This window comes from Selenomonas sputigena ATCC 35185, from assembly GCF_000208405.1.
Lineage (GTDB): Bacteria > Bacillota > Negativicutes > Selenomonadales > Selenomonadaceae > Selenomonas > Selenomonas sputigena.
This window is the reverse complement of record NC_015437.1, coordinates 1105172-1162842: the sequence shown is the minus strand read 5'-3', so window position 1 is coordinate 1162842 and position 57671 is coordinate 1105172. Positions and strand designations below refer to the sequence as shown.

53 protein-coding genes and 1 tRNA gene (2 of these 54 running past the window's edge) are annotated in these 57671 nt (G+C 57.6%); 10 read left to right on the top strand and 44 right to left on the bottom strand.

From position 1 onward, the window contains the following. Nucleotides 1–166: the end of an MATE family efflux transporter gene (locus tag SELSP_RS05245; protein ID WP_037367376.1), read on the top strand. Its footprint begins 1331 nt before the window's first position; 166 of the gene's 1497 nt are visible here — the last part of the coding sequence; the start codon falls outside the window, past its left edge; the stop codon is at nt 164–166. A 270-nt stretch (nt 167–436) separates the two neighbouring features. Here SELSP_RS05245 and argH read toward each other — a convergent pair whose 3' ends face one another. The 7 genes from argH to argC all read right to left on the bottom strand — a co-directional run bounded on the left by argH (nt 437) and on the right by argC (nt 8537). After that, nucleotides 437–1864, bottom strand: coding sequence for an argininosuccinate lyase (gene argH, locus SELSP_RS05240; RefSeq protein WP_006190803.1), 1428 nt, complete (start codon nt 1862–1864; stop codon nt 437–439). Next, nucleotides 1861–3081 carry an argininosuccinate synthase gene (locus SELSP_RS05235; RefSeq protein WP_006190805.1) on the bottom strand — a complete coding sequence of 407 codons (1221 nt, stop codon included), beginning with the start codon at nt 3079–3081 and terminating at the stop codon, nt 1861–1863. The genes argH and SELSP_RS05235 overlap by 4 nt, the downstream gene beginning before the upstream one ends. A gap of 114 nt (nt 3082–3195) precedes the next feature. Beyond that, a complete protein-coding gene (gene argF, locus SELSP_RS05230) occupies nt 3196–4128 on the bottom strand; it encodes an ornithine carbamoyltransferase (protein ID WP_006190806.1) in 933 nt (310 codons plus the stop codon). Between the two features lie 15 nt (nt 4129–4143). Beyond that, nucleotides 4144–5349: an aspartate aminotransferase family protein gene (locus SELSP_RS05225; protein WP_013740759.1), complete on the bottom strand. Its 1206-nt coding sequence runs from the start codon at nt 5347–5349 to the stop codon at nt 4144–4146. Nucleotides 5350–5375: 26 nt separating this feature from the next. After that, nucleotides 5376–6260, bottom strand: a complete 885-nt coding sequence (gene argB / locus SELSP_RS05220; RefSeq protein ID WP_006190808.1) for an acetylglutamate kinase — start codon at nt 6258–6260, stop codon at nt 5376–5378. A gap of 12 nt (nt 6261–6272) precedes the next feature. Beyond that, complete coding sequence (gene argJ, locus SELSP_RS05215; RefSeq protein ID WP_006190813.1) at nt 6273–7484, bottom strand: bifunctional glutamate N-acetyltransferase/amino-acid acetyltransferase ArgJ; 1212 nt, start codon at nt 7482–7484, stop codon at nt 6273–6275. Between the two features lie 18 nt (nt 7485–7502). Continuing rightward, the gene (gene argC, locus SELSP_RS05210; protein ID WP_006190814.1) at nt 7503–8537 is read right to left on the bottom strand and encodes an N-acetyl-gamma-glutamyl-phosphate reductase; all 1035 of its coding nucleotides are present in this window, start codon (nt 8535–8537) and stop codon (nt 7503–7505) included. Between the two features lie 209 nt (nt 8538–8746). Here argC and SELSP_RS05205 point away from each other — a divergent pair, with 209 nt between their 5' ends. Genes SELSP_RS05205 through SELSP_RS05195 form a run of 3 tightly spaced genes read left to right on the top strand, consistent with a single transcriptional unit; the run spans nt 8747 to nt 10060 of the window. Continuing rightward, entirely contained in the window at nt 8747–9013 is a 267-nt protein-coding gene (locus SELSP_RS05205) for a DUF4160 domain-containing protein (protein WP_006190817.1), read from the top strand. 14 nt (nt 9014–9027) lie between these two features. After that, the gene (locus tag SELSP_RS05200) at nt 9028–9270 is read left to right on the top strand and encodes a DUF2442 domain-containing protein (RefSeq protein WP_013740758.1); all 243 of its coding nucleotides are present in this window, start codon (nt 9028–9030) and stop codon (nt 9268–9270) included. A 40-nt stretch (nt 9271–9310) separates the two neighbouring features. Beyond that, nucleotides 9311–10060: a transglycosylase domain-containing protein gene (locus SELSP_RS05195; RefSeq protein ID WP_013740757.1), complete on the top strand. Its 750-nt coding sequence runs from the start codon at nt 9311–9313 to the stop codon at nt 10058–10060. On the opposite strand, the gene SELSP_RS05190 is transcribed toward SELSP_RS05195, so the two are convergent. The 19 genes from SELSP_RS05190 to SELSP_RS05100 all read right to left on the bottom strand — a co-directional run bounded on the left by SELSP_RS05190 (nt 10045) and on the right by SELSP_RS05100 (nt 29533). Further along, the gene (locus tag SELSP_RS05190; RefSeq protein WP_006190824.1) at nt 10045–10509 is read right to left on the bottom strand and encodes a YbaN family protein; all 465 of its coding nucleotides are present in this window, start codon (nt 10507–10509) and stop codon (nt 10045–10047) included. The two genes, SELSP_RS05195 and SELSP_RS05190, sit on opposite strands and share 16 nt — an antisense overlap. A 63-nt stretch (nt 10510–10572) precedes the next feature. After that, complete coding sequence (locus SELSP_RS05185; RefSeq protein WP_006190825.1) at nt 10573–11127, bottom strand: hypothetical protein; 555 nt, start codon at nt 11125–11127, stop codon at nt 10573–10575. A 39-nt stretch (nt 11128–11166) separates the two neighbouring features. Continuing rightward, the gene (dapA, locus tag SELSP_RS05180) at nt 11167–12054 is read right to left on the bottom strand and encodes a 4-hydroxy-tetrahydrodipicolinate synthase (RefSeq protein ID WP_006190826.1); all 888 of its coding nucleotides are present in this window, start codon (nt 12052–12054) and stop codon (nt 11167–11169) included. A gap of 90 nt (nt 12055–12144) precedes the next feature. Next, nucleotides 12145–15087 carry an insulinase family protein gene (locus SELSP_RS05175; protein ID WP_006190827.1) on the bottom strand — a complete coding sequence of 981 codons (2943 nt, stop codon included), beginning with the start codon at nt 15085–15087 and terminating at the stop codon, nt 12145–12147. Between the two features lie 6 nt (nt 15088–15093). Then, nucleotides 15094–16371, bottom strand: coding sequence for a phosphoribosylamine--glycine ligase (gene purD / locus SELSP_RS05170; RefSeq protein WP_006190829.1), 1278 nt, complete (start codon nt 16369–16371; stop codon nt 15094–15096). An 11-nt stretch (nt 16372–16382) separates the two neighbouring features. Continuing rightward, nucleotides 16383–17159 (bottom strand): zeta toxin family protein, encoded by a 777-nt coding sequence (locus SELSP_RS11955; RefSeq protein WP_267878520.1) that lies wholly within the window; start codon nt 17157–17159, stop codon nt 16383–16385. Between the two features lie 62 nt (nt 17160–17221). After that, nucleotides 17222–17515: a hypothetical protein gene (locus SELSP_RS05160; protein WP_006190833.1), complete on the bottom strand. Its 294-nt coding sequence runs from the start codon at nt 17513–17515 to the stop codon at nt 17222–17224. An 11-nt stretch (nt 17516–17526) separates the two neighbouring features. After that, on the bottom strand, nt 17527–18120 hold the full coding sequence (locus SELSP_RS05155) for an IMP cyclohydrolase (RefSeq protein WP_006190835.1): 594 nt from the start codon (nt 18118–18120) through the stop codon (nt 17527–17529). A 53-nt stretch (nt 18121–18173) separates the two neighbouring features. After that, nucleotides 18174–18785, bottom strand: a complete 612-nt coding sequence (purN, locus tag SELSP_RS05150) for a phosphoribosylglycinamide formyltransferase (RefSeq protein WP_006190837.1) — start codon at nt 18783–18785, stop codon at nt 18174–18176. Then, entirely contained in the window at nt 18778–19830 is a 1053-nt protein-coding gene (purM, locus tag SELSP_RS05145; protein ID WP_006190838.1) for a phosphoribosylformylglycinamidine cyclo-ligase, read from the bottom strand. The genes purN and purM overlap by 8 nt, the downstream gene beginning before the upstream one ends. A gap of 91 nt (nt 19831–19921) precedes the next feature. After that, entirely contained in the window at nt 19922–20635 is a 714-nt protein-coding gene (gene purC, locus SELSP_RS05140) for a phosphoribosylaminoimidazolesuccinocarboxamide synthase (protein ID WP_006190840.1), read from the bottom strand. A 24-nt stretch (nt 20636–20659) separates the two neighbouring features. Continuing rightward, entirely contained in the window at nt 20660–21151 is a 492-nt protein-coding gene (gene purE, locus SELSP_RS05135) for a 5-(carboxyamino)imidazole ribonucleotide mutase (protein WP_006190842.1), read from the bottom strand. Between the two features lie 56 nt (nt 21152–21207). After that, on the bottom strand, nt 21208–22362 hold the full coding sequence (locus SELSP_RS05130; RefSeq protein WP_006190844.1) for a toxic anion resistance protein: 1155 nt from the start codon (nt 22360–22362) through the stop codon (nt 21208–21210). Between the two features lie 26 nt (nt 22363–22388). Further along, nucleotides 22389–23372, bottom strand: coding sequence for a 5-bromo-4-chloroindolyl phosphate hydrolysis family protein (locus tag SELSP_RS05125; RefSeq protein WP_006190846.1), 984 nt, complete (start codon nt 23370–23372; stop codon nt 22389–22391). Nucleotides 23373–23623: 251 nt separating this feature from the next. Further along, a complete protein-coding gene (locus SELSP_RS05120; RefSeq protein WP_013740755.1) occupies nt 23624–24910 on the bottom strand; it encodes a glycosyltransferase in 1287 nt (428 codons plus the stop codon). 167 nt (nt 24911–25077) lie between these two features. Next, complete coding sequence (locus SELSP_RS05115) at nt 25078–27474, bottom strand: DNA internalization-related competence protein ComEC/Rec2 (protein WP_006190851.1); 2397 nt, start codon at nt 27472–27474, stop codon at nt 25078–25080. 65 nt (nt 27475–27539) lie between these two features. After that, nucleotides 27540–28136, bottom strand: a complete 597-nt coding sequence (locus tag SELSP_RS05110; protein WP_006190852.1) for a ComEA family DNA-binding protein — start codon at nt 28134–28136, stop codon at nt 27540–27542. Nucleotides 28137–28299: 163 nt separating this feature from the next. Further along, the gene (locus tag SELSP_RS05105) at nt 28300–28749 is read right to left on the bottom strand and encodes a hypothetical protein (protein WP_013740754.1); all 450 of its coding nucleotides are present in this window, start codon (nt 28747–28749) and stop codon (nt 28300–28302) included. 217 nt (nt 28750–28966) lie between these two features. Then, a complete protein-coding gene (locus SELSP_RS05100) occupies nt 28967–29533 on the bottom strand; it encodes a helix-turn-helix domain-containing protein (RefSeq protein ID WP_013740753.1) in 567 nt (188 codons plus the stop codon). A gap of 127 nt (nt 29534–29660) precedes the next feature. On the opposite strand from SELSP_RS05100, the gene SELSP_RS05095 reads away from it, so the two are divergent. Next, nucleotides 29661–29745 (top strand) — tRNA-Leu (locus SELSP_RS05095). Nucleotides 29746–29816: 71 nt separating this feature from the next. On the opposite strand, the gene SELSP_RS05090 is transcribed toward SELSP_RS05095, so the two are convergent. The 4 genes from SELSP_RS05090 to SELSP_RS05075 form a co-directional block, all read right to left on the bottom strand. Continuing rightward, nucleotides 29817–31073, bottom strand: a complete 1257-nt coding sequence (locus SELSP_RS05090; protein WP_006190857.1) for an aminopeptidase — start codon at nt 31071–31073, stop codon at nt 29817–29819. 81 nt (nt 31074–31154) lie between these two features. Then, nucleotides 31155–31973 (bottom strand): hypothetical protein, encoded by an 819-nt coding sequence (locus SELSP_RS05085; RefSeq protein WP_232362310.1) that lies wholly within the window; start codon nt 31971–31973, stop codon nt 31155–31157. Beyond that, nucleotides 31970–32884, bottom strand: coding sequence for a dihydroorotate dehydrogenase (locus SELSP_RS05080; RefSeq protein ID WP_006190859.1), 915 nt, complete (start codon nt 32882–32884; stop codon nt 31970–31972). The genes SELSP_RS05085 and SELSP_RS05080 overlap by 4 nt, the downstream gene beginning before the upstream one ends. After that, on the bottom strand, nt 32881–33645 hold the full coding sequence (locus tag SELSP_RS05075; RefSeq protein ID WP_006190860.1) for a dihydroorotate dehydrogenase electron transfer subunit: 765 nt from the start codon (nt 33643–33645) through the stop codon (nt 32881–32883). The genes SELSP_RS05080 and SELSP_RS05075 overlap by 4 nt, the downstream gene beginning before the upstream one ends. 160 nt (nt 33646–33805) lie before the next feature. On the opposite strand from SELSP_RS05075, the gene SELSP_RS05070 reads away from it, so the two are divergent. From SELSP_RS05070 to SELSP_RS05060, 3 genes are all read left to right on the top strand, one after another. Further along, nucleotides 33806–34234, top strand: coding sequence for a Fur family transcriptional regulator (locus SELSP_RS05070; protein WP_013740752.1), 429 nt, complete (start codon nt 33806–33808; stop codon nt 34232–34234). Between the two features lie 120 nt (nt 34235–34354). Beyond that, nucleotides 34355–36304 (top strand): peptidase U32 family protein, encoded by a 1950-nt coding sequence (locus SELSP_RS05065; RefSeq protein WP_006190862.1) that lies wholly within the window; start codon nt 34355–34357, stop codon nt 36302–36304. Nucleotides 36305–36415: 111 nt separating this feature from the next. After that, nucleotides 36416–37654 (top strand): aspartate aminotransferase family protein, encoded by a 1239-nt coding sequence (locus SELSP_RS05060; protein WP_232362333.1) that lies wholly within the window; start codon nt 36416–36418, stop codon nt 37652–37654. Nucleotides 37655–37727: 73 nt separating this feature from the next. Here SELSP_RS05060 and rpoC read toward each other — a convergent pair whose 3' ends face one another. The 9 genes from rpoC to SELSP_RS05015 form a co-directional block, all read right to left on the bottom strand. Continuing rightward, entirely contained in the window at nt 37728–41810 is a 4083-nt protein-coding gene (gene rpoC, locus SELSP_RS05055; protein WP_013740751.1) for a DNA-directed RNA polymerase subunit beta', read from the bottom strand. Nucleotides 41811–41827: 17 nt separating this feature from the next. Further along, on the bottom strand, nt 41828–45565 hold the full coding sequence (rpoB, locus tag SELSP_RS05050) for a DNA-directed RNA polymerase subunit beta (RefSeq protein WP_006190868.1): 3738 nt from the start codon (nt 45563–45565) through the stop codon (nt 41828–41830). Between the two features lie 329 nt (nt 45566–45894). Further along, complete coding sequence (locus SELSP_RS05045) at nt 45895–46332, bottom strand: UPF0158 family protein (protein ID WP_013740750.1); 438 nt, start codon at nt 46330–46332, stop codon at nt 45895–45897. Between the two features lie 15 nt (nt 46333–46347). Then, nucleotides 46348–47235: a prephenate dehydrogenase gene (locus SELSP_RS05040; protein ID WP_006190873.1), complete on the bottom strand. Its 888-nt coding sequence runs from the start codon at nt 47233–47235 to the stop codon at nt 46348–46350. Next, nucleotides 47232–48245 (bottom strand): 3-deoxy-7-phosphoheptulonate synthase, encoded by a 1014-nt coding sequence (gene aroF, locus SELSP_RS05035; protein WP_006190874.1) that lies wholly within the window; start codon nt 48243–48245, stop codon nt 47232–47234. The genes SELSP_RS05040 and aroF overlap by 4 nt, the downstream gene beginning before the upstream one ends. A gap of 19 nt (nt 48246–48264) precedes the next feature. Beyond that, the gene (locus tag SELSP_RS05030) at nt 48265–48738 is read right to left on the bottom strand and encodes an N-acetyltransferase (protein ID WP_006190875.1); all 474 of its coding nucleotides are present in this window, start codon (nt 48736–48738) and stop codon (nt 48265–48267) included. 21 nt (nt 48739–48759) lie between these two features. Further along, the gene (gene nth, locus SELSP_RS05025) at nt 48760–49389 is read right to left on the bottom strand and encodes an endonuclease III (RefSeq protein WP_006190877.1); all 630 of its coding nucleotides are present in this window, start codon (nt 49387–49389) and stop codon (nt 48760–48762) included. A gap of 7 nt (nt 49390–49396) precedes the next feature. Further along, a complete protein-coding gene (locus tag SELSP_RS05020) occupies nt 49397–50758 on the bottom strand; it encodes a PFL family protein (RefSeq protein ID WP_013740748.1) in 1362 nt (453 codons plus the stop codon). 41 nt (nt 50759–50799) lie between these two features. Next, complete coding sequence (locus tag SELSP_RS05015) at nt 50800–51069, bottom strand: ACT domain-containing protein (RefSeq protein WP_006190881.1); 270 nt, start codon at nt 51067–51069, stop codon at nt 50800–50802. A 172-nt stretch (nt 51070–51241) separates the two neighbouring features. Between SELSP_RS05015 and dat the strand changes: the two genes are divergently transcribed. Continuing rightward, nucleotides 51242–52144 carry a D-amino-acid transaminase gene (gene dat / locus SELSP_RS05010; RefSeq protein ID WP_013740747.1) on the top strand — a complete coding sequence of 301 codons (903 nt, stop codon included), beginning with the start codon at nt 51242–51244 and terminating at the stop codon, nt 52142–52144. Nucleotides 52145–52331: 187 nt separating this feature from the next. Continuing rightward, nucleotides 52332–53726, top strand: coding sequence for a pyruvate carboxylase subunit B (locus SELSP_RS05005; RefSeq protein WP_006190884.1), 1395 nt, complete (start codon nt 52332–52334; stop codon nt 53724–53726). Nucleotides 53727–53805: 79 nt separating this feature from the next. Here SELSP_RS05005 and SELSP_RS05000 read toward each other — a convergent pair whose 3' ends face one another. The 5 genes from SELSP_RS05000 to SELSP_RS04980 all read right to left on the bottom strand — a co-directional run. Then, nucleotides 53806–55452, bottom strand: a complete 1647-nt coding sequence (locus SELSP_RS05000) for a nucleoside kinase (RefSeq protein WP_006190885.1) — start codon at nt 55450–55452, stop codon at nt 53806–53808. A gap of 139 nt (nt 55453–55591) precedes the next feature. Further along, entirely contained in the window at nt 55592–56587 is a 996-nt protein-coding gene (locus tag SELSP_RS04995) for an inorganic phosphate transporter (protein WP_006190886.1), read from the bottom strand. Next, nucleotides 56580–57206 (bottom strand): DUF47 domain-containing protein, encoded by a 627-nt coding sequence (locus SELSP_RS04990; protein ID WP_006190887.1) that lies wholly within the window; start codon nt 57204–57206, stop codon nt 56580–56582. Before SELSP_RS04990 ends, SELSP_RS04995 begins: the two co-directional genes overlap by 8 nt. Before the next feature lie 77 nt (nt 57207–57283). Continuing rightward, nucleotides 57284–57601, bottom strand: coding sequence for a TfoX/Sxy family protein (locus SELSP_RS04985; protein WP_013740746.1), 318 nt, complete (start codon nt 57599–57601; stop codon nt 57284–57286). 30 nt (nt 57602–57631) lie between these two features. Next, nucleotides 57632–57671, bottom strand: partial view of a YifB family Mg chelatase-like AAA ATPase gene (locus SELSP_RS04980; RefSeq protein WP_006190889.1) — the end only. The gene runs 1490 nt beyond the window's last position; 40 of the gene's 1530 nt are visible here — the last part of the coding sequence; its start codon lies beyond the right edge, outside the window; the stop codon is at nt 57632–57634.

The following is a 57671-nucleotide window of genomic DNA, read 5'->3' as shown; positions in this document are numbered from 1 at the left end:
GTGCTGGGGCTGGTACATGATCGGCATCCACTCCATGCATATCGTCTACAGTGCCTACAGCGTCAGCTTCTTCGTCATGGCAGGACTGCTGTGGTTCGGCTGCCGAAAAGCGCTGTGCCGCGTCTACAGAGATTTCTCTTATGAGTATCTCAAGGGCCGGGATTGAGGAATTCTTAGAAGGATTGCAAAACCCTAAGTTGTCCATATTACCTCAAGCATACTGGTACTATTGAAACCACCGCCACGAAAGCACGGATTCCCTCCGATATGAAAAATCCCGCCTGTCGGATGCAGCACAACGAAATCCGCTTCTCCTTGCGAGTCGTACGCACGCCATCTCCCAGACAGCAAAAAACGGAGTGCCGACAGCGACACTCCGTTTTTTGCTGTTGAGATGCACCATTTGATACAACGTGCCCAGCAAGGGGCTTGCCCATCAATCGAGCCGAATCTCTTTCTTCTTCAACTCTTCCTGCTTCCTGCCTTCCTCCGCAAGCAGCGCTTTCGCTTTTTCAAGCTGCCATGCGACCTGACTGTACGAGGTACCGCCCAAAGAATTGCGGTTCTTCACGCAGGTTTCGGGACGGATGGCTTCTTTTATGTCCGCGTCGAAGAGGTCGGACAAGGCGCGGAATTCTTCCATGGTCATGTCTTCTAGCCACTTGCCCTGCTCGATGCAAAGATGCACGGCGCGTCCTGCGACGGCGTGCGCTTTTCTAAAAGGCATGCCCTTCTTCACGAGGTAGTCAGCAAGGTCGGTGGCGTTGGAGAAGTCTTCCGTGACGGCGCGTTTCATGACGTCGCCTTTGACCGTCATGCCGCGCAGGAGCGCGGTGTAGACGGCTAGGCTGAATTTCACCGTGTCGATGGCGTCGAACACGCCTTCCTTGTCTTCCTGCAGATCCTTGTTGTAAGCAAGCGGCAGACCCTTGACGATCGTGAGCATCGCCATGAGGTGGCCGATGACGCGTCCCGTCTTGCCGCGCACGAGTTCTGAGACGTCGGGATTCTTCTTCTGCGGCATCATGGAGGAGCCTGTGCAGTGCGCGTCGTCAAGCTCGATGAAGGAGAACTCGCGCGAGCACCAGAGGATGATTTCCTCGGAGAGCCGCGAGAGATGCACCATGAGGATGGAGGCGGCGGAGAGGAATTCCATGATATAGTCGCGGTCGCTGACGGCATCGAGGCTGTTCGTGTAGACAGCGTCGAAGTGAAGCTCCTCTGCCACGAACACGCGGTCGATGGGGAACGTCGTGCCCGCAAGCGCACCCGCGCCGAGCGGCATGATGTCCGCGCGCTCGTAGACGCCTAAGAAGCGCGAGAAATCGCGTGCGAGCATGGAGAAGTAGGCGAGCATGTGATGCGAGAAGAGGATCGGCTGCGCGCGCTGCAAGTGCGTGTAGCCCGGCATGATCACGTCGGGATAGCGCTCCGCCGTCTCGACGAGCGCACGCTGCAGGTCGGCGATGCAGCCGAGCACGGCGAGTGTCTGCCCGCGCACATAGAGGTGCGTGTCGAGCGCGACTTGGTCATTGCGGCTGCGCGCCGTGTGCAGTCTGCCGCCCGCCTCGCCAATGGCGTCGGTCAGGCGCTTCTCGATGTTCATGTGAATGTCTTCGAGTGCAACGGCGAAGTCGAAATCGCCGTGCTCGATTTTTTTCAGGATATCGCGCAGCCCGGAGATGATGGCATCTTTATCCGTTTCCGCGATGATGCCGCACTTGGCGAGCATCTTCGCGTGCGCGATGCTGCCCGCGATGTCCTCACGGTACATACGCTTATCGAAGGAAATCGATGCCTGGAAATCGTTGATCATCTCGTCCGTGCTCTTGGAGAAACGACCGCCCCAAAGCTGTTCGCTCATTTCTTCCCTGCCTTTTCCTGCATGAGGGCACGCACCTTCAAAGGCAGGCCGAAAAGGTTGATGAAGCCCGTCGCGTCGGACTGGTCGTAGACCTCGTCGCGCTCAAAGGTCACGAATTCCTGACTGTAGAGCGAATACGGCGACTTCGAGCCGGCGCTGATGATATTACCCTTGTAGAGCTTGAGGCGCACCGTGCCCGTGACGCTCTCTTGCGTGCTGTCGACGAATGCCTGCAGCGCTTCCCTGAGCTGGCAGAACCACATGCCGTCGTAGACGAGTTCGCCGAAGCGGATGGCAACGCCTTCCTTGTAGTGGTACGTCGCGCGGTCAAGGCACAGGTACTCAAGCTCGCGGTGCGCGTAGTAGAGGATCGCACCGCCGGGATTCTCGTAGACGCCGCGCGACTTCATGCCGACGAGACGGTTCTCGCATATATCCGTGATGCCGACGCCGTTTCGCGCACCGATTTCGTTGAGCTTCGTCAGAAGTTCGACCGCGCCGAGCTTCTCGCCGTTGACGGCGACGGGAATGCCCTTCTCGAAGTCGACCGTGACATACTCGGGCTTGTCGGGCGCATCCTCGGGCGCTTTCGAGATCAGGAACATCTCGTTCTTCGGCTCGTTCCACGGATCTTCGAGGTCGGAGCCTTCATGCGACAGGTGCCAGATGTTGCGATCCATGCTGTACGTCTTGTTTTCCTCGGCGACGGGGATGCCATGCTTCTTCGCGTATTCGATTTCCTCCGTGCGCGCGCCAAGTTCCCATTCGCGCCATGGGGCGATGATCGTGAGGTTCGGCGCGAGCGCCTTGATCGTCAGCTCGAAGCGCACCTGATCGTTGCCCTTGCCCGTCGCACCGTGCGCGATGGCGTCTGCCCCTTCTTCCTTCGCAATCTCGACGAGACGCTTGGCGATCAGGGGACGCGCGAACGACGTACCGAGAAGGTACTTGCCCTCGTAGACCGCCTGCGCCTTGAGCGTCGGCCAGACGTAGTCTTCGAGGAACTCCTGCGTGAGATCCTCGACGTATGCCTTCGACGCGCCGGACTTCAGCGCCTTGTCATGCACGGGAGCGACTTCGTCGCCCTGCCCGATGTCGACGCACGCGGCGATGACCTCGCAGCCGTCATAGTTCTCCTTGAGCCACGGAATGATGACGGAGGTGTCCAGACCGCCCGAATATGCGAGTACGACTTTCTTCACTTTTGCCTTTGCCATGAAAAACAGCTCCTTAAAATATTTTATATCAAGGAAGCACTGATAAATTCAGCGTCCCCTTAAGAATACGCGCTTTCATAAAATTTTCCTGCCGGGATTGCAGATAAGATGAAGTCAGTCCGCCATCAAAAGCGCTAGGATCGCCTTCTGCGTATGCAGGCGGTTCTCCGCCTCGTCGAAGATGACATCGGAGAATGCTTCCATAACGTCCTCCGTGATCTCCTCGCCGCGATAGGCGGGCAGGCAATGCATGACGATGGCGCGTTTATCAGCGGCGGCGAGCAGGTCGCCGTTGATCTGGTACGGTGCGAAAATTTTCTTGCGCTCCTCGTGCTCCGCCTCCTGCCCCATGCTCGCCCATGTGTCTGTCACGAGGATGTCAGCGTCCTTCGCCGCTGCAAACGGGTCGGTCACGAGCGTGATGCTCGCGCCCGTCTCCTTCGCATCTTCCTGCGCCCTCTGCGTCACCCCTTCATCGGGTGCGTAGTCTGCAGGCGTCGCGGCGACGAAGTTCATGCCCGTCTTTGCTGCCGCATACATCAGAGAATGCGTCATGTTGTTGCCGTCACCGACGTACGCCATCTTCAGCCCTTTGAGATTCTTGCCCTTGTGCTCGCGAATCGTCAAGAGGTCGGTCAGCGCCTGACACGGATGGAGGAGATCGGTCAAGGCATTGATGACGGGAATGTCGGCATACTTGGCGAACTCCTCCACCTTCTCATGCTCGAAGGTACGGATCATCACGCCGTCGAGATAGCGCGAGAGGACGCGAGCCGTATCCTTAATCGGCTCGCCACGCCCGATCTGCAAGTCGCGGTTCGAGAGGAAGAGTGCCTGCCCGCCGAGCTGAAACATGCCCGTCTCAAAGGAAACGCGCGTCCGCGTCGAGGATTTCTCGAAGATCATGCCGAGCGTCTTGCCCGCGAGAACGCGGTGCTCTATGCCCGCCTTCTGCATCGCCTTGAGTTCTTCGGCAAGCGCGAGAATCGCCTCGACCTCCTCAACGGAAAGATCATGGATGGAAAGTAAATCCCTGCCTTTTAACATACGTTTTCCTCCCCTTCAACCCTTGGCGTACTTCGCCAGAATCGGCTCCAAGATCGCACAGAGCTCGTCGATATGCGCTTCCTTGACGATCAACGGCGGCACGAAGCGCAGGACATTTCCTGCCGTGCAGTTGATGATCGCGCCGTGCTCCAAACATTCGTTGACAATGCCGCGTCCCTCTATGGAAAGCTCCATGCCGAGAAGAAGCCCCATGCCGCGCACTTCCTTGATGAGAGCCGGATACTTCTTTTGAAAGCCTTCGAGCTTTTCACGGAAATACGCGCCGACCTTGTCGACATGACCCAAGATGCCCTCTTTCTGCACCGTATCGAGCACGACGTTCGCCGCCGCGCACGCGAGAGGATTGCCGCCGAAGGTCGTGCCGTGATCGCCCGCATGGAGAGCAGCCGCCGCCTCGTCCGTCACGATGAACGCGCCGATGGGCACGCCGCCCGCAAGACCCTTGGCAAGCGTCACGATATCGGGCTGCACGCCGAAATGCTCGTAAGCGAACATCTTGCCCGTGCGCCCCATGCCGCATTGAATCTCATCGAAGATCAAGAGTGCGCCGTGCTCGTCGCAAAGCTCGCGCACACGCTTCAAGTATTCTGACGTCGGCACATGGACGCCGCCCTCGCCCTGAATCGTTTCGAGCATGACGGCGCACGTCTTCGCGCTCATCATCTTTTCCAGCTCTTCGATATTGCCGTAATGCACATAGTCGAATCCCTCGGGCAGTGGGCCAAAGCCTTCATGATACTTCGGCTGCCCCGTCGCCGTCAATGTCGCGAGCGTGCGTCCGTGAAAACTGTGCCACGCCGTGATGATCTGCGACTTTTCAGGATCTTTCGCGTGCGCATACTTGTGCGCGACCTTGATTGCGCCCTCGTTCGCTTCCGCTCCCGAGTTAGCGAAGAACGCCTTGCCCAACCCCGAAAGGCGCACGAGCCTTTCCGCTGCATCCGCCTGCGCCTGCGTGTAATAGAGATTCGAGCAGTGGATCATGCGCCCCGCCTGTTCGGCGATCGTCTTGACGAGCGGCGCATAGGCGTGGCCGAGTACGTTGACCGCGATACCTGCGAGGAAGTCGATGTACTTCCTGCCGTTGTTGTCGAAGACGTAGACGCCCTCGCCGTGATCGAGCACGATCTTGTAGCGGTTGAACACGGGCAGATAGCCCGCCGCGTCCTTCGCGTAGATTGCTTCATCTGTTTCTTTCATAATTTCCCCCGCTTTTCCATGCGCCGTCACTTCACGACCTGCGTACCGATACCCGCCGAGGTGAAGATTTCCAAGATGATGGAGTGGCCGAGTCTGCCGTCGATGATATGCGTCTTTGCCGCACCCGCATCGAGCGCCCTCAGGCACGCTTCCACCTTCGGGATCATGCCGCCCGTCAAGGTGCCGTCCTCGATATAGCGGCGCGCCTCGGCTGCCGTGAGCGTCGAGATGAAGGATGATTTGTCCTCGTAATCCTTGTAGACGCCCTCGACGTCCGTCAGGAGCAGGAGCTTCTCCGCTCCGAGCGCACCCGCGATCTCCGCCGCCACGTAGTCGGCGTTGATGTTGTAGCTCTCGCCGTCCGCACCGACGCCGATCGGCGCGATGACGGGGATGTAGTCGTGCGCGATGAGGTCTTGCAGGAGGCGCGTGTCGATTCTTTCGACCTGACCGACATAGCCGATGTCCACCTTCCGGCTCTCTTCCCCTTCGTAGACCGTCGCGAGCTTCTTTTGCGCGCGGATGAGGTTCGCATCCTTGCCCGACAGCCCGACAGCACTGACGCCGCGGCGATTGAGGAGCGTCACGATGTCGGAGTTGATCTTGCCGTCGAGCACCATCTCGGCGATCTCGACCGTTTCTTCATCCGTCACGCGCAGGCCGCTGATGAACTCCGTCTCCTTGCCGACCTTGCCGAGAAATCCCGTGATCTCAGGGCCGCCGCCATGCACGATGACGGGCTGTATGCCGACGTACTTCATCAGCGCCACGTCCTGCATGACCTTTTCCTTGAGCTCTTCATTGATCATGGCATTGCCGCCGTACTTGATGACGACGGTCTTGCCATAAAATTCCTGTATATAAGGCAGCGCCTCGACGAGGATCGCCGCTTTGTCGTTTGCCGCAAACATCGCTTCACCGCCTCAGGTATGGTACTCGCCGTTGATCTTCACATACTCGTAGGAAAAGTCGCATGTCCAGACCGTCGCTTCGGCACTGCCCAAGCCCATCTCGACATCGATGACGATGTCATGCTGCCCCATGACCTTGCGCAAGGCGTCTGCATCGCAGGAAGCGCCCGTGCCGTTCGCATAGACGGGAATGCCGCCGAACTTCACGACGGTCTTTTCCGGCGTCATGGGCACGCCCGCATAGCCGACAGCGCAGATGACGCGCCCCCAGTTCGGATCTTCACCGAAGAACGCCGTCTTGACGAGCGGCGACTTCGCGACGCTCATCGCGACCTGCTTCGCCGCATCGAAGGACTCCGCCCCCGTCACATGCACGGTCAGGAACTTCGTCGCGCCCTCGCCGTCCGCCGCAATGCGCTCAGAAAGCCCCGTGCAGATCTCCTTGAGCGTCCGATAGAAAATTTTGTAGTCGGCGTTCTTCTCCGTGATCTTCGCATTGCCCGCCGCACCGTTCGCAAGCACCGTCACCATATCGTTCGTGCTCATGTCGCCATCGACCGAGATCATGTTGAACGTGACCTCGGTGATCTCGGAAAGAGCCTCCTGCAGGAGCTTGCTGTCGATCGCCGCGTCCGTCGTGATGAAAGAGAGCATCGTCGCCATATTCGGCTGGATCATGCCCGAGCCTTTGGCAATCGCGCCAAAGCGCACCTTCCTGCCGCCGATTTCGACCTCCGTCGAACACGCCTTGGAGTATGTATCCGTCGTGATGATGGCATTGCCCGCATCGACGCTGCCTTCCGTGGAAAGGCTTGCCACAGCATCCTTGACGCCCTGCTCCAGCTTGTCCATCGGCAGATTCACGCCGATGACGCCCGTCGAGGCGACGAGGACGTCATCCGCCGCGCAGCCGAGCGCCTTCGCTGCAATCTCCGCCGTATGCTTTGCATCCTTCATGCCCTGCTCGCCCGTGCAGGCATTCGCACAGCCTGCATTGGCCACGATGGCGCGCGCTTTGCCGTCCTCGACCGCCGCTTTGGAAACGTAGACGGGTGCCGCCGCCACGGCATTCTGCGTGAAGACGCCCGCGACGGCAGCCTCTTCTTCCGAGTAAATCACGGCGACGTCGAGGTTGCCGCTCTTCTTAATGCCGGCCTTGACGCCCGCCGCCTTGAATCCCTTGGGAAATGTCACGCCTTTTTTTGCTGCTGTATCAGAAAACATGTTGTATACCCTCCTGTATTACGGATAAACTGCGATATGATCAAGCCCGAGCTTCTCATCGAAGCCGCAGGCGATGTTGAAGTTCTGCACGGCCTGTCCCGCCGCCCCCTTGACGAGATTGTCGATGGCGGAGAGGACGACGACGCGATGCGTCCTCTCGTCGATGTGCCAGCCGATGTCGCAGAAGTTCGAGCCGCGCACCGCCTTCGTCGCCGGATAACCGCCGCGTCCGAGAAGCCGCACGAAGTATTCCTCGCCGTACATCGTTTCATACGCTGCATCGACCATATTGGGTTCGACGCCCTCTTTCAGCCGCGCGTAGCATGTCGCGAGGATGCCGCGCGACATGGGTACGAGGTGCGGCGTGAAGGACAGGATGCACGCTTCGCCCGAAAGGTCTGCCATCGCCTGCTCGATCTCAGGCGTATGACGATGCGTGGCGACACCGTACGCCTTGAAGCTGTCGTAAAGCTCGGGCAGAAGATTCGCCTGTTTCGCCGAGCGCCCCGCGCCCGATACGCCGGACTTCGCGTCGACGACGATGCTCGTCATGTCGACGAGTCGGCTCTTGGCGAGCGGCGCGAGCGCGAGAATGCTCGCCGTCGTGTAGCAGCCCGCGTTGCCAATGATCTTCGCGCCGCGAATCGCCTCGCGATTGAGTTCCGCCAATCCGTAGACACGCTCGGCGTCCTTGTGCGTATGCTTGACCTTGTACCACGCTTCATAGACCGATGTGTCAGCGAAGCGATAGTCCGCGCCGAGGTCGATGATGCGCGTCTTCTCGCCTTCGAGCGCCTTGCCTGCCGCCATCGCATGACCGTGCGGCAGACCGATGAAAACGAAGTCGCTGTCCCTGCCGATGCGCACGATGTCCTTCATGCTCTCAAGCTCTTCATCATAAATGCCGCGAAGATGCGGATAGATGCTCGAAATCTTCTCCCCCGTATGGCTCTCCGACGTGATATGCACGACATCCGCCTGCGGGTGTTCATAAAGAAGCCGCAGAAGCTCTGCCCCCGCGTAGCCTGTAGCTCCGATAATGCTCACTCTCATGTGCTCGACCGCCCCTTCCCGAATTCCTTTGTCGAACGATGTTTATAATTATACATTTTATTGCATAATTATGCAATAGGTTTGGGAAATTTATCTTCTAAAACAAATTGTATGATTGCTGTTTTTGCGAAATGTATTCCAAAAAAGTACGGTATAATTTATAATAAGAATGATAAAGGCGAACATCATTTCTCTGGGAGGACGACAAGATGCCGGCACTAAGCATATTTTTTGGTATCATAATCTATATGTACCGCGAAGTGGGCGGACGGCATAAACTGCCGCACATTCATGCAGAATATCAAGATGAAGAAGCCGTGATTTCTTTGGATGGCGATATTCTCGAAGGCAGTTTGCCAAATAAAAAGTTGAAGCTTGTACTTGCTTGGCTGGAAATTCATACAGACGAATTGGCTGCAAATTGGGATCTTTTGCGTCAAGGAAAAGAAACCTTCAAAATAGCGCCGTTACGCTGAAAGGAGTCATCTTTATGTTGCAACCCAAAGTTACGGCAGTAAAACCATTGCCCGATTACAAGCTGCTTTTGGATTTTGAAACGGGCGAGAAAAAGATTTTTGATGTCGGACCATACATCCAAGGAGATTGGTATGGCAAACTGCGCGACATATCGGTATTTCATACCGTGCATATCGCTGGACATACCGTTGCGTGGGCCGATGGACAAGACATCGCGCCGCATGAGCTTTATGACGATTCCGTGCCTGCCAGCTGAGTGCATTCAAAAACCATCAAAGGAGGACGCTTTTGCCATCATGAAGAAAATCAAGCGGCTCTTGCGCTTTGCCCTCTTTCTTCTCACCGTTTTCTGTCTCGCCTTTCTCGTCACGGGCAGTGCGGCGATCTTTCGTCCCGCGTTCTTCGACTCCTTGCCGAAGATGCAGGAAGCTCGCCGCCTCATATTTCTGCGTGATGCGGTCGCTGAGCGCGTGCGCCAGCGCGAGCGCTATGTGACGATCGACGAGATGCCCGACTCGCTCCTCGACGCCGTCGTCGCCGTCGAGGACAGCCGCTTCTACTCGCACCACGGCTTCGATCCCGAAGCGATCGCACGCGCGACGCTCGTCAATCTGCAATACGGACGCATCGAGGAAGGCGCGAGCACAATCACACAGCAGCTCGCAAAAAACCTCTTCCTGTCCGACGAGCAGTCCCTCGACCGCAAGCTGGAAGAAGCGCTGCTTTCGCTCGATCTTGAACTGCACTACTCCAAGGATGAGATTCTGGAGCTGTATCTCAACACGATCTACTTCGGCTCAGGCTTCTACGGCATACACGAGGCTTCTGTCGGCTACTTCGGCAGAGAGCCGCACGAACTCGACCTGCCCGAGACGTCAATGCTTGCAGGAATCCCCAATGCGCCTTCCGTCTATTCGCCCTACGTCGACTTCATGCTTGCAAAGAAGCGGCAGCTCGTCGTGCTCGACGCCATGGTGCGGACGGGCTGCATCTCGGAATCCGTCGCAGAATCCGCCAAGATCAAGCCGCTCTACTTCGCACACTGACCGACAGGAGACTTCTCACGCTTCCTCGTCTTGACGAAAAAGAGCATCGCAACGCACTGCAGAAGCCACGCGCCGCCGAGCATCATCAAGCCCATGCGGTTGTCCGAAAGGAAGTAGCCGCTGACGCTCATGACGCCCGTCACAAGCGCCATGGTCTTGAGCTTCGCCTGCCACGTCATGCCATTGCCGTCGTTGAACGGGACGACGTATTTCTGATACAATTTTGTGGCGGCAAACCACCGATGAAGACGTTCCGAACTCTTGGCAAAGCAGAATGCCGCCAGAAGATAGAACGGCACTGTCGGCAACAGCGGCAAAACGATTCCTGCCGTGCCCAAGGCGAGGGCAGTCATTCCGACGCCGAGCCAAAGATAGCGCATCAAGCGATTCGCTGAAATCATCCGATCATCCTTTCTATCCGTATTGTCCGTGCAGGTTTTCAACTGCATTCCACTGCATAAAGAAGGGGCTGCCGCACAAGTCTGATCGACTTATGCGCAGCCCCCTTTCTTTTATTTCTTCTCTCTCGCCTGTTCGTTAGCAGAGCGCTCGAAGTTCTTGTAGAACTGCTCGGACAGAATCTTATACGTTTCTACATTCGCCTGCTCACTCTTATTCGCCACAATCTGATAGGTGTAGAGAAGTTCATTCGTGCCAGAACGGTAGACATCGAAGAAAAACACGATCCGGCTATTGTTCGCGACTGTCAAGACAACATAAGCGTCGGCGTCAGTAGCGACATTTTCCTTGTAGACCTTTGCGGCCTGACGACGGTCGAGCGACTTGATGTCGACGCCCGCATTCTTTTGAATGTCGGCGGCAACCATGTCATAGGAAAGCACATAACTTCTCGCCACATTGCTTGCCTCATACATCGAAGCGAGCAGTTCTTCCTTCGTCGGGGCGCCCTTCGTCGGCGTGTAGAGCGGCGCTGCGAGAGCAAGACGCTTGATGCTGACAATGTCGGCGCCCTCCGGAATCGTGACCTTGTCGGAGTTGGCGAAAGCGACCTGCATGCCGAACACGGTCAGGCAGATGAAAAGCATGACTTGGACAATCTTCTTCATTGAATCTTCCTCCTTGACTCTTTCTCAATCGGCATGAGGTCACTGCAAAAGGCCGTGACTCTTCAGCGCCTTTTGCAACGGTTCCAGATGCTCAGGCTCCAGCTCGGAAAGCGGCATGCGCAAATGCCCCGTCTTGTAGCCCATGAGGCGCATCGCCGTCTTGACGGGAATCGGGTTGACCTCGGAGAAGAGCGCTTCGATCAGATCCATGTAGTCAATCTGGATCTTCGCTGCTTCCTCAACCTTTCCCTCGAAGTAAAGGCGGCACATATCGTGGGTCGCCTTCGGCGCGACGTTGGAAAGGACGGAGATGACGCCCTTTCCGCCGACGGAGAGAATCGGCACGATCTCATCGTCGTTGCCCGAATAGACGTTGAGCGAATCGCCACAAGCTTTGCGGATGCGTGCCACTGCCGCGAGGTTGCCGCTCGCTTCCTTCGTCGCGTTGATGCGCGGATGCTCGGCGAGGCGGGCATACGTCGCGGGCAGAATGTTGACGCCCGTGCGCGACGGCACGTTGTAGACGATGCTCGGGATATTGACATTGTCGGCAATCTTCGAGAAATGCTTGACAAGGCCGCCCTGCGTACACTTGTTGTAGTACGGCGTCACGAGCAGCAACCCGTTCGCCCCCGCCTTCTCTGCATACTGCGAAAGCTGGATCGCGTAGTTCGTATCGTTCGATCCTGTGCCCGCGATGACGGGGATGCGTCCGCCGACTGTCTCAACGACGAACTTGATGGCTTCCTTGTGCTCGGCATCGCTCATGGCTGCCGCCTCGCCCGTCGTTCCTGTGACGACGATGGCATCTGTGCCGCCCGCGATCTGATCTTCGATGATGCGGCCGAACTCCTCGAAGTTCACGCCATCTTCCGTAAAGGGAGTGATGATGGCGACGCCCGCACCGGTAAAGATTGGTTCTTTCATTCCGAAGTCCCCCTTGATGTTATCTCATTTGGAGAGAAACGCCGACGTGTGCAGCGTTTCTCTCCATTATGGCATGACAAGGGAAGAAAGTCAATCAGCCGCACTGCCCAGAGCGTGAAGAAGCCCGCCGAAAAGGCCCGCATTTTCCTTTAGTTTTTCTTCATTGCCGAAGACGCATAGGACATTTTCCTTCATGCAGGCGTCGACAACATCCGCCAGCGCGCGAATGTCCGCCTGCCGCGTCGCAAGAATCTCATCGCGCGACTTCTGACGGTCGACTTCCGTCACATGGCGCAGGAAACCATCCTGCGCGGCAAGTCCCTTGAGCTGCGGCGTGAGCGGCGCGTCGACCGTGCTGATCGTGCCGATGATGAACTTCACCATCTCGCGGTCGGACACGTCGAACCCGCGCAGATAATCCGCCGTCTTGTCAAATACTTCGAGCGTTTCCCTGAGGTTCGGATCGCGGTACGAACCGAAGAACAGGAAACCGATGCGATTGAACTGTGTGAACGCTCCATAGGCGCCGCCCTGCACGCGGATCTTCGTCCAGAAGTAGTCGTAGCGCAGGATCGTCTCCAGAACGCTCATGCTGCCCGTATAGGAGAAGCCGAGGCGCAGGAAGTTCGCTGCCTTGCCCACATACTGCACGCGGCTCGACGACAGAATCCCCTCGTTCTTCGCACGCACGTCGAAATGGTACACCTGCGGCTCTGCCTTCGCCTGCGGCAGGCGGCGGCAGAACTCCGCGGCTTTCTCGGCGAACGAGGAGTATTCTGCCTCAGAAAGCGTCACGCCGACGGTCAGACCGCCCTTTGTAAAGACGATCGGCAGAAGACTCGCAAGCGTCTCGGAGAGCTCCTCGAAGCGCTCTTCAAAGTGGTCAGTGAGGTCAGCGAGGAAGCCGTAGTAGGACAGCATCGCCTGCTCGTTGTACGCGCCTGCCGGCGACAGATAGGAGGCGATGCGCACCGCCATGCTGCGCTGCGAGGCGCTCATGACGCGCGCCTCCAGGATGGCGCGGCACTGCCCGCAAAGTTCCTCAAGGCGCTTCTTGTCGGTGAACTTGCTCTCGGTCAGGACTTCTGCCAGAAGCGAGAAAAGTTCGGGCAGATTGCGCCCGAAGGCGCGCGCACGCACGCGGAACATCGGCATGCACGAATCCGGCTCGCCGTTTCGGACGGCAGCGGAATTTTCGTAGGATATGCCGCCCGTATGGAGGTTCGAGAGATTCGACAGCTCGGCGTACGTATGGCTCTCGGTATCGACCGCACCCAGAAGGTCGGTCAGCAGGAAGAGATACTGGATGTGTTCCTGCAGCACGCCCTGCGCATCGAAATAGAGGTTGACGTAGGCGATCTTGTTCGTGAAAATGTCGCTGTGGAGCACCTTGCAGCCCTCGATCTCGCGCTCGGTGAGCGGTAGTTTCTCCACTTCCCTGCGAATATCGGAGAGTTCAAGAAGCGGAATCGTCGCCAGGGCCTCCGCCGTCTCGGAGCTTTCCTGCCGCTCCTTCAGGCGTTTGTTCATCTCGATGATGTGCTCGATCTCCTCGTGCGTGAGCGCCTGCTTCTTCTTTTCCAGAGCTTCGGCAAGCGCCGCCTCGCGCTCAGAGGAAAGCGTCTTGCTAGGCTTGAGCACGACGAGCGAACGATGCGCATTCTTCACGAGGTACTTTTCCAAGACCGCTTCAAAGTAGCGCCCTTTGAGTCCTTCGCGCATCTTCTGAAAAAGCTCCTCATAATAGAGGTAAAGCGCAGGGTCAGCATCGTAGAGCCAGCTGTTCATGATCTTGATGTTGTAGACAAGCCCCTTGGGGAACGTGCCGAAGTCCGCCTCACGCGCCTTGAATTCGAGGCGATTGATCGATGCTTCGAGCAGCGTCTTGTCGATGCCGTTCTCAATGAGGTCGCGCATCGCCTCTTCCGTCAGGCGGCAAAGCTCCTCGGCGCGTTCCGCCTCCGAATTCGTGACGATGATGCTCAGATAAGGCTGGCGCAGCGCATCCTCGAAGGAAGCGCTGACGTCCTTGCCGATCTTCGCGTCCATCAGCACTTTTTTGAGGGGCGCAGCCTCCGTCTGCAGGAGAGCATGCTGCAGGATTTCAAGAGCGAGCATCGCCTCGGCATCATCCGCCTCCCCCACGAGCCAGTTTAACGCCAAGAAGGTTTTCTCCGACTCCTTCTCCCCCTCGCTGATGGAGTAAAGGCCTTCCTTGCAAGCCATCTCACGGAAGGGCTGCTGCAAAGCGATCTCAGAATGCGGCTCAATGCGGTCGAACGCGGCGAGATATTCGCGGTCGAGATAGGCGAGCTTTTCCTCGATGTCCATCGCGCCGTAGAGGTAGATATAGCTGTTCGACGGATGGTAGTAGCGGCTGTGAAAGGCACAGAAATCCTCATACGTCAGCGTCGGAATCGCATCGGGATCGCCGCCCGACTCGAAGCCGTACGTCGTATCGGGATAAAGGGAGAGCATGATCTTGTTCTCAAGCACATCATCGGGCGAGGACAGAGCACCCTTCATCTCGTTGTAGACGACGCCGCTGTAGCGAAGCGGCTCTTCGGCATTGTCGATCTCGTAGTGCCAGCCCTCCTGCTGGAAGATTTCAGGCGTCTCCTTCATCGAAGGATAAAAGACCGCGTCGAGATAGACGTCCATGAGGTTCTGAAAGTCCTTGTCGTTGCGGCTCGCCACCGGGTACATCGTCTTATCGGGGAACGTCATGGCATTGAGGAAGGTGTTCAAAGAGCCTTTGACAAGCTCGACGAACGGCTCCTTGAGCGGATACTTCCTGGAGCCGCAGAGCACCGAATGCTCGACGATGTGCGCCACGCCCGTATCGTCGGCGGGCGTCGTGCGGAAGCTGATGGAAAAGACTTTGTTATCGTCGTCATTTTCCAAAAAGAAAAGGCGTGCGCCGCTCTTTTCATGCACGAACGCATAAGCCTTCGCATCGATCTCCGGCACCGTCTGCTGCTTGAGCAGACGGAAGCCGTGGAGAATCTCATTTTCCTTGAGGTTCAACTTCATAGAGGTTCATTTCATCCTTTCCAATGCACGGTGCGCGATGTCCTTGCGGCAGAAGGCGTCCTTGAAATGTACGCGCCCGATACCGCGATATGCCTTCTCGACCGCCGCGCGGATGTCCGCCGCCTCAGCGACGACGTTCAGCACGCGGCCGCCCGCCGTGACGATCTTGCCGTCCCTCTCTGCCGTTCCCGCATGAAAGACGAGGCATCCTTCCGCCTCAGCGTCGGCGAGACCCGTGATTTCCGCGCCCTTCTCGTAGGTCTTCGGATAGCCACCCGCCGCGAGAACGACGGTCACAGCCGCGCCCGTGCTCCACGGAATCTCGACATCGGCGAGATTGCCGTCGACGCACGCCAGCATGATTTCGACGAGGTCGCCTTTGAGGAGCGGCAGCACGACCTCCGTCTCCGGATCGCCGAAGCGGCAGTTGAACTCGACGACCTTCGCGCCTTCCTCCGTGACCATGAGTCCTGCATAGAGGCAGCCTTTGTAGAGCCGCCCTTCCTGCTCCATCGCGCGGATCGTCGGCTCCATGATTGTCCTCTGCACCTCGGCGACGAGTGCCGGAGGTGCGACGGGGGCGGGCGCGTAAGCGCCCATGCCGCCGGTGTTCGGTCCTTTATCGCCGTCGTAGGCGCGCTTATGATCCTGCGACGGAATCATCGCACGAATCGTCTTGCCGTCGGTAAACGCAAGGATGGAAACCTCCTCGCCCGCCATGAATTCCTCAATGACGACGCGGCTGCCCGCCGCGCCGAATGCTCCGCCCTCCATGATCTCGTCGACGGCGGCGAGCGCTTCCTCCTCGGTCATGGCGACGACGACGCCCTTGCCCGCCGCGAGTCCGTCCGCCTTAATGACGATGGGCGCACCCTCGGCTTTGACGTAGGCGCGTGCGGCGGCGGCATCGGAAAACACTTCGTACTTCGCCGTCGGGATGCCGTACTTCTTCATGAGGTCTTTGGAAAATGCCTTCGAACCCTCAATCTCGGCTGCGAGCTTCGCGGGGCCGAATGCCTTGATTCCCTCCGCCGCCAGTGCGTCGACGAGGCCGCCCGCAAGCGGCGCCTCAGGGCCGACGACGGCGAGATCGATGCCGTTCTCCTTGGCAAAAGCGACGACTGCCGCATTGTCCGTCGGAGAGATCTGCGGTACGCATTCAGCGATTGCCGCCATGCCCGGATTGCCCGGAATCGCATAGAGTTTTTCCGTCTGCGGACTATCCTTGACCTTCCATGCGAGCGCATGTTCACGCCCGCCGCTGCCGATGACCAAAATTCTCATCTCGTTGCTCCTTATCGCTCCATGCCTATGTTTCTGCTTTTCTTGATCGCTTGAAGTTCCCTGCGGATTTCTGCAATGGGAGTTTCTGCGATGGCCGCAAGTCCCCGCCTTTCTTCCTCTGCCAAAGCTTGGTCGACAAAGTCGATGCGTTTGGCCAAACGGTTCCCCTGCGCAAAATCAAGACGACGCTCAACCTCACGTTGAAACTGCTCCATAAAGGCTTCGACATCATGCTCGGTTGAAAAAATCTCCCTTTCTCGCGTATGCAGGTGCATCGAGCGAAACATCCCGCTCTTTGCAAGCGCCTTTAGATGCACCGGCAACTTCTCTGCGACGAGATCGTGATGCCGCTTGTCAACAGCACGCCCCGTTCCCTTGGTTTTTCCTACAAAGTATCGATCGAGCGTGCCGACATAGCTTATATCCTTTGGAACAGCAATCGCATGAAGTTCAGCCGTATAACCTTTGAATTTGAGTTCTTCCGTAATTCGCCAAGGCGTTTCCAATGTCCGAAACGTACCTTCAAGGATAAGATTGTACTTCTGATCGGACAACATTTGGCGAACACATTCAGTGACTGCGCCAGAAAATTCCACAGTCACCTTTACTGCCTCACTCTTTAATTCGGCCTTGATGGTTTCATACTGCGGATGAAGATCGCGATACGTATCCGGATTAATGAAAATGGTGTTAGACTTTTCCCGAAGCAGCCGATCGCTGATCGTGCTTTTTCCTGCTCCCGGCTGCCCCCCCCAATAGATAGAGGATGGGACGGTCTGTCGGAGAATACGTATCTTGCTGCTTCATAATGCGCTTGATCACGCGCTCTGCCGCTTCCCTAACATCCTCTTCAGTGAAGATGTATCTCATCTTTCAAATCCTCTAACAAAGGGAGCATGGTTTGCAAGCTGTCTAAGCGCCCTTCGATATTGAGCACTTCAACGGGATCATCTGTAACCAACAAACGTCCGGCATCCTTAATCGAGCGCTCGTACAGAGCATTTAAGAAAGGAAACTTCTCTTCACGTTCTTTTTCCGAGCAGGCACGTTCGACGGCGGACTGCAACGACCATGCAAATTCATATAGAACCTCTTTCTTTACGGAGAGATCCCATTTGTCATATCCTGTAAATTGCAGCTCCATACGCGTTGCTCCTATTTCTCGATCTGTTCCGAAAGATATGCGGCGATGTGCTCATCGTAAACCGACGTGTGACGGAACGCCTCACGCGCGAGTTCCATTCGCTTCATGCCGCGCACGCAGCCGTCCTTTTGGATCATTTCCGCTACCTCATCGTAGTGCGAGGGATTCGTCACGACGGCGACGAACTTGAAGTTCTTCGCGGCGGCGCGGATCATCGCAGGGCCGCCGATGTCGATGTTCTCGATCGCCTCGGCGAGCGTCACGTTTGGTTTCGCCACGGTTGCATCGAACGGATAGAGGTTGACGACGACAAGATCGATCGGCGTGATCTTGTGCTCCTTCATCTGCTGTGCGTGCTTGGGATCGTCGCGCACGGCGAGGATGCCGCCGTGGATGTAGGGATTGAGCGTCTTGACCCTGCCGTCCATGATTTCAGGGAAGCCCGTGACATCGCTGACGTAGAGCACGGGGATGCCCGCATCGCGAATTGCCTTCATCGTACCGCCCGTCGAGACGATCTCGACACCGGCATCATGCAGCTTGCGTGCGAACTCGACGACGCCCGTCTTGTCCGATACACTGATGAGAGCACGCTTGATTTTCATGGTCAACCTCCACCTTTCGTCTACAATAAATATTTCATGAACCAACAACTGTCTTATTTCAAAATCGTCACATGGCGGCCTTCCACCTTGAGCCGCCCATCCACATAGAGCGCGATGGCGCGCGGATAGAGGATATGTTCCTGCTCCAGCACCCGCGCGGCGAGCGTATCTTCCGTATCGTCATCCATGACGGGCACAGCCGCCTGCAGGATGATTGGCCCTGAATCCATGCCCTCGTCGACGAAGTGAATCGTGCAGCCCGAGACCTTGACGCCGTAAGCGAGCACGTCGCGATGGGCGTGCGCCCCGCCAAACGACGGCAGAAGCGACGGATGGATGTTCAGGATGCGCCCGCAGAACTTGCGCACGAAGTACGGACTCAAGATGCGCATGAAACCCGCGAGCACAACGAGCGTCACGCCTGCCTCTTCGAGCGCCGCAACGAGCTTTTCCTCGAACTCCTCGCGCGTCGCACACGCTTTGCGATCGACACAATGATGCGCGATGCCTGCCTGTGCCGCGCGTTCCAAGGCCTTCGCCTCGGGTTTGTCCGTCAAGACGACGGCGATCTCAGCACGAATCTCTCCCTGCTTCTGCGCCTTGATGATGGATTCGAGGTTCGTGCCGCGCCCCGAGCACAGAATGCCGAGAACTTCCTTACGCATCGAGAACCCCGCCTTTGATCGTCACATCGTGCGCACCCTTCTTGACGCAGCCGATCTCGTAGACCTCCTCGCCCGCTGACGCAAGGTGTGCGCGAATCTTCGCAGCCTCCTCGGGCGCGGCGATGATGACCATGCCGACGCCCATGTTGAACGTGCGGTACATCTCATGTCCATCGACATTGCCCCACTCTTGCAGCAGGCGGAAGATCGGCGGCGTCTGCCAGGCGGAAGCATCGACCTCCGCCGCAAGATGCTCGGGCAGGGCGCGCGGGATATTTTCGTAAAAGCCGCCGCCCGTGATGTGCACCATGCCATGAATGTCGAACTTTTCGATGAGCGGCAGGCACGCGCGCGGATAGAGCCGTGTCGGCGTCAGAAGCTCCTCGCCGAGCGTCTTTTGAAACTCAGGGAAGGTTTCAGCCCCCGTGAAGCCCTTGTGCTCGAAGCAAATCTTGCGCACGAGCGAGAAGCCGTTCGAGTGAACGCCCGAGGACGGCAGCGCGAGCAGCACGTCGCCCTCCTGGACGCGCTCGCTCGTGATGATCTTCGACTTCTCGACGACGCCGACGGCAAAGCCCGCGATGTCGTACTCGCCATCTGCATAAAAGCCTGCCATCTCCGCCGTCTCGCCGCCGATGAGCGCACATCCCGACTCCTTGCAGGCGGCGGCAACGCCCTTGACGACAGCGGCCACCTGCTCGGGGACGAGCTTGCCGACGGCGAGGTAGTCGAGAAAGAAGAGCGGTTCTGCACCCTGCACGAGGATGTCGTTGACGCACATGGCGACGGCGTCCTGCCCCACGGTATCGTGCTTGTCGAGCATGAAGGCAAGCCGCAGCTTCGTGCCCACGCCGTCCGTGCCTGAGACGAGCACCGGCTCCTTGTACTTCGCTGCCTGCAGCGCAAAGAGGCCGCCGAAGCCGCCGAGGTCGCCGAGCACTTCGGGGCGGTACGTCGCACGCACGCTGTCCTTGATGAGCTTTACAGATTCATTGCCCGCGTCGATATCGACGCCCGCATCGCGATAGGTAAGTTTCTTTTCCATTCTGCCTCCTCCAACACAATCGAAAACGAAAACTGTAAAGAAATACACAAACCCACCGCCATCCAACAGAATGGCGGCGGGCTGCGGGCTATTATCTCTCCTCGCCTGTCAGGCGGCGCAGAATCTCTTTGTAGGCGTCCTCCACGTTGCCGAGGTCACGGCGAAATCTGTCCTTATCGAGCTTCTCGTTCGTATCGCTGTCCCAGAAGCGGCAGTTGTCCGGCGAGATCTCGTCGGCAAGAATGATCGTACCGTTCTTGTCCCTGCCGAATTCCAGCTTGAAATCGACGAGCGTAATCTTCTTCGTCTTCAGATGCGCCATCATGATCTCGTTGACCTTCAAGGCCTGGCGCTCAATCTCACGAATCTCCTCATCCGTCGCCATCGCCATCGCCTTGACATGGTAGTGGTTGATCATCGGATCGCCGAGTTCATCGCTCTTGTAGTAAAGTTCCACGATGGGAATCGCCATCTTCGTGCCTTCTTCAAGGCCGAGGCGCTCGGCAAGGCTGCCCGCCGCAATATTGCGCACGACGACCTCAAGAGGAATGATCTCAAGCTTCTTGACGATCATCTCACGGTCGCTCGGCATGCTGATGCAGTGATGGTCGATGCCGTTCTTCTTCAGGAGGTCAAAGAAAAAAGCCGTGATCTTGTTGTTCATGACGCCCTTGTCGACGATCGTGCCCTTCTTCGCGCCGTTGCCTGCCGTCGCATCGTCCTTGTAATAGACGAGCAATTCGTCGGGATTTTCCATCTCGTACATGATTTTTGCTTTGCCTTCGTACAGAACCTTCTTGCTCATGATCTTTTGTCCTCCGTTACGTTCTCACTGGTTGACTTGGGATGCGACGCGCGCCGCCTTCTTTGCCACGCCTTCCCTGAGCTTCTCGCGATACCCTTCGAGCTGCTTTGCAACAGCGGCATCGCCTGCACCGAAGATTTCGAGGGCGAAGACCGCCGCATTCTTCGCGCCGTTGACCGCCATCGTCGCGACGGGGATGCCCGACGGCATCTGCACCGTGCTCAAGAGCGCGTCGAGCCCGTTCAAAGGCGTCGCGTTGATCGGCACGCCGATGACGGGAAGCGTCGTGTAGCTCGCGATGACGCCCGCCAAGTGCGCTGCCGCGCCCGCCGCTGCAATGATGACGCCGACGCCGTTTTCACGCGCGTTTTCGGCATACTCATGCACCTTCGCAGGCGTGCGGTGCGCCGACGCCACGATGACGTCGACCTCGACGCCGAATTCCTTGAGAAGCTCCACCGCTGGCTTCATGATCGGCCAATCTGAGTCACTGCCCATAAAAAGAGCTGCTTTCATGAAAGTTCCATCTCCTTTTCTCTTTAGTGTATGATAGCAGATGAAAGGAAACGCTGTCAACCGCTTCGCCCGTCGAGCGTGCTTTCGAGTGCCTTCTTGAGTCTGCCTTCCAACTCGACAAGCTCGGCTTCCGCCGCGCGCCTTTTCGCCCTGCCTTCCTGCTGGATTTTCAGCGTTTCCTCGATCGTCGTCACGAGGTCGTCGTTCACCTTGCGCACCGTTTCGATGTCCACGATGCTGCGCTCGTTCTCCTTCGCCGTCTCGATCGTGCCGATCTTGAGCATTTCCGCATTCTTCTTCAAAAGGTCGTTCGTCATCTCATTGACCGAATGCTGCATCTCAAGAACCTTCTTCTGGTTCGCAAGACCGAGCGCTATGACCATCTGATTCTTCCACAGCGGAATCGAGTTGTAGATTGCACTCTGCACACGGTCGATGAGAACCTTGTCGTTGTTCTGTATGAGTCGGATCTGCGGTGCCGTCTGGATGGAGATCGTCTTGCTGATCTTGAGGTCATGCACCTTCTTCTCGAAGCGCTCGACGGAACTCTCAAAATCGCTGACGACCTGCGCCGCCATCGGATCGCTCGAAGCGGCGGCCTGCGCACGCAGCTTGGGCAGCGTGACTTCACGCATCTCCTGCATCTTCTCCTCGCCCGCGCGAATGTAAAGTTCCAGCGTCTTGAAGTACTCAAGATTCTTCGCAAAGAGAGTATCGAGCATCGTGACATCCTTCATCATGAGCATGCGCGCCTTCTGCAGCGATGTCTTGACCTTCTCGACCTGCACGGAAACCTTCTCGTAGCCCTGCATCATCGTCTCCGCCTTGCCGACGAGGGAGCTGACGAGCGGCAGCTTCTTCAAAAAGCCGCCGTCCGATGACTTCGGCTCGAAGCTCTTGACATTCGTCAGAAGCTCGCCCAGAAGCTCGCCGACATAACCGCTGTCCTTCGCACGCACGTTGCAAAGAATGCTGTCCGAAAAGTCGGCGATGTTCTTCTGCGCCGCCGTGCCGAAGTCGATGATCGCCGCCGAGTCCGTGAGGTCAAGCCCCTCCTTGATCTTCTCCACCTCGGCACGCTCCGCAGGCGTCAGTTCCTCAACCGCCTGCGCAATGCGCTCAAGCTCCTTTTCAGGCGCAAGTTCCAGCGCCTTTTCCTGCGGCTGCTGTGCACGCTTGCTCAAGAGATCTTCCAGATTGATTTCCGCCATTTCTCCCTCTCCTTTATCTGCTCTGCCTAATCCTCATCACAGTAATCGAAGTAAAAATCATCGACGGGCATGAAGAGCCAACGCACGCCCTCGATGAAGCCGACGAAGATCGGCAGTCCCGTCCAGAGGAACAGGATGTAGCCAACGCCCTGAAAATTCTTGCCCAGAAAAAACTTGTGCGCACCGAAGCCGCCGAGGAATATGCCGAGCAGCGACGCCTTGATCTTGCGCCGCACGACTTGCCAGTAAAGCTCCTGCGGTATGGCGCTCGTCCCTCGCGCGAGACTCGAAACCTTCTGCAGGAAGATCGGCGTCGCGTTCGTCGCCTTCATCGGATGCTGCGCGCCTGGCCTTACGAAGGGCTGCTCCGTCGCTTCGGGCACGGCGCACGCTTCCCCCATCGCCTGCCCCTTCATCGAGTGCTGCAGCACCTCGATCTCAGCGTTGAGATCCATGAGCTGATAGTTGATGACGCGCTTGAACTCCTCCTCATACGTCGTGCGCAGGGAAGAAAGCATCTCCTTGACACGCCGCTTCGCCTGCACCACCTCTTCGGAGGCGAGCTGCGTTTCCTCAAGCTCGACATACTGGCGCAGCATGACGGCCGCCTTCTCCTGATATATCTCGATGAAATCCTCCGCTGCCGCGATGCGTTCGGGATTGCGCTCCAGATAGCGCAGCATATTGCCCGCAACATGCTGCAGGGCGACAAGCTCCTGCGACATCTCGCGATCCTTCACCTTTTGCCGCAAATCCTGCAGAACATCGTAGTCGCCTGCCGCCTTGGCAAAACTCGCTTCCAGAAGCTCCGCTCGCGCATCGGGCAGCCCCTGCAGCTGCGCCCTCTTGAGCTTCAGCCTCTGCTTCCCGTCGCGCAGTCCCCTCGCCTGAAAAAGTGTAAAGCCACCGAGAAAAACCATCGCGCCGGCCTTCCACCACTCCCCCTCATAGCCGAGCCAAGCGCCGCCGCCCAAGGCAGCGATTGCGAAAATCAGCCACAGATAGCGCATACGCTCGTTCCCTCCTATGACAAATGCCGATCGCGAAAAAGAACCTCCTATGTGCTCCATTATATCATTGAAGCAAAATCATAGCTATAGAAATCGCGGATAAAATCAGCCACTCATCTTTACACATCCGCCCCTAATACTAACAATATATTAACATTATGTGGAGGGAAATTACAAATAAAAATAATTCCAGCAACTTTGGAACCGCTGGAATTATTCATCTTCATATCCCGAAACCGAGGCCTCAGACCCTACGCATTGCGTTCCAATACAAACACTTCTCCGTCCTTTTCTACGCGCCCCGTCATTCTTCCTCCTAGGGAAAGATGATCTCGCATCATTTCAAGCATCGCCTGTGGTTCTTCATAATTGCAAAGCGGCTCACCAAGAATAATATAATCATAGGTGCGCCCACGCAGAGTCTCGGAAAAATCGCGCTGCGACCGACAAAAAACTTCCTCATCACAAACCGTCTGCAGATCCTGCCAATATTTTGCATCTTGAACAAGCGCGGAAAGCTTCACAGGCTCAAACCCAACGCCCCGAAGCCCATTCTTGAAATGAAGTAAATCGGCACCACAGCGTATATCAATACCCAAAATGCGATGTTCCTTGCGTACAGGAACAAAGCTTAGGCACTTATCTCGAAGTTCCGCATCCAAGCGCGTATCATCCCAAGGATCGATTCCAAAATATTTACGTCGGAAAATCTCACGTCCCGTCTGTATATCCAACTGATAATCCTCGCCTGTCATCGTGCTTCCTTCTGCATGATAAACAAACGTATCACGACAAATCATCAAGCGATAGCCCAAACGGCGATAAGTAAAGGAAAGATCGTCGTCAGAAAAATTATAATAAAAAGCATGATCCAACTCGTACAACTTCCGCAGAGATGAACGAAGCAGCGACGTCGTAGGAATAACGCGCAGGCACTCCTCCCACTTTTTAGGATTACTAATATTATGGGCAGCCGCTACTTCCTGCATTTCTTCATAATTGGAAAATGGCAACGTAATCTTCTGATGATTGCTTGTATAGTTTGCAACAGGAACAACCATCCCAATGCGCGAATCCGATTCCATACAAGTAACGAGATTTTTAAGCCAATCTTTTGTGACAATAACATCCCCTGGAACGAATGAAACGTATCTCCCGCGAATAAATTCACCACCCGCCGAATTTTTCGCCGCAATATATCCAGCTAATGCTCCGCGATTTTCTCTCACATGAAAAATACGCTTCTTCTCATACGGAATACTACGAAAAAACTCTAAAGTCCCATCCGTCGACCCGTTATCGATAAGAATCAATTCATAATCAACATTCTGTGTATATTGAAGAAGCGCATGAATCGCCATCTTCGTCTGATCTTCCAAATGATTGTACGCCTGAAAACATACTGTCACCAATGGCGGATTTTTTCCCACACAAAAATTTGCTACAATTTCACGTCGGATAAAGGCATTCCTCTTGCGGATCTCAGAGCTTTCCCCTTCCGGCTGAACTTCAATGACTTCTCCATAATTAAAGCTCATATCTTCCTCCATATCCACCAAAATCTATTTTTTAGCGTGAAAATCCAAGAGCTCAAACTCGAAGGGCGCACTCCACTTCAAGGATGTAAACTCTCCGTGTACATTATAGCGTACACTATTGTGGTGTTCAATCTTTTCATGATGCGAATCATGTCCTTGCACCTATATCAGCGAAACGTTTCTATTCGCAGCGTCTTTCCGTCCGTCCTGCATACGACCGCACCATCCTCGTCGGTGCGGTAGATTTTTATGCCATTTTTCTGCAGACGCCCGATAACCTCCGGAGCGGGATGACCGAAGTTATTGTCCCGGCCGACGCTGATGACGGCGAAGCGCGGCTGTGCGGCAGCGAGGAAATCCTCCGTCGTCGAGGTTTTCGAGCCGTGGTGTGCGACCTTCAGGACGGTGCATTGAGGATTCTTCCCCTCCACGAGCATAGCCTTCTCCTGCTCCGCTACGAGATCACCCGTGAAGAGGAACGACGCCGCACCATAGCTCACGCGGATGACGTTCGAATACTCGTTTCCCGTAGCACCCTCCGCTGCACCGTCCTCCATCTGAGGCGCGTAGAGGATGTCGACCGCCACGCCGTCGAGATCAATGTGCTCACCCGCCTCCGCAGGAGCTAGATGCTGCATCTCAGGCGCATCGAGAGAGCAGCCGAGCACGCGTGCATACTCGCTGCGCGGCTCATGCGCCGTCAAAATCATGCCGACGGGAATATGGCGCACGATACCGCCCGCGCCGCCCGCATGATCCTCGTGCACATGCGTGAGGATGATATAGTCGAGCCTTCGCACGCCGTAATGCGAAAGATACGGCACATCGACGCGCAAACCGATATCATAACCGCCATCGCGCGTGCCGCCTGTATCGATCATCAAGGCTCTGCCGTGCGGCGTCACGACGAGAGCCGCATCGCCCTGTCCCACGTCGATGAAATGCACTGCCATCTCCTGTGGACGTGAAATCTGCCATAAGGCGACGGCTGCAGCAGCGAACAGAATTGCGGCAAAAATCACCTTGCGCCGTTCTCTGCACCAAGAGAAGACAGCTTCTCGCCGCTCCTCAGGCTGCACAAATACAGTAAGCACGGCGAAGTAGCCGAGCGCGAGCGGCGCGGAAAGCGTCGGCAAATACACCTCACCGCCGGGCATAACCGCCAAGAGCCGCGTGCACTCGTAGACAAGTCCCAAGAGCAGACTGTCCGCAAGAAAGACGATCTTTGCCAAAAACGGCAGCACGAAGGACGCGAGTCCCGCGAAAAGCCCCGCAACGATGACGAGTTCCACGACGGGCACGACGATGATGTTGGCGATGAGCGACGAAAGCGACAGTCGGTGGAAGTACCACGCGAGGAGCGGCAAGGTCGCGAGCTGCGCCCCGAGCGTGACGGCAAGGCTCAGCACGACGAAGCGCGGCAGAAAGCGCAAAGTCGAAAGGCGCTCGCAAAAAGGCGGCGCAAGGTAGAGAAGCCCAGCTGTCGCCGCGAACGATAGCTGGAAGCTGACATCGAACGCCAAAAGCGGCTCGAAGAAGAGCAGCGCCATGCCGACGAGAGCCAGAAGCCGCCGCGCATCGCTTTCGCGCTCCAAGGCGAGAGCGAAAAATGCGAGCAGTCCCATCGCGCCCGCACGAACAGCCGGAGGCACGCAGCCCGCGAGCACGCAGTACAGCACGACGACGACGGTGACGAAAACAGCCGTCACGACGGGACGCAGGCGAAGGAGTGCGCCGAGCCAAGCCATGACCGCCGCCAACAGCGTGATATGTGAGCCGGACACCGAAAGGATGTGCACGATGCCCGTCGCCGTGAACGCCTCGACAAGTTCGGGCTTTATGCCCTCGTAGCCGCCGAAGAGCATGGCGAAGATCGCCGCCGCATCTTCCTTGGGCATCACGCTCTCCATCGAAGCGCGGTATGCCGAGCGCACCCGCTCGCTCCAACGCAGCACGGGATATGCCTCCCCCGCCTCCCAATGAATCCCCGGCTTCTTCGCCGATAGACGCGCACGCACACCCTTGACCGCCGCCGCACGCTCCACATCAATGCGCCCGGGATTGCCGTAGCCATAGATGCCCTTGACCTTCCCCAAAGCCGTGATTTCCGCGCCAATCTCAGGCAAGTCGCCGACATTTTCGCGCATCTCCGAGACGTAGAGCGCTCCCGATGCCGCCTGCTTCTCGCCGGAGATGCGCACGCGCTTCACCTCCACTGTATAACGCACGAGCACACCTTGCGCCGTCCGCCGCACATGCGGCGCTTCGACGAGCACGCCCTCGACTGAAGTCTCACGCCCGAGCCAATGTGAAACATCATCAGCGGGCAGAGCCTCGCCCCAAGCGAAGCGCCACGCGCCGAAAAAAAGAAAGAGCAGCAAGAACGCCAGCCACGTCCTGCTGCTCTCACGCACGAGAAGAAAAAGCGACAAGAAGAAGAACCCCGCCATGCCGATGGCGAGAGCGCCAAGCGAGACATGCAGCAAATCCTCGCCATAGATGCCGAACAAAAGCACAAGGAAAAGCCCGTTGAGAAAAACAAGCTGCTGCTGTCCATACCGCATGGCAAACCCTGCCCCTCAGCTTCCTTATACGCATCACATTCCTCAAAGAAGCGCTATCGCTCTCTTCACAATGCAATCTTGTCCTTCATCTTCTCATACTTCGCATCACCAATGCCCTTGACGCGCTTGATCTCCTCGGGCGATTGGAACGCGCCGTTTTCCGTGCGGTACTCGATGATGCGCTTTGCCATAGCGGGACCGATACCCGGCAGCTTGTCCAGCTCCTTCTCGTCAGCCGTGTTGATGTTCACCATGCCTTCGGGCAAGGGCCTCGCCGCCCCCGCCTGTACGCCGCCCGCCGCGCCCTGCACCGCCATGCCTTGCGGAGATTTCTCGGGCACGGTGACCTGCATGCCGTCCTTGAGCTTCTGCGCGAGGTTCACGCCGTTCGTATCCGCCGTCGGCAGGAAGCCGCCGCAGGCATCGACCGCATCTTTCGCGCGTGCCCCCTCGGCGAGCTGCACAACGCCCGGATGATTGACCGCGCCCGCAACATAGACGACGATCTCGCTCTCTTTTACCAGCGCTTCCCCTTGAGGCGTCGTGCCCGCATCGAGCGTGACGGCTTCCTCTTGTCCATGAATCCCCGCATAGAACGCACCGCCCGCCGCAAGGGCAACGACGGCCAGGAGCACAAGCATCGACTTCTTGAACATCGGCATGGTTTCAGCCTCCTAAGCAGAACTGCACCTCTAGCAAGACGATTTCGCATTCATTCTTCCATATATGGAATATTCTATAAAGTTTTATATTTTTCCTGCCATTTTCAACAATAAATAAACGCGAGCATTCTCCGTGCCCGCGTTTTGACACCGTATTATCCCCTCACAAAGCAGGCTCAGGAGCAGCAGGCTTCAGCGACTCCAGCGTGTCCTCCAGGGATTCCCTGACTTGCTGCATGGCAGCCTTGATGTCTTGGACGTGCCTATCGACGCCGTCGTCCGCCGCTTCCCCTTGCTGCTCGGCTTCTTCCTTCAACTGCTCGATTAGTGCTTCTCCTTTCTTCGCCAAAGCGTCCTGTATCTCCTGCACAGACGACTTCACTTGGGCGTAGACGGCTTCGCGCTCTTCATCGTTTTCGCACTGCGCCATAGCAAGCGTCGCCTCGCGGCGCACCTTCGCGACGAGGATTTCCACGCCGTCCCGCTCAAACTCCTCGGCCTCATCATCTTCGTCGCAATCATTGTCCGTATCGTTGCTCATTACCGTTTCATAGAGCAGCGCTCCGGCAACGACGCCCGTTGCCACCAAGAAGCAATTTTTCCACCAGCTCATATTGACCATCCTTTCCATTTGCATCTAGCAATCATCGGCTTTAAGGAAGCACTGAATTTATCAGTGATTCTCTAGGCATATTATATGATAAGCTGCTGGAAGTATGGTCGCCTGACAGGCGACCATACGAAAAATTCTCCCCAAAAGAGCCGCACGGCTCTTTTGGGGAGAATTCGGCGCACGGCATCCGCGAAGCGTGCACCCGTGCATGCATCTTTCAATCCTTCATGCGACGGCGATTCGTCAGCGGCGAGAAGCCCCGCGCATAGAGTTGTTCATTGATGATATCGACATCATAAATCTTTTCCTCGATGAAGAACCGGACGAGCAGATCGCGCTTGCTGCTTTCGGAAAGTTTGAACCCCGCCCTGCCGATGAGATCTTCAGCCTCGGCAAGCGACAGATGCAGAACGATGGCGAAGGCGAGCGCCGTTTCCTTCGAGGGCTGATAATCCGCATGATTCTTAATCTTGGAAAAGTGCTGCTTCGTGATTCCCGCCTTGCCGTAGACATCCGCCGCCTTCGCACCGCTCTTCTTGATGAGCAGCATAAGCCTCTCGGCAAAGCTCTTTTCTGCCAGCTGCAGCACGGCATCGAGCAAGTTCTTCAGCGGGCGCCTGCCGGCAGACGAAGGCACATGCGAGAAACTGCGAGGCATGCTGCCGGGGGTTATAAGCCCCAAAAACCGCATCGCAGAAGGATCTCGCGGCTTCACATAATGCTTTTCGATATACCGCTCCACTTTTTTGAAAAGCGCTTCGTCCATCTTTCTCCCCTCATTCATACGCCTCATCCTTCCTCAAACCTGCACGCCCCTCCTGCGTTCCCTGTACCCGAAATATGTCATACATCTTCCATCGTTTGACAGTCCTCTGCCGTCATGCTAGAATAAGAACCGTCAAATATACAATGCGGACGTGGCGGAACTGGCAGACGCGCTGGACTTAGGATCCAGTGCCGCAAGGCATGGAGGTTCGAACCCTCTCGTCCGCACCAACGAGGATGAACAAAAGCCCGGAAAATCCGGGCTTTTTCTATTGATACGACGCACTTGAAGTCTGCCGTCCTCAAGCAAAGGCGAAATTTCCCTCGCGGAACACAGGGACGCGCGTGCCGTCCGCCTCGATTCCGTCGATGGCGAGATCTCTTGAGCCTACCATAAAGTCCTCGTGCACGAGCGAATCGTTGACGCCGCGCTGCAGAAGCTCGACGCTGGTCATCGTCTCGCCGCCCTCGATGCATGTCGGGTACGCCTTGCCGAAGGCAAGGTGGCACGCGGCATTTTCGTCGAAAAGCGTATTGAAGAAGAGCACGCCGCTCTTCGAGATCGGCGAATCGTAGGGCACGAGCGCGACTTCACCGAGATAGCTCGCACCTTCGTCGGTCGAAAAAAGTTCCTTGAGGATCTCTGCACCGCGCTCCGCCTTGTAGTCGACGACCTTGCCATCTTTGAAGGTCAGCGAAAATCCCTCGACAAGATTGCCGTTGACGTTCAGGGGGCGCATCGCTCTGACCGTGCCATTTACGCCGTCACGCTTGGGAAGCGTGTAGATTTCTTCCGTCGGCATGTTGGCGACGAAGGTCACGCCGTCCTGCGTCTTTTCCGCGCCACCCATCCATATATGCCCTTCGGGCAGTTCGATGAAGAGGTTCGTGCCGAAACCGTTCTTGTACTCCAAGCGCGAGAAAGCATGGTCGTTCATGAACTTCGCCGCACATGCCAAAAATTCGATGTGCTTCTGCCAGCGCGCTGCCGCATCCTCACCAGGCGCAAGGCGCACGGCATCGAAGATTGCCTGCCAGAGATTTTCAACGGCAGCATCAGGCGCATCCTCGGGAAAGACCTTCTTCGCCCAGCTTTCCGTCGGAATCGAGACGACGCACCAAGCGTTCTTGTTGCTCATCAAGCGTTGGCGGTATTCGAGGAGCGCCGCGCCCGCCGCCTGCTGCGCGAGCGTCAGCCTCTCCGGCTCGACGCCGCTGAAGATCTCCGGGTCGGAAGCATGAATCGTGACGAAGGCTGCCCCCTCTGCCGCACTGTCCTCGTAAAGGCGGCGACGCCATTCGGGAAACTCCGAAAAGACGCTCTTCTTCGCCTTGTCGTAGCGCAGACGCGCGAGCCGCTCGTCGTTCCACGCGACCGTCACATCGTGCGCACCCGCATCGTACGCCGCGCCCGCAACGCGGCGCGCGAAGTCGGCGCACGCGAGCGGCGCATTGATGACGAGCGGCTGATCCGCCTGCAAATTGACGCCCATGCGCACGATCAGCCGCGCATATTCTTCGAGAAGTTCCTCTCGGCTCTTTTCGTCCATGCCTTCCATGCCTTGCTTCCTTTCCAAAAACCGTAGATTATCCACTGCCCTTGCGCGATGCAGCGCAGGGGATTTCTGTCAGTGCCAACGTCAGCGATAGCGCAGACGGTACGTCTTTCCTTCGGGCAGGGCGACGCTGCCGTCGCCCGACGCGCCGACCGCCTTCAAGGCTTCCTTGTACTCCATTGGCACGGAAAGCACCTCCGTCTTGAAGGTTGCCGTGCCATCGCCGTCCAAGTCGAGCGTGAAGCCCGAGCGCATCCTTTGACCGCTGCGCTCAAGGTAGTCGAAATCGCCCTCGCCGTCGTCATCTATCTCGCCGCGAATCTTCAGCGTCATGCCGATGAAAGCGATGTCCGAAAGCCTCGTCGCCGCGCTCTCGGGCATCAGGGAGATATTTCCCTCCTTGACTTCGAGCGAATTGCGTGCCGCCACAGCCGAGAGAATCTGTACCTCAACATGACCATCGTCGCTTCTAAGACTCCTCGACGTGCGCATGAGTTCGCTCCAGCGCGGCACCGTGACCTTGTAGGAGTCGATGACGGCGACGTAGCCCGCCCTGTCGTCTTCCTCCACCTTGCCATAGAGCCGCACATAGTCGCCGCGCGACGGGCGCGGCTCGGCGGCGCTGACACCCTTGCCCTCAACGAGGAGGCGCGGCCCGCCCTCGTGCATCTCAGTCTGCATCGCCGCGCCGTCGATATCGACGACACGCGCGACGAACTGCACTTCCTTGCCCTTGAACTTCGCAGGATTCTCCGAAAACTTCGCGCCCTCGACGAACTCGGGATGGTGCGGCGGCTCGCGGTAGACGGCGCTCCTTCCGCCGCAGCCGGCAGAGAGCGTGAGCAGGAAGAACAGCGCAAAGAGGAAGGCGAAGCGCATCCTGCGCCCTTTCCCTGACCTCAAAGTTCCAACGCCCCTATCAAATCCCGCGCATGATCAATGCCCTGGCGCTCCAAATACGCATCGAGTCCTTCGGCCGCCTCGACGACGGCACGCGGATTCGCGAAGTTCTCCGCGCCGATCTCGACGGCACTCGCACCGACTAGAAGGAACGCTGCCACATCCTCGCCTGTCTGTATGCCGCCCATGCCGATGACGGGAATCGAAACCGCCTGCGCCGCCTGATAGACCATGCGCAGGGCGATGGGCTTGACGGCAGGGCCGGAAAGGCCTCCCGTGATGTTGCCGAGGAGCGGCTGACGCTTTTCGACATCGATCGCCATGCCCGTCAGCGTGTTGATGAGCGATACGGCGTCGGCACCTGCCTCCTCGACGGCGCGCGCCATCTGCGGGATGTCGGTGACGTTCGGCGAAAGTTTTACAATGACGGGCTTCTTCGTATGCTTTTTGACCTCCTGCGTCACACGCGCCGCCTGCACAGGGTCAGTGCCGAAGACGATGCCGCCTTCCTTGACGTTCGGGCATGAGATATTGACCTCGATGCCATCGACGCCCTCGACGTCGAGCATTTGCGCCATCTCGCCGTATTCCTCCGCCGTGCCCGCGCTGATGTTGACGATAAACGACGTCGGCAGTTTTGCCGCCTCGGGCAGGATGTCACGGCAGAACACCTCAATGCCGGGATTCTCCAAACCGATGGAATTGAGCATGCCGGCGGGCGTTTCGGCGATGCGCACGCCGCCGTTTCCCGCACGCGGCTTCGGCGTGATGCCCTTCGAAACGACGGCGCCGACGTCCGCGAGGTCGAGGAAATCTTCATACTCCATGCCGAAGCCGAACGTGCCCGACGCGCCCATGATCGGCGTCGCCATGCGAATGCCCGCGACCTCGACGGCAAGCCTTTCCCTGTTCATTCAAAAACCTCCTCCGCCGCAAAGACCGGCCCTTCCGTGCAAACTTTGCGTCTCCTGCCCGTCGCCTTTCCCTCAAAGGTGCAGCCCAGACAGACGCCGAAGCCGCACGCCATGCGCTTTTCCAACGATACCTCGCAGGAAAGCCCCGCGCTCCGCGCCAGACGCGCGATGCCGTCCATCATCGGGTCAGGGCCGCAGACCTTGACAGCATGCACTTCATTCTCGCAAAGGACGAGCGGCATCAAATGAAGCGGATAGCCGTGAAAGCCGCTCGTTCCGTCGTCCGTCGCGATATAGACCGCCTTCGCATGCGGTGTGAAGAACCGCGTCCAAAAAGTCTCTGGCTCAGAACGTGCGCCGATGATGACGACGGGCTTTTCGCGCAGGCGACGCGCGAGCAAAAGGAGCGGCGCTAGTCCCAAGCCGCCGCCGACGAGAAGCGCAGACTCGTCCGTGAGCGTAAAACCCGTGCCGAGTGCGCCCTCGACGCTCAGGCTTTCGCCTGGTCGCAGCGTGGAAAGCTCCGCCGTCCCTTCGCCCAAGATGCGGTAAAAGAGCGTGATCGTCCCCTTCTCGTCGTCGATGTCCGCCACGCCGAAAGGACGGCGCAGAAGATGCGCGCTCTTCGGCTTCTTCACCATGACGAACTGCCCCGGCTCTGCTCCCGCCGCAATCTTCGGCGAGAGAAGTTCCATCTGCCAGATGTCGGGCAATATGGCGCGGTTCAAAACGACAACGGCATCCTCCAAAGTTTTTTTCAAGGAATCGTCCTCCTGTCCTCATCTCTCATCTCTTTTGTAGAAATTATAGCACAGAACAAAGCATCTGCCCAATGATTCTTTCTTCTGCACCCTACCCCTTTCCGCCCTCCTATGGTATGATGAGAAAAACCGTGTATACCCTCGACAAAAGGAGGATGTCATGACTGAAGATCATCTGGAACTCCTGCGCTCCAAAGGATACAAGCTGACTCCGCAGCGACGCGCCGTCCTCGACGCCTTTCATGAATGCGACCCCTTCCCCACGGCCCAGCAGCTTCTTGCCGCCGTGCGCAGGAAGCATTCCAACGTCTCCCTCGATACGATATATCGCAACCTCGCGCTCCTCTCGAATCTCGGCGTCATTCACGAAATCTACCGCGCAGCGGGAAACGTCTACGAGATCATCGAGCCGGGTCATCACCATCACCACCTCGTCTGTACGGAATGCGGCAAGACGGAGTGTATCGACATCTGTCCCATGCAGGAAGCCTACACGAAGGAAGCCGAGAAAAGAGGCTTCCTCATCACGGGGCACATCTTTGAATTCTACGGCATCTGTCAAGAGTGCCGTGAAAAGAACGGCCTTTGAAAGGTCCATCTAGACTTCGAGGACATATACAATCTTTACGGAAATTCGCCAGAAAGGCTAGAAATATGGTATACTATACGTTAAACGGAAAAATTATGAGCAAAGGAGCATGAAAAAAATATGCTATTAACCCGTAATTGCGTGGAGCTTCTCGCACCGGCCGGCACTTGGGACGCCCTCGTCGCCGCCGTCGAGGCGGGCGCGAACGCCGTCTATCTGGGCGGCAAGCACTTCAACATGCGCATGCACCACGGCGATACGAATTTCGACAACGAGATGCTGAAAAAAGCCGTCGACTTTACGCACGAGCACGGCGTCAAGCTCTATATCACATTGAACAACCTCATCAGCGAGGAAGAGCTTCCCGCCCTGCGCGAATATCTGCTCTACCTGCAGGAGATTCGCCCCGACGCGATCCTCGTGCAGGACTTCGCCGTGCTTGAGCTGAAAAAGGAACTGGGCATCGACATCCCGCTGCACACCTCGGTCATGATGAATACGCACAACGAGGCGGCGATTGAAAAACTCAAGGAATACGGCATCACGCGCATCGTTGTCGGGCGCGAGATGACGCTTTCTGAACTGAGTCTCTTCAAGGAACGTACAGGACTCGAAGTCGAATACTTCATGCACGGCGACATGTGCATGTCCGAGAGCGGCCAGTGCATCCATTCGGGTGTGCTCTTCGGTCAGAGCGGCAACCGCGGCCGCTGTCTGAAGCCCTGCCGCTGGGCGTATGAGCTGATCGACGAGGCGACGGGCGAGGTCTTGGATGCCGAGAGCGAAGGCCCGTACAAGCTCGCTTTGAAGGACATGTGCATGTATCGCAACATCCCCGAGCTCATTCAGGCAGGCGTTCACTCCTTCAAGATCGAGGGACGCATGCGCCCGGCGGAGTTCATCCGCCGCATCGTGCGCACCTACCGCAAGGCGATTGACAGCTACATCGCCGATCCTTTCGGCTACCAAGTCGACGAAGCGGGCTGGCGCGACCTCTTCGACAACCGTGCGCGCGACTTCACGACGACGTTCGCCTTAGGGCCGACGACAGCACGCGACATCGGCTTTGACGGCACGCGAGAACCTCGCTTCTTCAGCGAGGCCGTGAAGGAGCCGGGCTTCCAGGACGACATTCTGAAGGCGGAGCGCCCCATCGCACGCGAGAATGCGCCCCATCGCCGTCTCTCGGTGCGCGTCGGCGACATCGAAGGCGCACGCGCCGCCATCGAGAGCGGCGCCGATGCCGTCTACGTCGGCGGCGAGGCATTCCGCCCCCAGAAGCCGTGGCGACTCACGGACATCGAATCCGTCATCGAAACGGCGAATGAATCGGGCGCAAAGGTCTTCGTCAATACGCCGCGCACGACGATGCGCCGCGAGTGCGGCGAGCTTGAGCAATTCTTCACGGCGCTTGAACGCCTGCAGCCCGCAGGCGTTCTCGTCAGCAACCTCGGCTCCCTGCGTCTCGCCCAGACGATCACAAACCTGCCCGTACAGGCTGATCTCTCGTTCAACCTTTTCAACCATCTCGCCGCAAAATTCCTCAAGGAAAACGGTCTTGCCATGGCGGCATCCTCCTTCGAACTTTCCTTCGAGCAGCTTAGGCGTCTCGTCGAAGCCTCGGAGCTTCCCATCGAAACGGTCGTGCACGGCTCTTACGAATCCATGATCCTCGATCACAATCTGCCCGAGATGTCCTTGGGCGGCTACGACCCGCTGAAGAATCCCGAATTTCTCGATCGCCGCTATGCACTGCGCGACAGGGCGGGCGAGGTTCATTCCATCCGCATCGACCAGTTCGGGCGCAACCACCTCTACTTCGCGAAGGATCTGTGTCTTTATCCGTACCTTGAGAAGTTCAACGGCATCGCCTCCTACCGCATTGAGGCGCAGGACTACGCGCCTGCGCTTGTCGCTCTCGTCACGAAAACGTACCGTGAGGCGCTCGATGCGCTCTCACGCGGGGAAAAAGCTTTCGATGAATCCGCGCTCGCCGCACTCGCCGCGAAGAGTCCGCGCGCTTTCGGTCTCGGCATCTACCGTTTCCGCGAGTCGAAGGATTCGATCTAAAAAGCGCGGATGAATCCAACACTCATGTCATCCACGCTCCCCTAAGGAGGTCATTATTTGAAAGAATACATCGGCGCTGAAGCCATCCTCGAAAAAAAGAAGAAGTACATCATGCCCTGTCTCGGCCACTTCTACCGTGAGCCGCGCCAAATCGTGCGCGGCTCCATGCAGTACCTTTTCGACAGCGAGGGCAGAAAGTATCTCGACTGTTTCGCGGGTGTTTCCGTCATCAACTGCGGCCACTGCAATCCCGAGATTACGGAGAAGGTCACAAAGCAGGCTAAAACATTGCAGCATGTCTGCAACATCTACTTGACGGAGAACTTCGTGAACCTCGCCGAAAAACTTGCCGAGATCACGCCCGGCGACCTGCAGAAGAGCTTCTTCTGCTCGACGGGCACGGAAGCGACGGAGGGCGCTGCGCTGCTCGCGACCATTCACACGGGAAGCAGCGAGTTCATCGCACTCCGAAACGGTCTGCACGGGCGCACAAAGCTCACGATGAGCCTTACGGGCATCGGCATGTGGCGCACCGATCCGAACCCCGTCGGCGGCATCCAGTTCGCACCGAACCCGTACTGCTACCGCTGTCCGCTCGGCAAGACCCATCCCGAATGCGGCCTTGCCTGCGCCGATGAGGTCGAGACGATCATCCGGACGGCAACGAGCGGCAAACCCGCCGCCTTCATCGCCGAAAGCATTCAGGGCAACGCCGGCATCATCGTGCCGCCGGAAGGATACTTCCAGCGCGTCAAAGAAATCATCTCGTCCTACGGCGGTCTCTTCATCGCGGACGAGGTACAGACGGGATTTGCTCGCACGGGCAGGATGTTCGCCATCGAGCACGCGGGCGTCACACCCGACATCATGTGCGTCGCCAAGGCGCTCGGCAACGGGCAGCCCATCTCCGCCTTCATCGCGAGCGCCAAGGTTGCCGACAGCTACACGAAGCCTGGTGCTTCAACCTTGGGCGGCAACCCCGTTTCGAGTACGGCAGGACTCGCCGTCCTCAACTACATCGAGGAGCATCGCCTCGCCGAAAACGCCGAAGCGCGCGGTCGAGAGTTGCGCAAGGGACTTGCCGAGATCCAGAAGCGCCACCCTATCATCGGCGACATCCGCGGTCTCGGTCTCATGACGGGCGCAGAATTCGTTCATAGCGACAAGAGTCCTGCCCCCGAAGAACTGGACATGGTGCTCGAAGAGCTTAAAGATCGCGGCTTCATCGTCGGCAAGAACGGCGTCGCCAGAAACGTCATGGCGTTCCAGCCACCGCTCATCATCACGGAAGAGAATATCAACGACGTGCTCAATGCCCTTGAGCAGGTGTTGGTGAAGTTCAAGTTGTAGAAACAGCAGTTTTCCACATAAAAAATCCCGCGAGTGCCAAAACTCGCGGGATTTTTTTACAAGAAAATCGCTCTCAAGCGCCGATATTTTCTTCTGTCGCTTTGTCTTCCTTCTCTTCGACAGCTTCTTCCGCATGGAGCGTCGGTTCTTCCATCGACGTCTCCTCGGACTCAGCCGCCATTTCCTCGCCGTCGCCTTCGGGCGGCTCGGGAACGGGCGGATTCGGATCGACGACCGCGATGTTGCGATAGCGTCCCATGCCGGTTCCTGCAGGAATCAGCTTGCCGATGATGACATTCTCTTTCAGACCGATCAGAGGATCGACCTTGCCCTTGATGGCAGCGTCCGTGAGAACGCGCGTCGTTTCCTGGAAGGAGGCTGCCGACAGGAAGGAATCCGTCGCGAGCGACGCCTTCGTGATGCCGAGGAGAATCGGCTTCGCGACAGCAGGCTCGCCGTCGGCCTCGATGGCGACGGCATTCGCCGCTTCAAAGGAGTTGATGTCGACGTATTCGCCGGGCAGGAAGCTCGTCGTGCCCGCCTCCTCGATCTTCACCTTGTGCAGCATCTGGCGCACCATGACCTCGATGTGCTTGTCGTTGATCTCAACGCCCTGCGACTTGTAGACCTTCTGCACCTCATAGACAAGGTAGCGCTGCGTATCGCGCAAACCGCAGACGCGCAGGATGTCGTGCGGATTGATCGATCCTTCCGTCAGGCGATCGCCAGGCATGAGATGGTCGCCGTCGTGCAGGGCGAGGCGTGCGCCGTAGGGAATCGCATACTCGCGCGATTCGCCCGATTCAGGAACGATCAGGAGCTTTCTCATGCCCTTGCCCGTATCCGTGATCTCAACCGTTCCTTCGATCTCAGCGATGATTGCATGGTGCTTGGGCTTTCTCGCTTCGAACAGTTCTTCAACGCGCGGCAGACCCTGCGTGATGTCCTCACCCGCAACGCCGCCCGTATGGAACGTGCGCATCGTGAGCTGTGTGCCCGGCTCGCCGATGGACTGCGCGGCAATCGTGCCGACGGCCTCGCCGACCTCGACTTCCGTCTGGTTCGCGAGATCGCGTCCGTAACATTTAACGCAGACGCCGAACTGCGATTTGCACGTCAAGACGCTGCGGATGGACACACGCTCGCGCACCGCCGCGATCTTCTTGGCAAGCGCCTCGTCGATCGCATCGTTGAGCGAGGCGACCTTCTCGCCCGTCTCAGGATTGAAGATGTCTTCCGCCAGCACACGTCCCGTGATGCGATCCTCCAACGACTCAATGATGCCGTTGCCTTCCTTGATGGCTTCGACCTCGATGCCGCGCACATTGTTATTGCGCACCTTGAGCTCCTTGGCATCGCTCGCAAGGATGGCCTCGATCTGCTCTTCCGTCAAATCGACGGCGGCGGGAACGATCTCTGTGCCTTCGCTGTCTGTGACGGCATAGCGCGTTTCCTTGCCGAGCATTTCGTGAATCATAGCGTGCTTGATTTCCGCACGGCGCGCCTCGTCCGGCTCGCCAAGGGCAATCTTCTCCGAGACCATCGTGCTGCTGATGATGGCTTCGGAGGTCAGGGAAGAGCCGCGCAGGACGATCTCATGCACATCTTCCTCGGCAAGAAGTTCCAAATCGCCTTCCGTCAGCACCGTGTCCTTCGGCAGCAGCAGTTCATCCGTCGCAGGACTCATGATGTCCGCTGCCGTCAGGCGGCCGACGAGCTGCTCATCGAGGATCTCGATGGCATCCGCCGCCGACTCCGCGAGGCGTGCTCGCTCACGCAGCAAATTGATGCTCTCCACATCGCAGTCGTCCTCGCGCACGATGACGTCCTGTGCGACATCGACGAGACGGCGCGTGAGGTAGCCCGAGTCCGCCGTACGAAGAGCCGTATCGGCAAGACCCTTTCTCGCGCCGTGCGAGGAGATGAAGTAGTCGGAAACCGTAAGACCCTCGCGGAAGTTCGCCGTGATCGGCAGGTCGATGATCTTGCCCGACGGGTCGGCCATGAGGCCGCGCATGCCGGCGAGCTGACGCATCTGCTGCTTGTTGCCGCGCGCGCCCGAGTCCGCCATCATGAAGATGGGGTTGAAGGCATCCATGTTGTCCATCATGGCGTCCGTCACATCGTCCGTTGCCTGCGTCCAAAGCGCGATGACCTTGTTGTATCGCTCCTCATCCGTAATGAGACCGCGGCTGAACTGACGCTCGATGCCATTGACCTGCTTCTTCGTCGCCGCGAGGATGTCCTGCTTCTTCTCGGGCACGATGATGTCGGAAATCGCGACCGTCATGCCCGCAAGGCACGCATAGTGATAGCCGAGGTTCTTGACGTCGTCGATGACGACGGCCGTGCGCGCAGCGCCGAAGTGATCGAAGCAGTTTGCCACGAGCTTGCCGAGCTGCTTCTTGTCCATGCGGATGCCGAGGCACCACTGCCCCGTCTCCTCATCCTTGTGGTAATAGCGAAGCTCCTGCGGCAGGATCTCGTTGAAGATCATGCGCCCGAGCGAAGTCTTGACGAGGCCGTATCCCTCGATGCGCACCTGAATCTCCGCCTGCAGGGCAAGCTCTTGATGCTGATACATCAAAAGCGCTTCCTCGATGCCCGTGACGATCTTGCCCTCGCCCAGTGCGCCGGGGCGCAGGATCGTCAGATAGTAGGCGCCGAGCACCATGTCCTGCGTCGGCACGATGATCGGTCTGCCGTCCTTCGGCGCGAGGATGTGGTTCGCAGCGAGCATGAGTATGCGCGCCTCCGCCTGCGCCTCTGCCGACAGTGGCAGATGAATCGCCATCTGATCGCCGTCGAAGTCGGCATTGTACGCCGTACACGCGAGCGGATGAAGCTTCAGCGCACGTCCTTCCGTCAGCACTGGTTCGAATGCTTGGATGCCGAGGCGATGCAGCGTCGGAGCGCGGTTCAGGAGGACAGGATGCTCCTTGATGACCTCTTCGAGCATATCCCAGACCTCTGGACGCGCGCGCTCGACCATGTGCTTGGCGCTCTTGATGTTCTGTGCGAGAGCGGAACTCACGAGCCTCTTCATGACGAAAGGCTTGAAGAGTTCGAGCGCCATTTCCTTCGGCAGACCGCACTGGTGGAGCTTTAACTCAGGGCCGACGACGATGACGGAGCGTCCCGAGTAGTCGACGCGCTTGCCGAGAAGGTTCTGACGGAAGCGTCCCTGCTTGCCCTTGAGCATGTCGGAAAGCGACTTCAGCGGGCGGTTGCCCGGCCCCGTGACGGGGCGGCCGCGGCGGCCATTGTCGATCAAGGCGTCGACGGCCTCCTGCAGCATGCGCTTCTCGTTGCGCACGATGATGTCCGGCGCACCGAGATCGAGGAGACGCTTCAAGCGGTTGTTGCGGTTGATGACGCGGCGGTAGAGGTCGTTCAGATCACTCGTCGCAAAGCGTCCGCCGTCGAGCTGCACCATGGGGCGAAGCTCGGGCGGAATGACGGGGACGGCGTCGAGCACCATCCACGAGGGCTGATTGCCCGACTTGCGGAATGCCTCGACGACTTCCAGTCGGCGGATCGCGCGAATCTTGCGCTGCCCGCTGACCTCGCGCAAGTCTTTCCTGAGCTCCTCGTTCATCTTATCCAAATCGAGCTCCACGAGAAGCTCCTTCACGGCCTCAGCGCCCATGCCGACGCGGAAGGCGCTGCCATACTTGGCGCGGTTATCGCGATATTCGCTCTCCGTCAAGAGCTGCTTCTTGATGAGCGGTGTATCGCCCGGATCAAGGACGATGTAGGAAGCGAAGTAGAGAACCTTTTCCAACGCGCGTGGGGAAATGTCCAAGATGAGACCCATGCGGCTCGGTATGCCCTTGAAGTACCAGATATGGGAAACGGGAGCAGCAAGCTCAATGTGACCCATGCGCTCGCGGCGCACCTTGGCGCGCGTCACCTCGACGCCGCAGCGGTCGCAGACGACGCCCTTGAAGCGAATCCTCTTGTACTTGCCGCAGTGGCATTCCCAATCGTGCGTCGGTCCGAAGATGCGCTCGCAGAAGAGCCCGTCACGCTCGGGTTTCAGCGTGCGGTAGTTGATCGTCTCCGGCTTCTTGACCTCACCATAGGACCACTCGCGGATCTTGTCCGGCGATGCCAGACCGATGCGCATCGAGTCAAATTCGTTTACATCCAACAACGAGGGTTCACTCCCTTCTACTTATCCGAGAAATCGTCATCGCTCATCACATCGTCCGCGATGTCATCCATCTCCCCCAGAGTCTCGAAACTGCTGAAATCGGCAATGATCTCATCGCCGTCCAACTCCTCGGAGGATTCTTCCTCGGTTTCTTCACCCGCTTCAGCGTCCGCAGGCGGCTGTTCCTTATCTTTCTGCGCAGCGACTCCCGCGACGTCGAGGTCGAGTTCGTGCGCTGTCGCATTGATATCGTCGTCATCGTCGTGGATGACGATCTCCTGTGCGTCTTCCGTGAGTACCTTGATGTCAAGGCCAATGCTCTGCAGTTCCTTGATGAGCACCTTGAACGATTCGGGCACGCCAGGCTCGGGGATGTTCTCGCCCTTGACGATGGCTTCGTACGTCTTGACGCGGCCAACGACGTCGTCGGACTTCACCGTGAGGATTTCCTGCAGGGTGTACGCCGCGCCGTAGGCCTCAAGCGCCCAGACCTCCATCTCGCCGAAGCGCTGGCCGCCGAACTGCGCCTTGCCGCCCAGCGGCTGCTGCGTGACGAGCGAGTACGGCCCCGTCGAACGCGCATGAATCTTGTCGTCGACGAGATGATGGAGCTTGAGCATGTAGACGCAGCCAACCGTCACTCGGTTTTCAAACGGTTCTCCCGTGCGTCCGTCGTAGAGGATTGTCTTGCCGTCCTCGGGCAGTCCTGCGGCGCGAATCGTGCCGAACACCTCGGCGTCACCCGCGCCGTCGAAGACGGGCGTCGCGATGTGGATGCCCGCCACGTCCGGCTTCGGCACGCCATGCGCCTCGACGTCGTAGCCGATCGAGCGCAGGCGCTCGCCCACCGTCGGGTCGCCCGCCTTGATCTGCATGCCGAGGGCGCGCACCGCCATGCCCAGATGCGTTTCCAAAATCTGTCCAATGTTCATGCGCGAAGGCACGCCCAACGGATTGAGCACGATGTCGACCGGCGTGCCGTCCGGCAGGAACGGCATGTCCTCCTGACGCATGATGCGCGAGACGACGCCCTTGTTGCCGTGACGGCCGGACATCTTGTCGCCGACCGAGATCTTGCGCTTCTGCGCGATGTAGACGCGCACGAGATGATTGACGCCCGGCGGCAGCTCGTCGTTGTTCTCACGGCTGAACGACTTGACGTCGACGATCTTGCCCGCCTCGCCGTGCGGCACGCGAAGCGACGTGTCGCGCACCTCGCGCGCCTTCTCGCCGAAGATGGCTCGCAGCAGGCGCTCTTCTGCCGTCAGCTCCGTCTCGCCCTTCGGCGTGACCTTGCCGACGAGGATGTCGCCCGGCAGCACGTCGGCGCCGATGGAAATGACGCCGTTTTCATCGAGATCCTTCAGTGCATCGCCCGAAACGTTCGGGATGTCGCGTGTGATCTCTTCCGAACCGAGCTTCGTATCGCGTGCATCGCATTCGTATTCCTCGATGTGGATGGATGTGTAGAGGTCGCGCTTTACAAGGTTCTCCGAAAGGAGTATGGCATCCTCGTAGTTGTAACCTTCCCACGGCATGTAGGCGACGATGATATTGTAACCGAGCGCAAGCTCGCCATGATCCGTCGCAGGACCGTCGGCGATCGGCTGCTTCTCGAAGACCTCCTCGCCCTTCTCAACAATCGGCACCTGGTTGATGCATGTGCCCTGGTTTGAGCGCTGGTACTTCTGGAGTTTGTAAATGTCGAGGTCTCCCTCGTGCGTGCGCACCTGAATCTGATCGGCCGTGACCTTCTCTATGACGCCCGCACGCTTTGCGAGAATCATGACGCCCGAGTCGCACGCCGCCTTGTACTCCATGCCCGTGCCGACGAGAGGCGCCTGCGTGCGCAGAAGCGGCACGGCCTGACGCTGCATGTTCGCTCCCATCAGGGCGCGGTTCGCATCGTCGTTTTCGAGGAACGGAATCATCGCCGTGGCGATGGAGACGACCTGCTTCGGCGAAACGTCCATGTAGTCGACGCGATCGCGCGCCACGAGAACCGTCTCCTCATTGTAACGTGCCGTGACGCGCTCGTTGACAAACCAGCCGTTTTCGTCGAGCGGCTCGTTCGCCTGCGCGATGACGATCTTGTTCTCCTCGTCTGCCGTCAGGTAGCGCACATCGTCCGTCACGCGGTGCGCCGCCTTGTCCACCTTGCGGTACGGAGTTTCCATGAAGCCGAACTGGTTGACGCGCGCGTAGTTCGACAGCGAACCGATGAGGCCGATGTTCGGACCTTCCGGCGTCTCGATTGGGCACATGCGTCCGTAATGGGAGTTGTGGACGTCGCGCACCTCGAAGCCCGCACGCTCGCGCGAGAGGCCGCCGGGGCCAAGCGCTGAGAGGCGGCGCTTATGCGTAAGCTCCGACAGCGGATTGTGCTGATCCATGAACTGCGAGAGCTGAGACGAGCCAAAGAACTCCTTGATTGCCGCGACGACAGGACGAATGTTGATGAGCGCCTGCGGCGTGATGACGTCGACATCCTGGATCGTCATGCGTTCCTTGACCACGCGCTCCATGCGCGAAAGGCCGATGCGGAACTGGTTCTGCAAAAGTTCGCCGACAGAGCGCACGCGGCGGTTGCCCAGATGATCGATGTCGTCCGTCGTGCCAACGCCGTCCATGAGGTTCAGCAGATAGTTGATCGACGCCATGACGTCGTTGCACGTGATCGTGCGATGATTGTAGGGAAGCGTACGCGAGCACAAGACCTTCATACTCTTGCCGTCGCCCGTCTGCGTGCGCGCAAAAAAGACGGCGGGCTTATCCTCGCCAAAAAGAGCATCCTCCTGCTCCGCTGTGATGTTTTCAAGCATCGACTCGTCGACGACGACGTCAGCCGGCACGACGACCTCGCCCGTCTCCTTGTCCACGATGGGCTGCGCGAGCACCCTGCCAAGAATGCGGCGCTTCCAGCCCAGCTTCTTCGTCAGCTTGTAGCGGCCGACCATAGCGAGATCGTAGCGCTTGGGATCGAAGAAAAGGCTGTCGAGGAGCTGCTGCGCATTGTCGACCGTCGGCGGCTCGCCGGGGCGCAGACGCTTGTAGATCTCGACGAGAGCCTCCTCCTTGGAGCTTGCGCCGTCACGTTCCAGCGTTGCCTGGATGCGCTCATCGTAGTTGAACAGCTCGGCGATCGCACTGTTGGAGCTGTAGCCGAGCGCACGCACAAGGATGGTCACGGGCAGTTTCCTCGTGCGGTCGATGCGTACGGAAATGACGTCGTTCGCATCCGTTTCCAGCTCAATCCACGCGCCGCGGTTCGGAATGATCGTCGCGTTGTAGAGCTTCTTGCCCGTGGTGTCGATCGTCTCACCGTAGTAAGCGCCCGGCGAACGCACGAGCTGGCTGACGATGACACGTTCCGCGCCGTTGATGATGAAGGTTCCTGTATCGGTCATGAGCGGGAAATCACCCATGAACACTTCCTGCTCCTTGATTTCGCCCGTCTCGCGATTGATCAAGCGCACGTTGACGCGCAGCGGCGCTGCGAGCGTAACGTCCCTCTCCTTGCACTCATCAAGCTCGTACTTCGGCTCGCCGAGCGAGAAGTCTTCAAAGGACAGCACAAGATTTCCAGTAAAATCTTGAATCGGTGAAATATCCTGGAAGATCTCCCGCAGGCCCTCCTTCAAGAACCATTCGTAGGAGTTCCTCTGAATATCCAAAAGATGCGGCATATCCATGACTTCCTTGATCCTTGCATAGGTATACCTGTTTCTCTTGCCCACCGGCACAGGACTAAACATTAAATCCCTCACCCCTTAGCCAAATATCGGTCTATAACCAAAAGCACGCAAAAAAGACAACGAAGGACAGGAAAGTCAAAAAAAGACAAGGCATAAAACTGTCGCTTGATACCTTGTCCGCTCTCTCCCATCTTGCTCGCTATCATTCGGGAAGCGCTGATAAATGCAGCGATTCCTTTACGTTTATTCAGTTCTCATGCGTCCAACAATGCGTTAAACGCGCAAATGCGCATAGTTGGAATAACATACACGCTGTAATAAATGATTTTAGCATGGGATTATCCAATATTCAATGGGTCTTTTCTCCCTCAAGGAAATTTTTCACAGATTCATTCGCGATAGGCGATAGCATTCTCCTCGCACCAATCGCGTGCAAGCATGAGAAGACTCGACGAAAGATGCGCCTGCCAGGCCGCCGCCAAGGAAAGGCGCTGCACCGCACGTCGAAAGCGCAGCCGGGCAGAAGCGCCGCGCAGGGTTTCCTCAAGGGCAGCACGCGCCTCCTGCGGTGCCTTTTCTGCAAAAGTCTGCATGATGGAGCGAATCTCTGCATTGTAGATGTCTGGCAGCGGCACATAGCGCTGCCAATCCTCCTCAATGGAAAGCAGCCGCTCCATGCGTTCTTCCTCCCGAGACGCCGCTTCGGTTTGCGCGTCGGATTCGTCTTCTCTCATCAAGATGATGCGCCCGTCACGCGTATCGGCATAGCCCTGCAATACGTCAGTCTTTTCCAGTGCGGCGGCCAGCTCCTGCAAAGAGATTTCCAACAATGTCCCTCCCCGTCATACGAGATCGTACATCTTTTCCGTTCGGTCGAGGATGGCGTCACGCCGCTCCTTGCTCGCGGCAAAGTAGCGATGCACGGCTTCACGATCGCCCGCTTCGATGGAAGCGATGACCGTTCCGAGGATCGCCTGCAGATCGCGCAAGTGACCCGTGATCGCCTCTCGGTTCGTCATGCAGATATCCGCCCACATATCGGCGTTCGAAGATGCGATGCGCGTCGTATCCTTGAAGCCGCCGCCCGCGAGCTTCAGGCACGATTCCATATCGCCTTCGCTCTGATTGAGGAGCGTCACGAGCGCCGCTGCCGTCACATGCGGCACATGGCTGATGATTGAAGCGCAGCGATCGTGCTTTTGTATATCGAGGCGCAGGAAGTTCGCCTCCGTATGAGAAAGCACCGACATCAATTTCTCGTGCGCCTCGGGCGGCGCTCCCGTATCCTCGACGATGACGTAGGCCTTGTGACGGAAAAGATCGGCGGACGCCGCCTCGACGCCGCTCTTCTCACGCCCCGTCATCGGATGCCCCGCGATGTAGTGGACGCCCGCGGGCAGAATGCCCTGGATATGCTGCCAAAGATACGCCTTCGTGCTTCCCGCATCCGTCAAGATCGCACCTTTCTTGAGATACGGCACGATTCGTTCCAGCATCGGCGTCATCTGCAGCACGGGCGTCGCCAGAAACACGATGTCAGCACCCTCGACGACTTCGCGAACGTCAGACGACGCCATGTCGACAGCGCCGCGCTTTACGGCAAGATCCATGGACTTCTGCGTGCGGCAGAGTCCCGTGATGAAGATGTCCGCCCCGAGCTTCTCCTTTAAGCAAAGTCCCAAAGAGCCGCCGATGAGTCCGACGCCGATGATAGCCAGCTTCATCTTCATGCCTCGCGCCCCATGAAGCGTGCGATGTCACGCACCTCTTCCATCGTCTTCTGGAAGTTCTCAGGCGTCAGGGACTGATCGCCGTCCGAGAGCGCGACTTCAGGATGCGGATGAACCTCGATGATGAGGCCGTCAGCGCCGGCCGCAATCGCCGCACGCGCCATCGCGGGCACCATCTGCCAGCGTCCTGTGCCGTGGCTCGGGTCGACGATGATCGGCAGGTGCGAGATCTCCTTGATGGCAGCGACAGCGCTCAGATCGAGCGTATTGCGCGTATACGTCTCGTAAGTGCGTATGCCGCGCTCGCAGAATACGACGTTGTCGTTGCCGCCGGCCATGATGTACTCCGCCGCGTTGAGCCACTCGCTGATGGTCGCGGAAAGGCCGCGCTTCAAGAGTACAGGCGTATGCACCTTGCCGACTTCTTTGAGCAACTGGAAGTTCTGCATGTTGCGCGCACCGATCTGGATCATGTCGGCATACTTCGTGATCAGTTCGACGTCGTTGATGTTCACGATCTCCGTCACGACCTTGAGCCCCGTCTTGTCCGCCGCCTCGCGCAGCATCTTCAGCCCGTCTTCCGCCAGTCCTTGGAAATCATAGGGCGAAGTGCGCGGCTTAAAGGCGCCGCCGCGCAGGAACTTGGCACCGTACTTCTTCACGCACTCGGCCGCTTCCATGAGCTGCTCCATGCTCTCGACAGCGCACGGTCCCGCCATGACCGTCAAGTGCCCCGCGCCGATCTTCACGCCTCCGACGTCGATGACGGTGTCTTCGGGCTTGAACTCGCGGCTTACAAGTTTGTACTTCTCCGTGATGCGCACCGTTTTTTCCACCCCGTCGAGAGAATTCATCTGCAGTCCTGCAATGATCTTTTTGTCACCGATCACGCCGACGATCGTGCGTTCATCGCCTTCCGAAAGATGGTACTTGAGACCGGCTCGCGTGATTTTCTGCTCCACTTTCTCAAGGTTTTCCTTTGTCGACGTCGGACTCATTACAATGATCATGACACAACCTCCTGCAAAATCAATGACTGTTCGCGTCCGCAGCCTCCCGCACCATGGCGATCTCGTCACAGTTCGGAAACTTCGGACAGTCGATGCATTCCTTCCAGACCTTCTGCGGCAGCTCCTCCTTGGCAACGATATGGAAACCGAGCGTCTTGAAGAAGCCTGGCTTGTACGTCAATGTGAAGAATCGCCGCACGCCGAGCGCACGCCCTTCCTCCATGAGCCGATGCACGATTTCCGATCCGATGCCGCAGCGTGCAAGCGCAGGGTCGACCGCCATCGTGCGAACCTCTGCGAGACCGTCCCACATCATGTGCAGGCCGCCGACGCCGACGATCTTGCCCTCATCATCTTCGGCAACGATCATATCGCGCAGCGTCTCGTAGAGGGTGTTGCGCGAACGTGCGAGCATCGCGCCGTCCGCCGCATAGTCGTTCACGAGATGAAAGATGCTCTCCACATCAGCGAACACGGCCTTTCTGTACTTCAAAATCTTTCCCCCATTCGCTGCTCACTCACGGCTTGGGCAGACATCCGCGAGCGGACACTCGCCGCAGAGCGGGCGATTCGCCTTGCATACGCGCCTGCCGTGGTAGATGAGCCAGTGGTGCGCCGCACTCCACTTTTCGCGCGGAATCACCTTCATCAGCCCCTTCTCCACCGCGAGCGGCGTCTCGCCCACAGCGAGCTTCAAGCGGTTCGCTATGCGAAAAACGTGCGTATCGACGGCGATGGCGGGGCGGCCGAAAGCGACGCTCGTCACGACGTTCGCCGTCTTCCTGCCGACGCCCGGCAATTTGAGGAGCGTATCGTAGTCGGACGGCACCTCGCCGCCGAACTCCTCGACGAGCGTGCGGCACGTCGCCATGATATTCTTCGCCTTATTGCGGAAAAGTCCGCAGTCCTTTATTTCCTCTTCAAGCCCCGAAATCCCCAAGGCGACGATGGCCGCAGGCGTCGCCGCCTTCTTGAAGAGCCGTGCCGTCGTGATGTTCACGCGCTTGTCCGTGCACTGCGCCGACAGGATGACGGCGATCAGAAGCTCGAAGGGATTGCTGAAATGCAGCTCAGGCTTGGCGCCGCGGTACGTCTCTTCGAGGATTTCCAGCTGCTTTTCGCGTATCTTCTTCGTGACTCGCATCGCGTCCTCAGTTCGTCAGGCTGCGCACGGGCGCCGGGATTCGTCCGCCGCGAGCGACGAAAGCCTCCGAGCTGAAGGCGTCCTTGACGGGCATGATCGGGCAGCGCCCCAAGAGGCCTCCCCACTCCACCTCGTCGCCAACCTTCTTTCCGGGCACGGGGATGACGCGCACCGCCGTCGTCTTGTTGTTGATCATGCCAATCGCCGCCTCGTCCGCGATGATTCCCGAAATTGTCGCCGCCGACGTATCGCCCGCGACCGCGATCATGTCGAGGCCGACGGAGCAGACGCACGTCATCGCTTCAAGCTTTTCCAGCGAGAGACTGCCGCGTGCCACAGCGTCGATCATGCCCGCATCCTCGCTGACGGGAATGAACGCGCCCGACAGCCCCCCCACATGCGAAGATGCCATGAGACCGCCCTTCTTGACCGCATCGTTTAAGAGCGCGAGCGCCGCCGTCGTGCCCGGAGCGCCGCAGCTTTCGAGTCCCATCTCCTCCAAGATGTGCGCGACACTGTCGCCGACTGCCGACGTCGGCGCAAGCGAGAGGTCGATGATGCCGAAGGGTACGCCGAGCCGCTTCGACGCCTCGCGTGCCACGAGCTGTCCGACGCGCGTGATCTTGAACGCCGTGCGTTTGATCATCTCCGCCACCTCGGAGAAATCCGCGCCCTTGATGTCCTCCAAGGCGCGCTTCACAACGCCCGGCCCGCTGACGCCGACGCTCACGACCTTATCCGCCTCGGAAACGCCGTGAAAAGCGCCCGCCATGAAGGGATTGTCCCCCGGCGCATTGCAAAAAACGACGAGCTTCGCGCAGCCGATGGCCGCCTGATCGCGCGTCAGTTCCGCCGTACGCTTGATGACCTCGCCCATCTCGCGCACGCAGTCCATGTTGATGCCCGCCTTCGTCGAACCGAGGTTGACCGAGGAACAGACGAGATCCGTCGAGGAAAGCGCCTGCGGGATGGACGAGATGAGCACCTGATCGCCATGCGTATATCCCTTTTCCACGAGCGCGGAAAAACCGCCGATGAAGTTGATGCCGATCTCCTTCGCCGCACGATCGAGCGCCTCAGCTACGGGAACGTAGGAATCCGTCTTGCAGGCGTCCGCCGCGATGGCGATCGGCGTGACGGAAACGCGCTTGTTGATGATGGGGATGCCGTACTCCGCCTCGATGTCCTTGCCTGTCTGTACAAGGAATTCCGCCGACTTTGTGACCTTGTCGTAGACATTGCGGCAAAACTGCTCGATGTTCGGATGCGCGCAGTCACGCAGCGAGATGCCCATCGTGATCGTGCGCACGTCGAGCTTGTTCTCCGTAATCATGCGGTTTGTTTCTAATATATCGTCAATGGTAATCACAGAAAGACCTCCTGCAGCATGCTAAAAAACCGTCCAAGTCCTCAAACCTTGTGCATCGCGTTGAAAATATCTTCATGCTGCGTCTTGATCTCGACGCCGAGCGCTTCGCCCTTCTCCTGCAAAAGCTGCCGCACAGCAGCGAGCTCGATCTTGCTGCCCGCCATATCAGCGATCATGACCATATTGAAAAAGCCGTCCATGATATTCTGGTTGATACTCAGAATGTTGACGCCGTTTTCAGCCAAGAGCGTGCTGACTGCCGCGATGATGCCCACACTGTCCTTGCCGACGATCGTAACCACGATTTTCATTTGCAACCCCTCATTCTTTCCGACAATGCGATATGCACTGCCGCCGTTTTCTGTTTGAAATGCTATGTTTTTTCATTATATCAGTCAAATGCTGAAAATCCAAGAGGGCGCGTCTCCCAAATTGTTTTTTGCATCCGTTTCCGTTATAATGAGAGGAGCATTTCCTGACACAATGCAAAAAATTCATCCTTACACCATCAAGGAGGCCATTCTTTTGAAGGAACTCAGCTTTTTCAACGATCATTTCTATGCACCGGGCGAGGCGCAGGTCGACATCGAGGACCGCGGCTATCAGTTCGGCGACGGCATCTACGAGGTCACGCACGTCTACAACGGCAAACTCTTCGCCTTCGACCGCCACCTCGCACGCTTCCGCCGCTCCATGCGCGAGATGCACATCCCCATCACCTACATGGACGAGGAACTCACCGCCATTCACAACGACCTCATCGAAAAGAGCGGCATCAAGAGCGGCGCGATCTACTTCCAAGTCACGCGCGGCACGGCAGCGCGCGCCTTCCCCTTCCCCGGTCGTGCCACGCCGAACCTCTCGATGACGATCCGCGAGAGCACGCCGAACCGTGAGCAGCAGGAACGCGGCATCTCTCTCACGCTCGCCGAAGACATCCGCTGGTTGCGCTGCGACATCAAGTCTCTGAACCTTCTCGGCGCCGTCTTTGCCAAGGAAAAGGCGAAAGCGGAAGGATGTGAAGAGGCTCTGCTCTACCGCAAGGACACGGGGCTCGTCACCGAGGGCGCGAGCAGCACCTTCTTCCTCATCAAAGACGGCGTCGTCTGGACGCATCCGCTTGACCATCTCGTATTGCCGGGCGTCACGCGTGCTGTCGTCGTCGAGGAATGCGCCAAGGAGCTCGGTCTGACCGTCATCGAAAAGACCTTCACGCCGGAGTTCGCTCAGAAGGCAGACGAAGCATTTGAAACGAGCACAAGCCTCGAAGTCACACCCGTCATAAAGATCGGCGGCAAGAAGATCGGCTCGGGCGCCCCTGGCGAAATCACGAAAAAGATCATGGAGTCCTTCCAAGGATTGATAAAAAAAGAGTGCTTCAACTAAAACGCACGAGACAAAAGCGGCTGTACGTCAGCCGTTTTGTCTCGTGTTGGCAGAATTTTTCGCGTATTGGAAAAAACCTGCAAAAATCGCAACTTTTCATTGACAATATCCAAAATAGTACCTATACTTGTAGTGAAGCAAATACATCATGTTTATGGTAGTATAACCCGAAGGAGTGTGTTTTTTTATGGCAAAAAAGGTAAAGATCACCGAAACAGTACTTCGCGACGGGCATCAGTCCCTGTGTGCGACGCGCATGCATTACTCCCAGATGGAGCCCATGCTTGCAGCGCTCGACAAGATCGGCTACAACTCGTTGGAAGCTTGGGGCGGTGCGACCTTTGATACGTGCCTCCGCTTCCTCGACGAAGATCCGTGGGAGAGGCTCGACAAGCTCAAGGCTCGTCTCAAGACCCCGATCCAGATGCTGCTTCGCGGTCAGAACCTCCTTGGCTACAACCACTATTCGGACGATGTCGTCAAGAAGTTCGTCGAGAAGGCTTCTGAGCACGGCATGGGCGTATTCCGCATCTTCGATGCGCTGAACGACGTTCGCAACCTCAAGACGGCGATCAACGCTGCTCTCGGCTGCAAGGAAAAGCCGCATGTACAGGGCTGCCTCGTCTACACGCTCAGCCCCTATCATACGAACGAAGTCTTCGTCGACCTTTCCAAGAAGCTGCAGGAAATGGGCTGCCATTCCGTCTGCATCAAGGACATGTCCGGCCTTCTGAAGCCGTATGTCGCAGAAGACCTCGTGAAGAAGCTCAAGGCTGCGCTCGACATCCCCATCCAGCTCCACACGCATTATACGTCCGGCTTCGGCAGCATGACGTACCTCAAGGCGATCGAGGCTGGCGTCGACACCGTTGACTGCGCGCTCTCGCCGTTCGCTCTCGATACGTCCCAGCCCTGCACGGAGACGATGGTCGCCGCTCTCGAAGGCACGCCGTTTGACACGGGTCTCGACCGTCAGGCCATGACGCCGATCGCCAAGCACTTCCTGCAGGTCAAGCAGGATCTCATCAAGGAGTTCAACCTCAAGGGCTACTTCGACGTCAACCCGAACGTCATCGACTTCCAGATTCCTGGCGGTATGCTCTCGAACCTTGCGAACCAGCTCAAGGAGCAGGGCATGGAAGACAAGTTCCAGGATCTCCTCGACGAAATGCCGCGCGTGCGCGAAGATGTCGGCTATCCGCCGCTCGTCACGCCGTCCAGCCAGATCGTCGGCACGATGGCGACGTTCAATGTCATGACGGGCGAGCGCTACAAGATCGTTCCGAAGGAATTCAAAGACCTCGCACGCGGCAAGTTCGGCAAGCCGCCGGTGGAAGTCAGCCACGAGTACCTCACGAAGACGCTCGGCATACCCGAGAGCGAGATCATCACGGACATCGTCGCCGAGGATGCGAAGGCTCCGAAGCTTGCAGATTTCGAGAAGGAAATGAAGGCAAAGGGCTTCCTCAACCCGACGGAAGAAGATATCCTCTCCTACGCTCTCTTCCCGCAGGTCGCAGAAGAGTTCTTCAAGAAGCACTATGCACCGATGAACGCTTACGATATGTCCAAGAAGGGCTGAAGCAGCCATCGCTGACCTCCTCGCAGGGAGGCAACAAAAAAACCACGCGAAAGCGTGGTTTTTTTGTTGCCTCTCTTCCCTATTTGAAGAAGATCGATTTGCCGATGAATTCGCGCAGGAGTGAATTGTTCGGAATGTCGTATTCCTCCGTGATGTCCGAAAAGCAGCGGCAGAAATCAAGCAGGCGGTTCGCCTTCGTGTACTCAGGCACATCGCGCGGCACCATCTCCAGAAGCGGCACGGCGTAGCGCTTCAAGACGGCAAGCTCATAAATCAGAGCCGAATTGAACATCGCATCCGCTTCCTCTTGGAATGGAAAGATGTTCTTCTCCTCCCCCGCGCGCACATCGGGCCACTGACGCAAAGTCTTCAAGGCATAGGCGCCACGGAACTGATAGTCGCGCACCATGCGGCGAAGAAGCCGTGCATCCGTCGTCGGTATGCGGTTGTGCGCGTCGATATTGAGCTGCGTCAAAGCGCTGATGTAGATTTTATATTTCTTGCCGCGCGGCACGGAGGCAGTCAATGCCTCGTTGAGTCCATGGATGCCCTCGGCGATCAACGGCGATGTCGGCGCGATGGAAAGATGCTCCGACCCCACCTCGCGTTTCCCCGTGAGGAAGTTGTAATGCGGCAGGATAACTTCCTCGCCGTTCAGCAGGCGCACGAGATGGTCGTTGAACAACTCGACATCGAGTGCACCGATGTTCTCAAAGTCATACGCCCCTTCCTTCGTACGCGGCGTATCCTCCCAGTTGCGGAAGTAGTCGTCAAGTGAGATGGAAACCGGCTCGATGCCGTTGACGCGAAGCTGGATGCGCAGGCGCTGGGCGAACGAGGTCTTGCCCGAAGACGACGGCCCCGCGATCAAGACGAGACGCAATTCCTTGATATTCGATGCAATATGATCGGCAATCTCGGCAATCTTCTTTTCATGCAGAGCCTCCGATACATGGATGATGTCAGCCACCTCGCCGCGACGGATATAGCGGTTGAGATCAGACACATAGTCGCAGTGCAGGACACTCGCCCAACGCTCCGCCTCCATGAGGATGCTGCCAAACTTCGGCTGCGCCTTAAACGCAGGCACGATCTCAGGCGCGCTTGGCTCCGGCGTGCGCAGCAGCACGCCGCCCGGCATGGCATCGAGAGCAAACTTATCCAAAACGCCCGTTGCAGACACCATTGGGCCGAACAGATAGTCATAAAACTCGCCACAGTAGTAAAGACTTGCCTTCTCTGTCTCAAGAGACATGACGAGATTCGCCTTTTCAATCTGCTCTGATTTCTTAAAGAGCTGCACGACTTCCTCTCGCTGCAGGCGCTTCTTGACGATCGGACGGTTTTCTGCGACAATCTCGCGCATGCGCTGCTCCAACGCACGCACCACGCTCTCCGTCACATCGAACGGCGACTGTATGGCACAATAAAGCCCCTTGTGCGCCGTAAACTGCACGACGACTTCCGCCTCAGGATAAAGCTCCCGCACCGCCATGATGAGCAAGAATACCACGGATCGGCGATAGATGCGCCGTCCGAACTCGCTCCTCGTATCAACAAGCTCAATCGTATGAAAGTCTCCGACAGACGTCTGCAAATCGCGCAGCACATTATCCACACGCGCTGCCACGATAAGCGGCTCTCCTTTTTTCTGCACCTCCTGCGCAAGCTCCAACAGCGTCATTTCGGCAGGAATCTCCCGCCCCTTTCCCTTCTCCCAGCGCATGTCTCTTCCTCCTACCATCCTGTACAGCTAAACGACAAACTATAAGAGATCCCTATAAAAAGAAACGGCTGAAACGCACGCCGAAAGCGTCCATTTCCAGCCATTGACAACAACATAAGAAGCCATGAGCAGTAATTTCCTAAAAAATCCAAAGAACAATCTGATATGCCAATGCCCCCATGACAGCCGTACACGGAATCGTCAGCACCCATGCCACAAGCATCTGCTGTGCGACACCCCAGCGCACGGCGCGAATGCGCTTCGCCGTGCCGACGCCCATGATCGAGCCGGAAACAACATGCGTCGTACTAACGGGCAGGTGCAGAAGCGTCGCCGAAAAGATGACGATGGAAGAATTGAGATCGGCAGCAAAGCCGCTGATCGGCTCAAGCTTGAAGATCTTGCCGCCAATCGTGCGGATGATGCGCCAGCCGCCGAGCGCCGTGCCGCACGCCATCGCCGCCGCACACAGGAACTTCACATAGTCGGGCACCTCAAAGCTCGACAGATAGCCGCCGGAAAGCAGCGCCAGCGTAATGATGCCCATCGACTTCTGCGCATCGTTCGAGCCGTGCGAAAATGCCATGGCCGCAGCCGAGAGAATCTGCATCTTCTTGAAACGCCCGTTGAGCGCCGACGGCGCAAATTGACCAAATAACAGGAAGAGCACCGTCATGACGATGAAGCCGGAAAAAATCGCCAAGAGCGGCGACGCAATCAGCGACAAGACGATCTTGCCAATGCCTATGAAGTTCAGTCCCGTGCTCCCTGTGGAAACGAGCACGGCACCAATAATGCCGCCGACCAGTGCATGTGAAGAGCTGCTTGGCATCGCCACATACCAAGTGAAAAGATTCCAGATGATTGACCCCATGAGAGCCGCTATGATGATATGCTCATCGACCATCTCCGCGCTCGCAACGATGTCGCCGCCAATCGTCTTCGCGACACCCGTGCTGTAAATCGCACCGAGGAAGTTCAGCACAGCCGCCATGATGATGGCGTGCGCAGGCTTGATGGCGCGTGTCGAAACGGACGTAGCAATAGCATTCGCCGTATCGTGAAAACCATTGATGAAATCGAACAGCAAGGCGAGCACGATGACCGTCAGGATGAGGAACTGCAGCTCATGCATACTTCATCACCACGCCGCGCACCATGTCCGCGACCTTCTCGCAATGATCGAGCGTATCTTCCAGATACTCCAGAAGATCTTTCCATTTGATGAGTTCGATGGGATCTTTGAGGTTCTCAAAGAGATTGGCAACCTCATTGCGATAGACGCGATCCCCTTCGCTCTCCAAGCTGCTGATGCGGTGCGTACACTTTAAGATCTCATTCTGATTCTTCTTCACATGTTTCAAAAGCTTGAACGCCTTCATCATCTCCTCCGTACATTCGATGAGGAGCTTCGTGAGGGCAATCGCGCTGTCGCGAACGCCGCCGATATGATACATGACGACACGCTGCAGCGTGCCCTGCAGGAAATCGACGCCATCGTCCAAGCCATTGGCGAGCGCGTAGATATCCTCACGATCGATAGGCGTGATGAATGTCTGGTTGAGCTTGTCAATGATCCTGTCATTGACGGCATCGGCCTCATGCTCAAGATCGATGATCTCGCGCATCTTCGCCTCCGCCTTGCTGTAGTCCTGCATGACCTCATCCATCATCACAGCGCATTTATGGAAATACTGGGCGCTTTCGAGGAACAAGTCGAAAAACTCCGAGTCCTTGTTCTTGAAATTAAACATGTGCTTCCTCCCAGAATACAGTAATCATCGACTCTTTCGCTATCACTATATCACTATTTTACGGATAGAGCAATATTTCATTTCTTTTTCTCTCTCGGCGCGGGCAGCTCCTCATACATCGCACGCACCAACTCGCTCAAAAACGCCTTATCATCCAAACGATCCACCAACAGCATTTCCTTCGCCCCCTCATAAGGCAGTTCATACGCTGCATCCGGCATATGCACAACAGCTGCCTTGACCGGCTTCACAAGGAATCGATCATCGTAAATTCCTCCGAAGATTTTTTTCTTATAATAAAGGATGTACCCGCCCATCATAGCACGATAGGAAATATCTTCCAAACCGGATAGCTGTTCCAATACAAACTCCAGATACTCTTTCGTCGATGCCATAAACATTCCTCCATCAATATTGCTTCCTCATCATTCCACATTCAGTCCCACATCGTCCCTGAGCTGTATG

Bases quoted from the DNA above. Each gene is read 5' to 3' on its own strand.
- argH (WP_006190803.1), bottom strand. From the start codon at position 1,864: ATGAGCGAACAGCTTTGGGGCGGTCGTTTCTCCAAGAGCACGGACGAG.
- SELSP_RS05235 (WP_006190805.1), bottom strand. From the start codon at position 3,081: ATGGCAAAGGCAAAAGTGAAGAAAGTCGTACTCGCATATTCGGGCGGT.
- argF (WP_006190806.1), bottom strand. From the start codon at position 4,128: ATGTTAAAAGGCAGGGATTTACTTTCCATCCATGATCTTTCCGTTGAG.
- SELSP_RS05225 (WP_013740759.1), bottom strand. From the start codon at position 5,349: ATGAAAGAAACAGATGAAGCAATCTACGCGAAGGACGCGGCGGGCTAT.
- argB (WP_006190808.1), bottom strand. From the start codon at position 6,260: ATGTTTGCGGCAAACGACAAAGCGGCGATCCTCGTCGAGGCGCTGCCT.
- argJ (WP_006190813.1), bottom strand. From the start codon at position 7,484: ATGTTTTCTGATACAGCAGCAAAAAAAGGCGTGACATTTCCCAAGGGA.
- argC (WP_006190814.1), bottom strand. From the start codon at position 8,537: ATGAGAGTGAGCATTATCGGAGCTACAGGCTACGCGGGGGCAGAGCTT.
- SELSP_RS05205 (WP_006190817.1), top strand. From the start codon at position 8,747: ATGCCGGCACTAAGCATATTTTTTGGTATCATAATCTATATGTACCGC.
- SELSP_RS05200 (WP_013740758.1), top strand. From the start codon at position 9,028: ATGTTGCAACCCAAAGTTACGGCAGTAAAACCATTGCCCGATTACAAG.
- SELSP_RS05195 (WP_013740757.1), top strand. From the start codon at position 9,311: ATGAAGAAAATCAAGCGGCTCTTGCGCTTTGCCCTCTTTCTTCTCACC.
- SELSP_RS05190 (WP_006190824.1), bottom strand. From the start codon at position 10,509: ATGCAGTTGAAAACCTGCACGGACAATACGGATAGAAAGGATGATCGG.
- SELSP_RS05185 (WP_006190825.1), bottom strand. From the start codon at position 11,127: ATGAAGAAGATTGTCCAAGTCATGCTTTTCATCTGCCTGACCGTGTTC.
- dapA (WP_006190826.1), bottom strand. From the start codon at position 12,054: ATGAAAGAACCAATCTTTACCGGTGCGGGCGTCGCCATCATCACTCCC.
- SELSP_RS05175 (WP_006190827.1), bottom strand. From the start codon at position 15,087: ATGAAGTTGAACCTCAAGGAAAATGAGATTCTCCACGGCTTCCGTCTG.
- purD (WP_006190829.1), bottom strand. From the start codon at position 16,371: ATGAGAATTTTGGTCATCGGCAGCGGCGGGCGTGAACATGCGCTCGCA.
- SELSP_RS05160 (WP_006190833.1), bottom strand. From the start codon at position 17,515: ATGGAGCTGCAATTTACAGGATATGACAAATGGGATCTCTCCGTAAAG.
- SELSP_RS05155 (WP_006190835.1), bottom strand. From the start codon at position 18,120: ATGAAAATCAAGCGTGCTCTCATCAGTGTATCGGACAAGACGGGCGTC.
- purN (WP_006190837.1), bottom strand. From the start codon at position 18,785: ATGCGTAAGGAAGTTCTCGGCATTCTGTGCTCGGGGCGCGGCACGAAC.
- purM (WP_006190838.1), bottom strand. From the start codon at position 19,830: ATGGAAAAGAAACTTACCTATCGCGATGCGGGCGTCGATATCGACGCG.
- purC (WP_006190840.1), bottom strand. From the start codon at position 20,635: ATGAGCAAGAAGGTTCTGTACGAAGGCAAAGCAAAAATCATGTACGAG.
- purE (WP_006190842.1), bottom strand. From the start codon at position 21,151: ATGAAAGCAGCTCTTTTTATGGGCAGTGACTCAGATTGGCCGATCATG.
- SELSP_RS05130 (WP_006190844.1), bottom strand. From the start codon at position 22,362: ATGGCGGAAATCAATCTGGAAGATCTCTTGAGCAAGCGTGCACAGCAG.
- SELSP_RS05125 (WP_006190846.1), bottom strand. From the start codon at position 23,372: ATGCGCTATCTGTGGCTGATTTTCGCAATCGCTGCCTTGGGCGGCGGC.
- SELSP_RS05120 (WP_013740755.1), bottom strand. From the start codon at position 24,910: ATGAGCTTTAATTATGGAGAAGTCATTGAAGTTCAGCCGGAAGGGGAA.
- SELSP_RS05115 (WP_006190851.1), bottom strand. From the start codon at position 27,474: ATGCGGTATGGACAGCAGCAGCTTGTTTTTCTCAACGGGCTTTTCCTT.
- SELSP_RS05110 (WP_006190852.1), bottom strand. From the start codon at position 28,136: ATGCCGATGTTCAAGAAGTCGATGCTTGTGCTCCTGGCCGTCGTTGCC.
- SELSP_RS05105 (WP_013740754.1), bottom strand. From the start codon at position 28,749: ATGAGCTGGTGGAAAAATTGCTTCTTGGTGGCAACGGGCGTCGTTGCC.
- SELSP_RS05100 (WP_013740753.1), bottom strand. From the start codon at position 29,533: ATGAATGAGGGGAGAAAGATGGACGAAGCGCTTTTCAAAAAAGTGGAG.
- SELSP_RS05090 (WP_006190857.1), bottom strand. From the start codon at position 31,073: ATGGAAGGCATGGACGAAAAGAGCCGAGAGGAACTTCTCGAAGAATAT.
- SELSP_RS05080 (WP_006190859.1), bottom strand. From the start codon at position 32,884: ATGAACAGGGAAAGGCTTGCCGTCGAGGTCGCGGGCATTCGCATGGCG.
- SELSP_RS05070 (WP_013740752.1), top strand. From the start codon at position 33,806: ATGACTGAAGATCATCTGGAACTCCTGCGCTCCAAAGGATACAAGCTG.
- SELSP_RS05065 (WP_006190862.1), top strand. From the start codon at position 34,355: ATGCTATTAACCCGTAATTGCGTGGAGCTTCTCGCACCGGCCGGCACT.
- SELSP_RS05060 (WP_232362333.1), top strand. From the start codon at position 36,416: ATGCCCTGTCTCGGCCACTTCTACCGTGAGCCGCGCCAAATCGTGCGC.
- rpoB (WP_006190868.1), bottom strand. From the start codon at position 45,565: ATGTTTAGTCCTGTGCCGGTGGGCAAGAGAAACAGGTATACCTATGCA.
- SELSP_RS05040 (WP_006190873.1), bottom strand. From the start codon at position 47,235: ATGAAGATGAAGCTGGCTATCATCGGCGTCGGACTCATCGGCGGCTCT.
- aroF (WP_006190874.1), bottom strand. From the start codon at position 48,245: ATGATCATTGTAATGAGTCCGACGTCGACAAAGGAAAACCTTGAGAAA.
- nth (WP_006190877.1), bottom strand. From the start codon at position 49,389: ATGCGAGTCACGAAGAAGATACGCGAAAAGCAGCTGGAAATCCTCGAA.
- SELSP_RS05015 (WP_006190881.1), bottom strand. From the start codon at position 51,069: ATGAAAATCGTGGTTACGATCGTCGGCAAGGACAGTGTGGGCATCATC.
- dat (WP_013740747.1), top strand. From the start codon at position 51,242: ATGCAAAAAATTCATCCTTACACCATCAAGGAGGCCATTCTTTTGAAG.
- SELSP_RS05005 (WP_006190884.1), top strand. From the start codon at position 52,332: ATGGCAAAAAAGGTAAAGATCACCGAAACAGTACTTCGCGACGGGCAT.
- SELSP_RS05000 (WP_006190885.1), bottom strand. From the start codon at position 55,452: ATGCGCTGGGAGAAGGGAAAGGGGCGGGAGATTCCTGCCGAAATGACG.
- SELSP_RS04995 (WP_006190886.1), bottom strand. From the start codon at position 56,587: ATGCATGAGCTGCAGTTCCTCATCCTGACGGTCATCGTGCTCGCCTTG.
- SELSP_RS04990 (WP_006190887.1), bottom strand. From the start codon at position 57,206: ATGTTTAATTTCAAGAACAAGGACTCGGAGTTTTTCGACTTGTTCCTC.
- SELSP_RS04985 (WP_013740746.1), bottom strand. From the start codon at position 57,601: ATGGCATCGACGAAAGAGTATCTGGAGTTTGTATTGGAACAGCTATCC.